General features: G+C 64.6%; 54 protein-coding genes and 2 tRNA genes (2 of these 56 running past the window's edge). 17 read left to right on the top strand and 39 right to left on the bottom strand.

Going from position 1 to position 56130, the window contains the following annotated elements:
• The 4 genes from D6B98_RS28545 to D6B98_RS28530 form a co-directional block, all read right to left on the bottom strand.
• On the bottom strand, positions 1–282 hold the 5' portion of the coding sequence (locus tag D6B98_RS28545; RefSeq protein ID WP_126260359.1) for a DUF1850 domain-containing protein. 138 nt of this gene lie to the left of the window's left edge; 282 of the gene's 420 nt are visible here — the first part of the coding sequence; its start codon is at positions 280–282; the stop codon falls past the left edge of the window.
• Positions 243–2357 carry a TRAP transporter permease gene (locus tag D6B98_RS28540; protein ID WP_164718920.1) on the bottom strand — a complete coding sequence of 705 codons (2115 nt, stop codon included), beginning with the start codon at positions 2355–2357 and terminating at the stop codon, positions 243–245. The genes D6B98_RS28545 and D6B98_RS28540 overlap by 40 nt, the downstream gene beginning before the upstream one ends.
• A gap of 171 nt (positions 2358–2528) precedes the next feature.
• Complete coding sequence (locus D6B98_RS28535; RefSeq protein WP_126260358.1) at positions 2529–3476, bottom strand: TAXI family TRAP transporter solute-binding subunit; 948 nt, start codon at positions 3474–3476, stop codon at positions 2529–2531.
• A 329-nt stretch (positions 3477–3805) separates the two neighbouring features.
• On the bottom strand, positions 3806–4285 hold the full coding sequence (locus tag D6B98_RS28530; RefSeq protein WP_164718919.1) for a hypothetical protein: 480 nt from the start codon (positions 4283–4285) through the stop codon (positions 3806–3808).
• Between the two features lie 193 nt (positions 4286–4478).
• Here D6B98_RS28530 and D6B98_RS28525 point away from each other — a divergent pair, with 193 nt between their 5' ends.
• The gene (locus tag D6B98_RS28525; RefSeq protein ID WP_126260356.1) at positions 4479–4796 is read left to right on the top strand and encodes a hypothetical protein; all 318 of its coding nucleotides are present in this window, start codon (positions 4479–4481) and stop codon (positions 4794–4796) included.
• 168 nt (positions 4797–4964) lie between these two features.
• On the opposite strand, the gene D6B98_RS28520 is transcribed toward D6B98_RS28525, so the two are convergent.
• Positions 4965–6182, bottom strand: a complete 1218-nt coding sequence (locus D6B98_RS28520) for a hypothetical protein (protein ID WP_126260355.1) — start codon at positions 6180–6182, stop codon at positions 4965–4967.
• A gap of 53 nt (positions 6183–6235) precedes the next feature.
• Entirely contained in the window at positions 6236–6862 is a 627-nt protein-coding gene (locus D6B98_RS28515) for an NUDIX hydrolase (RefSeq protein WP_126260354.1), read from the bottom strand.
• A 70-nt stretch (positions 6863–6932) separates the two neighbouring features.
• On the opposite strand from D6B98_RS28515, the gene D6B98_RS28510 reads away from it, so the two are divergent.
• From D6B98_RS28510 to D6B98_RS28495, 4 genes are all read left to right on the top strand, one after another.
• Positions 6933–7358 (top strand): PaaI family thioesterase, encoded by a 426-nt coding sequence (locus D6B98_RS28510; protein WP_164718918.1) that lies wholly within the window; start codon positions 6933–6935, stop codon positions 7356–7358.
• Positions 7359–7525: 167 nt separating this feature from the next.
• On the top strand, positions 7526–8536 hold the full coding sequence (locus tag D6B98_RS28505; protein WP_126260352.1) for an aldo/keto reductase: 1011 nt from the start codon (positions 7526–7528) through the stop codon (positions 8534–8536).
• A 16-nt stretch (positions 8537–8552) separates the two neighbouring features.
• Complete coding sequence (locus tag D6B98_RS28500) at positions 8553–9866, top strand: tetratricopeptide repeat protein (protein WP_126260351.1); 1314 nt, start codon at positions 8553–8555, stop codon at positions 9864–9866.
• 204 nt (positions 9867–10070) lie between these two features.
• Positions 10071–10649: a hypothetical protein gene (locus D6B98_RS28495; protein ID WP_164718917.1), complete on the top strand. Its 579-nt coding sequence runs from the start codon at positions 10071–10073 to the stop codon at positions 10647–10649.
• A 161-nt stretch (positions 10650–10810) separates the two neighbouring features.
• Here the strand turns inward: D6B98_RS28495 and D6B98_RS28490 are convergent, their stop codons facing one another.
• Together D6B98_RS28490 and D6B98_RS28485 are read right to left on the bottom strand one after the other, a co-directional pair.
• Positions 10811–12415: an oleate hydratase gene (locus D6B98_RS28490; RefSeq protein ID WP_283810169.1), complete on the bottom strand. Its 1605-nt coding sequence runs from the start codon at positions 12413–12415 to the stop codon at positions 10811–10813.
• A 51-nt stretch (positions 12416–12466) separates the two neighbouring features.
• On the bottom strand, positions 12467–14314 hold the full coding sequence (locus D6B98_RS28485; protein ID WP_164718916.1) for an AMP-dependent synthetase/ligase: 1848 nt from the start codon (positions 14312–14314) through the stop codon (positions 12467–12469).
• A 110-nt stretch (positions 14315–14424) separates the two neighbouring features.
• On the opposite strand from D6B98_RS28485, the gene D6B98_RS28480 reads away from it, so the two are divergent.
• Positions 14425–14772, top strand: coding sequence for a DUF3088 domain-containing protein (locus D6B98_RS28480; protein ID WP_126260347.1), 348 nt, complete (start codon positions 14425–14427; stop codon positions 14770–14772).
• Positions 14773–15041: 269 nt separating this feature from the next.
• A complete protein-coding gene (locus tag D6B98_RS28475) occupies positions 15042–15347 on the top strand; it encodes a hypothetical protein (RefSeq protein WP_164718915.1) in 306 nt (101 codons plus the stop codon).
• Positions 15348–15402: 55 nt separating this feature from the next.
• On the opposite strand, the gene D6B98_RS28470 is transcribed toward D6B98_RS28475, so the two are convergent.
• From D6B98_RS28470 to D6B98_RS28440, 7 genes are all read right to left on the bottom strand, one after another.
• The gene (locus D6B98_RS28470; protein ID WP_126260345.1) at positions 15403–16674 is read right to left on the bottom strand and encodes a flavin monoamine oxidase family protein; all 1272 of its coding nucleotides are present in this window, start codon (positions 16672–16674) and stop codon (positions 15403–15405) included.
• A gap of 8 nt (positions 16675–16682) precedes the next feature.
• Positions 16683–17390 (bottom strand): RibD family protein, encoded by a 708-nt coding sequence (locus tag D6B98_RS28465; protein ID WP_126260344.1) that lies wholly within the window; start codon positions 17388–17390, stop codon positions 16683–16685.
• A gap of 20 nt (positions 17391–17410) precedes the next feature.
• The gene (locus D6B98_RS28460; protein WP_126260343.1) at positions 17411–18085 is read right to left on the bottom strand and encodes an FABP family protein; all 675 of its coding nucleotides are present in this window, start codon (positions 18083–18085) and stop codon (positions 17411–17413) included.
• A gap of 201 nt (positions 18086–18286) precedes the next feature.
• On the bottom strand, positions 18287–18535 hold the full coding sequence (locus D6B98_RS28455) for a hypothetical protein (protein ID WP_126260342.1): 249 nt from the start codon (positions 18533–18535) through the stop codon (positions 18287–18289).
• Positions 18536–18788: 253 nt separating this feature from the next.
• Entirely contained in the window at positions 18789–21560 is a 2772-nt protein-coding gene (locus D6B98_RS28450) for a bifunctional diguanylate cyclase/phosphodiesterase (protein WP_126260341.1), read from the bottom strand.
• Positions 21561–21702: 142 nt separating this feature from the next.
• The gene (locus tag D6B98_RS28445; protein ID WP_126260340.1) at positions 21703–22482 is read right to left on the bottom strand and encodes a DUF2182 domain-containing protein; all 780 of its coding nucleotides are present in this window, start codon (positions 22480–22482) and stop codon (positions 21703–21705) included.
• A 63-nt stretch (positions 22483–22545) separates the two neighbouring features.
• Entirely contained in the window at positions 22546–23178 is a 633-nt protein-coding gene (locus D6B98_RS28440; RefSeq protein ID WP_126260339.1) for a DUF1326 domain-containing protein, read from the bottom strand.
• 489 nt (positions 23179–23667) lie between these two features.
• On the opposite strand from D6B98_RS28440, the gene D6B98_RS28435 reads away from it, so the two are divergent.
• A complete protein-coding gene (locus D6B98_RS28435) occupies positions 23668–28494 on the top strand; it encodes an NAD-glutamate dehydrogenase (RefSeq protein ID WP_126260338.1) in 4827 nt (1608 codons plus the stop codon).
• Between the two features lie 21 nt (positions 28495–28515).
• Positions 28516–28854, top strand: a complete 339-nt coding sequence (locus tag D6B98_RS28430) for a hypothetical protein (protein ID WP_126260337.1) — start codon at positions 28516–28518, stop codon at positions 28852–28854.
• A 130-nt stretch (positions 28855–28984) separates the two neighbouring features.
• Here the strand turns inward: D6B98_RS28430 and D6B98_RS28425 are convergent, their stop codons facing one another.
• A complete protein-coding gene (locus tag D6B98_RS28425; RefSeq protein ID WP_126260336.1) occupies positions 28985–29914 on the bottom strand; it encodes a LysR family transcriptional regulator in 930 nt (309 codons plus the stop codon).
• A gap of 98 nt (positions 29915–30012) precedes the next feature.
• Here D6B98_RS28425 and D6B98_RS28420 point away from each other — a divergent pair, with 98 nt between their 5' ends.
• The 6 genes from D6B98_RS28420 (at position 30013) to D6B98_RS28395 (ending at position 36702) form a co-directional block, all read left to right on the top strand.
• A complete protein-coding gene (locus D6B98_RS28420) occupies positions 30013–30336 on the top strand; it encodes a nuclear transport factor 2 family protein (protein ID WP_235885053.1) in 324 nt (107 codons plus the stop codon).
• Positions 30336–31115 carry an SDR family oxidoreductase gene (locus D6B98_RS28415; protein ID WP_126260335.1) on the top strand — a complete coding sequence of 260 codons (780 nt, stop codon included), beginning with the start codon at positions 30336–30338 and terminating at the stop codon, positions 31113–31115. The genes D6B98_RS28420 and D6B98_RS28415 overlap by 1 nt, the downstream gene beginning before the upstream one ends.
• A gap of 462 nt (positions 31116–31577) precedes the next feature.
• On the top strand, positions 31578–33221 hold the full coding sequence (locus D6B98_RS28410; RefSeq protein WP_126260334.1) for a GMC family oxidoreductase: 1644 nt from the start codon (positions 31578–31580) through the stop codon (positions 33219–33221).
• 120 nt (positions 33222–33341) lie between these two features.
• Positions 33342–34163: an alpha/beta fold hydrolase gene (locus D6B98_RS28405; protein ID WP_164718914.1), complete on the top strand. Its 822-nt coding sequence runs from the start codon at positions 33342–33344 to the stop codon at positions 34161–34163.
• A 176-nt stretch (positions 34164–34339) separates the two neighbouring features.
• Complete coding sequence (locus tag D6B98_RS28400) at positions 34340–35449, top strand: FAD-dependent monooxygenase (RefSeq protein ID WP_126260332.1); 1110 nt, start codon at positions 34340–34342, stop codon at positions 35447–35449.
• A gap of 194 nt (positions 35450–35643) precedes the next feature.
• Entirely contained in the window at positions 35644–36702 is a 1059-nt protein-coding gene (locus D6B98_RS28395; protein ID WP_164718913.1) for a helix-turn-helix domain-containing protein, read from the top strand.
• A gap of 187 nt (positions 36703–36889) precedes the next feature.
• On the opposite strand, the gene D6B98_RS28390 is transcribed toward D6B98_RS28395, so the two are convergent.
• The 13 genes from D6B98_RS28390 to D6B98_RS28325 all read right to left on the bottom strand — a co-directional run bounded on the left by D6B98_RS28390 (position 36890) and on the right by D6B98_RS28325 (position 46320).
• Positions 36890–36965 (bottom strand) — tRNA-Phe (locus D6B98_RS28390).
• 185 nt (positions 36966–37150) lie between these two features.
• Positions 37151–37333 carry a DNA gyrase inhibitor YacG gene (gene yacG / locus D6B98_RS28385; protein WP_126260330.1) on the bottom strand — a complete coding sequence of 61 codons (183 nt, stop codon included), beginning with the start codon at positions 37331–37333 and terminating at the stop codon, positions 37151–37153.
• A gap of 144 nt (positions 37334–37477) precedes the next feature.
• On the bottom strand, positions 37478–38107 hold the full coding sequence (locus tag D6B98_RS28380; RefSeq protein WP_126260329.1) for a Maf-like protein: 630 nt from the start codon (positions 38105–38107) through the stop codon (positions 37478–37480).
• 323 nt (positions 38108–38430) lie between these two features.
• Positions 38431–38898 (bottom strand): arsenate-mycothiol transferase ArsC, encoded by a 468-nt coding sequence (locus D6B98_RS28370; RefSeq protein WP_126260327.1) that lies wholly within the window; start codon positions 38896–38898, stop codon positions 38431–38433.
• A 71-nt stretch (positions 38899–38969) separates the two neighbouring features.
• The gene (locus D6B98_RS28365; protein WP_126260326.1) at positions 38970–39467 is read right to left on the bottom strand and encodes a UPF0262 family protein; all 498 of its coding nucleotides are present in this window, start codon (positions 39465–39467) and stop codon (positions 38970–38972) included.
• Positions 39464–40759 carry a histidinol dehydrogenase gene (hisD, locus tag D6B98_RS28360; RefSeq protein WP_126260325.1) on the bottom strand — a complete coding sequence of 432 codons (1296 nt, stop codon included), beginning with the start codon at positions 40757–40759 and terminating at the stop codon, positions 39464–39466. Before hisD ends, D6B98_RS28365 begins: the two co-directional genes overlap by 4 nt.
• Before the next feature lie 144 nt (positions 40760–40903).
• Positions 40904–41353 (bottom strand): DUF2948 family protein, encoded by a 450-nt coding sequence (locus tag D6B98_RS28355; RefSeq protein WP_126260324.1) that lies wholly within the window; start codon positions 41351–41353, stop codon positions 40904–40906.
• A gap of 82 nt (positions 41354–41435) precedes the next feature.
• Complete coding sequence (locus D6B98_RS28350; RefSeq protein WP_126260323.1) at positions 41436–42095, bottom strand: NAD-dependent epimerase/dehydratase family protein; 660 nt, start codon at positions 42093–42095, stop codon at positions 41436–41438.
• Positions 42096–42182: 87 nt separating this feature from the next.
• Positions 42183–43007: an alpha/beta fold hydrolase gene (locus D6B98_RS28345; protein WP_126260322.1), complete on the bottom strand. Its 825-nt coding sequence runs from the start codon at positions 43005–43007 to the stop codon at positions 42183–42185.
• A 144-nt stretch (positions 43008–43151) separates the two neighbouring features.
• Positions 43152–43661 (bottom strand): hypothetical protein, encoded by a 510-nt coding sequence (locus D6B98_RS28340; RefSeq protein WP_126260321.1) that lies wholly within the window; start codon positions 43659–43661, stop codon positions 43152–43154.
• 191 nt (positions 43662–43852) lie between these two features.
• A complete protein-coding gene (locus D6B98_RS28335; RefSeq protein ID WP_126260320.1) occupies positions 43853–44161 on the bottom strand; it encodes an EthD family reductase in 309 nt (102 codons plus the stop codon).
• Positions 44162–44400: 239 nt separating this feature from the next.
• Positions 44401–46107, bottom strand: a complete 1707-nt coding sequence (locus D6B98_RS28330; RefSeq protein WP_126260384.1) for an FAD-dependent oxidoreductase — start codon at positions 46105–46107, stop codon at positions 44401–44403.
• A gap of 24 nt (positions 46108–46131) precedes the next feature.
• Positions 46132–46320: a hypothetical protein gene (locus D6B98_RS28325; RefSeq protein ID WP_126260319.1), complete on the bottom strand. Its 189-nt coding sequence runs from the start codon at positions 46318–46320 to the stop codon at positions 46132–46134.
• 318 nt (positions 46321–46638) lie between these two features.
• Here D6B98_RS28325 and D6B98_RS28320 point away from each other — a divergent pair.
• Positions 46639–46713: transfer RNA gene (locus D6B98_RS28320), tRNA-Thr, on the top strand.
• 79 nt (positions 46714–46792) lie between these two features.
• Here the strand turns inward: D6B98_RS28320 and D6B98_RS28315 are convergent.
• From D6B98_RS28315 to D6B98_RS28295, 5 genes are all read right to left on the bottom strand, one after another.
• Positions 46793–47917: an acyltransferase family protein gene (locus D6B98_RS28315; RefSeq protein WP_126260318.1), complete on the bottom strand. Its 1125-nt coding sequence runs from the start codon at positions 47915–47917 to the stop codon at positions 46793–46795.
• The gene (locus D6B98_RS28310; protein WP_164718912.1) at positions 47902–48567 is read right to left on the bottom strand and encodes an SGNH/GDSL hydrolase family protein; all 666 of its coding nucleotides are present in this window, start codon (positions 48565–48567) and stop codon (positions 47902–47904) included. Before D6B98_RS28310 ends, D6B98_RS28315 begins: the two co-directional genes overlap by 16 nt.
• A 1164-nt stretch (positions 48568–49731) precedes the next feature.
• Positions 49732–50205, bottom strand: coding sequence for a cyclic nucleotide-binding domain-containing protein (locus D6B98_RS28305; RefSeq protein WP_126260316.1), 474 nt, complete (start codon positions 50203–50205; stop codon positions 49732–49734).
• A gap of 125 nt (positions 50206–50330) precedes the next feature.
• Entirely contained in the window at positions 50331–50960 is a 630-nt protein-coding gene (locus tag D6B98_RS28300) for a ferric reductase-like transmembrane domain-containing protein (RefSeq protein ID WP_126260315.1), read from the bottom strand.
• A 12-nt stretch (positions 50961–50972) separates the two neighbouring features.
• Entirely contained in the window at positions 50973–51476 is a 504-nt protein-coding gene (locus D6B98_RS28295) for a peptidase associated/transthyretin-like domain-containing protein (protein WP_126260314.1), read from the bottom strand.
• A 417-nt stretch (positions 51477–51893) separates the two neighbouring features.
• Here D6B98_RS28295 and D6B98_RS28290 point away from each other — a divergent pair, with 417 nt between their 5' ends.
• A complete protein-coding gene (locus D6B98_RS28290) occupies positions 51894–52901 on the top strand; it encodes an LLM class flavin-dependent oxidoreductase (RefSeq protein WP_126260313.1) in 1008 nt (335 codons plus the stop codon).
• A gap of 199 nt (positions 52902–53100) precedes the next feature.
• On the opposite strand, the gene D6B98_RS28285 is transcribed toward D6B98_RS28290, so the two are convergent.
• The 5 genes in view from D6B98_RS28285 to D6B98_RS28265 are tightly spaced (at most 53 nt apart) and all read right to left on the bottom strand, a layout consistent with a single transcriptional unit that may run on beyond the window.
• Positions 53101–53976, bottom strand: a complete 876-nt coding sequence (locus D6B98_RS28285) for an amidohydrolase family protein (protein ID WP_126260312.1) — start codon at positions 53974–53976, stop codon at positions 53101–53103.
• Between the two features lie 12 nt (positions 53977–53988).
• Positions 53989–54381: a RidA family protein gene (locus D6B98_RS28280; protein WP_126260311.1), complete on the bottom strand. Its 393-nt coding sequence runs from the start codon at positions 54379–54381 to the stop codon at positions 53989–53991.
• 24 nt (positions 54382–54405) lie between these two features.
• On the bottom strand, positions 54406–55209 hold the full coding sequence (gene hpaH / locus D6B98_RS28275) for a 2-oxo-hept-4-ene-1,7-dioate hydratase (protein WP_126260310.1): 804 nt from the start codon (positions 55207–55209) through the stop codon (positions 54406–54408).
• A gap of 3 nt (positions 55210–55212) precedes the next feature.
• Positions 55213–56073 carry a fumarylacetoacetate hydrolase family protein gene (locus D6B98_RS28270; RefSeq protein ID WP_126260309.1) on the bottom strand — a complete coding sequence of 287 codons (861 nt, stop codon included), beginning with the start codon at positions 56071–56073 and terminating at the stop codon, positions 55213–55215.
• Between the two features lie 53 nt (positions 56074–56126).
• Positions 56127–56130: the 3' end of a flavin reductase family protein gene (locus D6B98_RS28265; protein WP_126260308.1), read on the bottom strand. It continues 614 nt past the right edge of the window; 4 of the gene's 618 nt are visible here — the last part of the coding sequence; its start codon lies beyond the right edge, outside the window; its stop codon occupies positions 56127–56129.

Below are 56130 nucleotides of genomic sequence, written 5' to 3'. Positions count from 1 at the left end.
GACCTGTTGCATCGGCGCCCGCTTCGGCTGCCATTGAAACCAGCCGTCGACCAGCCGTGCCTCCGGCGGCGGCTCCATGCCGGGGCCGGTGCCCTTGACGCGGGCCTGCACCAGCTCGAGGCCGGCGGGGGTGACGCGCCAATCCTCCTGCCATTCGACCTTCGCGACCGAATGCGTCCAGGCCAGCGTAAAGGCGGACAGCGCCAGCGCCTTCACGCCGAAAGCTGTTGCGAAGCAGAGGCTCACACCGCCTCGACCGGCGCCGGCGGGCGCTGCCGCCATTGCCACAGCGCGAGCGCTGCAGCGAGCACGAAGCCGGCGGTGTCGCTGAACGGGAATTCGCCGAGCAGGCAGAACGCGGCACCGAGCGCGACCAGGCGCTCGATCAGGCTCAAGCGCGTGAACAGGAAGCCGATCGCGACCATGCCGAACAGGCCGATCGCCACCAATGCCTTGGTGGCGGCCAGTGCCACCGCGCCGTAGAAGCCGAGCTTGGCCGCCATGGGATCGCCCGTCTGCAACAGCAGCGCCGGCGAATAGACGAAGATGAAGGGGATGACGTAGCCGGCGAGCGCGATGCGCATCGCCTCCCAGCCGATCTTGTCCGGGTTCTCCTTGGCGATCGGGGCTGCCGCGAGCGCAGCCAGCGCCACCGGCGGCGAAAGGTCGGCCATGATTCCGTAATAGAACGCGAACATGTGGCTCGCGATCAGCGGCACGCCGAGCTTGGCGAGCGCCGGCGCGGCGAGCGCGGCGGTGATGATGTAGGTCGGGATGGTCGGGATGCCGGTGCCGAGCAGGATCGACAGCAGCATGGTCATGATCAGCGCCAGGAACAGGCTCTTCTCGCCGAGCCCGATCACCCAGCCGCCGAAGATGGTGCCGACGCCGGTCTGCGACATCATGCCGATGATGACGCCGACGATGGCGCAGGCCATGCCGACGGTGATGGCGGATTTGGCGCTCTCGGCCAGCGCGTCGCGGCAGGCACGCAGCGCCGCAAAGCCGCCGCGGACGAAGGCGGTGATCACGATCAGGCCGACGACGACGCTCGCGACCGGCACGATCTGCAAGCCATCGCGCGAGAGCGCGGCGACCACGAGCGCGAGTCCGATCCAGAAGATGTACCGAATGGCGGTTGCGGAGACGCCGGCCGTGATGGCAGCGCCAAGGATCAGCGTCACGGTCAGCGCGAGGCCCATGCTGCCGGCATAGAGCGGCGTGAAGCCCTCGAACAGCATGTAGACGAGGGCAGCGAGCGGCAGCACGAGATACCAGCGCGTCACCAGCGCCTTCCAGGCGCTCGGAATTTCCGAGCGCTTCATGCCGACGAGCCCGTGCTTGCCTGCTTCCAGATGCACCATCCAGAAGGCCGACGCGAAATACAGGATCGCAGGGATCGCCGCCGCCTTGACGATCTCCGAATATTGCACGCCGAGCGTCTCGGCCATGATGAAGGCGACCGCGCCCATCACCGGCGGCATGATCTGCCCACCCATCGAGGCCGTGGCCTCGACGCCGGCGGCGAAGGCGCGGCGATATCCGAACCTGATCATCAGCGGAATGGTGAACTGGCCGACGGTCACCACATTGGCGACGCCCGAGCCGGAGATCGTGCCCATCATGCCCGAGGCGAACACCGCGACCTTGGCGGGGCCGCCGCGGGTGCGGCCGAACAGGCCGAGCGAGACGTCGGTGAACAGCTGGATCATGCCGGCGCGCTCCAGGAACGAGCCGAACAGGATGAACAGGAAGATGTAGGTGGCCGAGACGTAGATCGGCACGCCGTAGAAGCCTTCGGTACCGAACGACAGATGCGTGACGATCTGGTCGAAGTCGTAGCCGCGATGGTTGAGCGGCGACGGCAGATATTGGCCGAAGAACCAGTAGACGAGGCACGCGCCGCACATCAGCGGCAGCGCCGCGCCCATCAGGCGCCGCGTGCCCTCGAAGATCAGCACCGCCAGCAGCGTGCCGACCACGAGATCGAGCCGCGTCGGGTCGCCGTCGCGCGCGATCAGGTCGGCATAGAAGATCCACTGGTAGAGCCCGCAGAGGAAGCCGGCGCCGCCGATCACCCAGCCGAGCGCGCGGCCGGCAGTGCTCCTCGCCGTGAAGTTGGCGATCAGGCCGAACGTGAGCAGAACGAGGAAGCCGACATGGACGCCGCGCACCACCTGGCTCGGCAGATAGTTGAAGGCGGCGACATAGAGCTGGAAGGTCGCGAAGGCGATGCCGATCCAGTACGCAAGCGCGCCCCACACGCCCGGGCCGAAGCCTTCCGGGAAACCGTGCTCGAAATTGTCGAACTCTACCTTGATGGGGGCAGCGTCAGTGCCCTCTGCCTTTTCCAGCATTTCAATCCGTCCCCAACCGTCCAGCGCTTATAACATTGCACAGCGTCTCCAGACCGTCATGCCCGGCATACGCGAGTACGTCGTTCCGGGGCGATGCGAAGCATCGAACCCGGAATCTCGAGATTCCGGGTACGGCTCTGACGAGCCGCCCCGGAATGACACCGGATGGAGTTACTTGATCAGCCCTTTTTCCTTGTAATAGCGGATCGCGCCGGGGTGCAGCGGAACCGGGCTGCCTGTCGCGGCGGTCTCGAGCTTGATCTCCTTGCCGGCCGCATGCGCGGTCTGCAATTCCGGCAGCGATTCGTAGACCAGCTTGGTCATCTGATAGGCGAGATCGTCCGACACGGCGGAGCTCGTGACGAGATAGTTGATCACGGCCGCCGTCGGCACGTCCTTGTCCTGGCCGGTATAGGTGTTGGCCGGAATGATCGCCGAGACGAAGGGCGGGCCGATCTTGTCGACGGTCTCCTTCGGCACCGACACCACCGTGATCGGGCTCGAGGTCGACAGGTCCTTCAGCGAGGCGACGCCAAGCCCGGCCGATTGCAGCGTCGCGTTGAGCTGCCGGTTCTTCATGAGGTCGACGGATTCGGCGAACGGCAGATACTCGACCTTGCCGAGATCCTTGTAGCTCATGCCGGCGGCGGCCAGGATCGCGCGCGAGTTCAGCTCGGTGCCCGACTTCGGCGCACCGACCGAGAGGCTCTTGCCCTTGAGGTCGGCCAGCGTCTTGATGCCGCTGTCGGCGGTCGCGACGATCTGGATGTAGTTCGGATAGATCGCGCCGATGGTGCGGAGCTTGTCGAGCTTGGTCTTGAAGCCGGCTTCCTCCTCGCCGTTCCAGGCGGCTTTCAGCGAGTCGCCCAGCGTGAAGGCCAGCTCGCCACGACCCTGCTGCAGCAGAATGAGATTCTCGACCGACGCCTTGGTGGCCTGCACCTGCGTCTTCACGTTCGGGATCTTGTCGCCGTAGATCTTTCCGATCGCGACCCCGAGCGGATAATACACGCCGGAGGTACCCCCGGTCAGCACGTTGATGAAGGATTGCGCCTGCGCGCAAGGTGCCGACGCCGCCAGAGCAAGAGCCGCGGCAACGCCGAAAATGGTCCGTTTCATGGTTGTTGTTCTCCCCAAACCGGGCGCGAAATTGGCTGGATGAGGCATGCGGGTCAACCCATCCAAAAGGCAAAACAGGACTGCGGCGAACGGCCGATCCGACTGGACTTTGGGAACCGGTGGGTGCGGCGAGGTGGCGCAGCGTGAGGCTCAATCGCACGCGCCGCGGGCTCGGTCACCTCTCCCGCTCGCGGGAGAGGTCGCGCCGAAGGCGCGGGTGAGGGCTTTCTCCTCCAGGGGATTGTCCCGATGCCGAGACACCCTCTCCCCGACCCTCCCCCGCAGGCGGGGGAGGGAGTGCACCGCCTATGAGGCGATCGAGCGCGTTCTCACTGGAACGTCATGTCCAGGCACTTGGAGATGTCGGAGCCGAGGCCGGAGGAGATGGTGATGCAGCCGCGCACCTTCTGAGCGCCGACGTCGGCGGCCCAGACCGAATAGCCGCCGGGGCCGAAGAACGAGTTGGTGTTCGGCGGCTCGGTCTCGGTCGCATCGAAATCATACTTCCCGTCGGTCTCGAAGATGCGCGGCTTCTTGGTGCAGCCGCCATCGGTCTGGACGTTGATGACTTCCTTGTTGTCGCGGGTCAGCGCCAGCGAAACCTGGCAGCGGAAATATTCCGAGGTCCTGGTGTTGAAGAGATAGGTGTAGGACTTGCAGGTCGCCGTGTTCAGCTTGCCCGGGGCAAGGCCGCGGCTGCACGAAATGCGCTGGTTGTGGCTGAGCTGGTAATCGTTGGCCCGGGCGGCCGGCACCAGCGCCGTCAACGACAATGCAGCAGCCCAGCAAAGTTTGATCACATGGCGCATCCGAATCATCCCCACCAATAATTTTGTCGAGTTGCGTTCTAGACGGAAAGCGGAACATAGTCGCGAGGGGACGGAGGGAAAATCACAAACTGCTGGACAAGACGTGATGCGCTGCGGCGCTTTCGCAAATTGACCCGGGTGCACCGTTCGTGATTTGTTCAAGCCCGATGCCCACGACGGGGAGGATGGGATCATGGCATTTTCAACGAAGACATTTGCGCTGGTTTCGGTCGCATGCGTAACGCTGCTCGGCGGGTTCGCCGCGCCCGCATGCGCGCAATCGACGGCAACGCCCTGGGAGCTCAAGTCCGACATGGGCTATGCGTATGACAGGGACGGCAAGACCTATTCCTACAAGATGGGCACCAGCAATGCCGGCGAGCTGCTGAAGGGCGCCAAGAAGGTGCCGAAGGGCACGCTGTTCTTCATCGGCCAGAACGGCCAGCTCTACATGCGCAGCGGCCCCTATCTCGAAGGCGACGGCAAGTTCAAGTTCGGGCCGGATCAGTAGGAGCTGCGGCGGGCGGGACGATGCGCGGCCACACTCTCGGTGTCATCACCCGCGAAGGCGGGTGATCCAGTATTCCAGAGCCGTCGTGATTGAATCGAGAGGCCGCTGCGTACTGGATGCCCGGTCGAGCCGGGGCATGACAGCGGAGGATGCGGCAGCGCGAAGGGGCTAAAACGCCGCCGCCAATTCCCGGGCGCCGGGTTTGCCGCTGTTCACGTCCATCCGATCGTCCGTGACCGCCAGCAGCTTGGCCACCGTGTTGTGGCGGATCGCGACCGGGTTGCGCTCGTAGCCGCCGCGCTGGAAGAAGTTCGAGGTCGGCACCTGCTCGCGCATGGCCTGCGGCATCGTCACCATGTCGAGCCCGGTGCCGTCGCCGGTGAGGTTCATCATCTCGAGCTCGGCCGCGGTGAGCGGACGGGTGTGGCCCTTGGCGCGGGCGAACAGCACCGAGGTCAGCAGCTTGTGCGTCTGCAGCATCGGCCCGATATCGATGTCGAGCACCATCGCATGCATGGCCCAGCCCTGCGCGGTATTGCCGATCTTCTCGTGCTCCGACCAGGTGTCGGGCACCGACTTGGCATGCGCGACCATCTTCTTCAGCACGACGAGCTTGTGCTCGAGCGCTTGGCGCGCCGGTCCTGACGACCGCGCCACTTTCTCGGAGAGCGCGCGAATAAGTTCGTGTCCCTGCTCCGCCAGCAGCTCGACGCTGTTGGTGGTCAGGAGCTGGTTGTAACCCATCGCGGTCGAGATCGCGCGCTTGCCGCCGTGCTCGATTCCCGCCTGCACGTCGTGGCTGCCGGTGCCGCCAGTCTCGAAGGCGTAAACCCGCACGGCCTGCTCGCGCGTCAGCCCCGAGGCGAGCGCGTAGCGCGCATAAGCGCGCTTGAACTCGACCTCGCTGGACGGGCGCTGCGGCGTGAACTGGTAGAGCTCCTGCGCCGCGCGCAGGAAATCGGCGACGACGGGGATAGGCTTGCGGGGCGGCCGGTCCGGCGTTTCCTCCGGCTCCGGATTCACCGGCTTCTTCGGCCCGTTATAGAGCGGCGGATGCTCCAGCACGTAGTCGTCGAGCGTCACCTGCTGCCCGCTGCGCCGCTTGGCGTTGCGACCTTTCCGCTTCTCCGAGATCTGGCTCCAATAGGCGCCGGCCTCGGCGTCGAAGGCCGCGCGCGCCGCCTGATATTCGGCGAGCTTGCGGCGATATTCGAGCACGGCGGGCGAAGCCCCCGCGCCTTGCGCAAAAAACTGCGACAGCAGCTGGGCGTTGGCGTCGCGCACGGACGGCGACAATGCGTCGGCCTCGCCGCCACGTACGGCGGGTGTGATCAGGACAAGCGCAAGTGGAACCAGCGCCAATGTGTTTCGAATCGATCGATGCATGCCGCCCTCTTAGCAGGCATCCGGTAACCGTCACGTTAACGTGCCGTTTACCATCACTTCCAGGCGAATACCGGCTGTTCCAGCTCGGTGACGCGGGTGTGCCGTCCCGCCAGCACCTCACGGAACTGGTAGATCAGGGCCGCCGTCGGCGCGTGGATCAGGCTCATCTGGTGATGGAACCGAATCACGCGGCGGGTGCTTTCGGGGATCGCGGCGAAATCGAAGGCCTCGTCGCGTTCGATCGTGTCGAGCGCGATGCGATGGACGGAGGCGACCTCGTCCGGGTTCGGAACGATCGCGGCACTGTCGGCCGCCCAAACCACGACCGGCGTGATCAGATAGCCGGAGCGGGTCGGATAATCGTCGAGCAGGCCGAGCACCGCCTCGGCTGGAAGCTTGAGCGCGAGCTCCTCGTCGAGCTCGCGCAGCGCCGCCGCGACCGGCGTCTCGCCGGCATCGCAGCGTCCGCCGGGCAACGCCCATTGGCCGCGATGCGCACGCAGGTGTGAGGCACGCCGGGTGAGCAGGAAGGCGGTGTCGTCGCCGTCGCTGGATTCGGTTAGCGCCAGCACCACCGCGGCGCGCTTCAGCGCCGACGGCTCAGCCTCGTCAGGCAGCCGCGCGAAGGAGGCGCAGGCCTCGGCGATATTCCGCCGGGTGGCATCGTCGAAAGGTCTCATGGTGCTTGACTACACCAGGACCGCATCTGATGAAACGAGGCGAGACAGCGTTGCAGGAATGGACGGAGCGATGACGAGCAGGGCCGCGACAAGGCTGAAATCAGAGGGCTGGAGCATTCTCGAGACCACCGGCTTCGTGCACCTGGTCGGCCCGTTGTGGGAGCGCAAGGTCGACGGCCTTTACGAATTCGCGCTCGCGACCGAGGACAAGCACCACAACCGCCGCGGCATGGTCCAGGGCGGCGTGATGATGACCTTCGCCGACCGCACCTGCGGCATGACCGCCCGCTACGTCTCCGGCAAGGAGTTCATGGCGACCGTGCAGCTCGACACTCATTTCGTCGAGGCCGGCCAGATCGGCGACATCCTGATCTCGCGCCCGCGCGTGGTGCGCTCGACCCGCAGCCTGATCTTCATGAGCACGGAGGTGACGGTCGACGACCGCTGCATCGTGATGGCGAACGGCGTGTTCAAGATCTTGAAGGGGCCGGGATAGAGACGCACAGTCGAACTGCCACCGCGCTCTCCTCGTCATTGCGAGAAGCCCTTGCGACGAAGCAATCCACGATCTTTCCGCGGACGCATCTCTGGATTGCTTCGCTGCGCTCGCAATGACGGAACTGGGCGGCTATGCTCCTACAGAGGAAGCAGCAAGGATAGCCCATGCAATACCGCCAGCTCGGCCGCTCCGGCCTGAAAGTGTCGCCCATCTGCCTGGGCACCATGATGTTCGGCGGGCCGACCGATCAAGCCGCGTCGAAGCGGATCATCGACAAGGCGCACGCGGCCGGCATCAACTTCATCGATACGGCCGACGCCTATTCGAAAGGCGCATCCGAAGAGGTCGTCGGCCGCGCCATTGCCGACGACCGGCATGCCTGGGTGCTCGCGACCAAACTCGCCAACCCGATGGGCGATGATCCCAACCGTGTCGGCCTGTCACGGCGCTGGGTGCTGCAGGCCGCAGACGAGAGCCTGAAGCGGCTCGGCACCGATCACATCGACATCTACTATCTGCACAAGGAAGACCATGCGACGCCGCTGGAGGAGACGGTGCGCGCGATGGGCGATCTGATCCGCGCCGGCAAGGTGCGCTATTTCGGCGTCTCCAACTACCGCGCCTGGCGCGTCGCCGAGATCTGCAACATCTGCGACCGGCTCGGCATCGACCGTCCCGCGGTGAGCCAGCCCTATTACAACGCCATGAACCGCATGCCCGAGGTCGAGCACTTCCCGGCCTGCGCCTATTACGGCCTCGGCATCGTCCCCTACAGCCCGCTGGCGCGCGGCGTGCTCACCGGCAAGTACAAGCCGGACGCCGCCCCCGACAAGGAGACGCGCGCGGGGCGCAACGACACCCGCATGATGCAGACCGAATGGCGGCCGGAATCGCTTCAGCTGGCGCAGGAGATCAAGGCGCACGCGGAGAGGAAGGGCATCACCGCCGGCCAGTTCGCGGTTGCCTGGGTGCTCAACTCCGCCTTCGTCTCCTCGATCATCGCCGGCCCGCGCACCGAGGAGCAATGGGACGGCTACATCAGCGCGCTCGACTATCGTTTCACCGCGGAGGACGAGGCACTGGTCGACCGGCTGGTCACCCCGGGCCATCCCTCGACGCCGGGCTACAACGATCCCGCCTACCCGATCGAAGGCCGTCGCGCCCGGACGGCGTGACCTCTCGGAGACGACGATGGCGCATCAAGATCGCTACGGCCTGCCGCTCTCCACCGCGTCCGATGCGGCTGCTGACGCCTATCGCGACGGCGTCGACCTCATGCTCTCGGGGTGGACCGGCATGGCCGAGACGCTGGAGCGCGCGATTGCCGCCGATCCCGACTTCGCGCTGCCTCATATCGCCCGTGCCCGCGTGCACGCCTTCTACCAGCAAGGCGATCTGGCACGGAGCAAGGCGGCGCTGGCACGCGAGCTGGTCGCCCGGCGCGGCACGGAGCGCGAGCGCTCGCATGTCGAGACGCTGGCGCTGTCGATCGAGGGCCGGCTGCACGAGGCGATCGCATCGACGCTGAAGCACATCGAGAGCTGGCCGCGCGATGCCCTGGTGTTGTCGCTGCCGCTCGGTGCATTCGGCCTGTTCGCCTTCTCCGGCATGGCCGATCACAACCGCGCGCGGCATGAGCTGTGCGAGCGCGTCGCGCAGCATTACGGCGAGGACTGGTGGTTCCTGACCATGGCCGGCTGGGCCATGACCGAGAACGGCGATGTCGCCCGCGGCCGCAGCGTGACCGAGCGCGGCTTCAATTTGCGCCGGGCGAACGCCCATGCGGCGCATGCGGTGCTGCACGCGATGTTCGAGGACGGCTCGATCGAGGCGGCCGATCGCCTCGTCGACGACTGGATTCCGACTTACGACCGCGCCGGCATCCTGCACGGCCATATCCGCTGGCACCAGGCGCTCGGCGCGCTCGAGCGGGACGATTCGGCGCGCGCGCTCGCGATCTATGCCGACGTGCTTCAGCCGGCGGTCACGCAGGCGCCGCCGCTCAACGTCGTCACCGACGCCGCCTCGCTGCTCTGGCGCCTGTCGGCGTACGGCCACACCGTGCCGAAGACGCTGTGGCAGGAGGCCGACGCCGCCGCGCAAAAAATGTTTCCGAAGTCGAGCCTGCCCTTCGCCGACGTTCACATGGCGCTGTTCGCGGCGGCGACGCAAAACCACGCGGCGCTCACCGCGCGCCTTGCGACGATCGAGCAGCGGCTCGCCGAGGGCAAGCTGCCGGCCGGCCCGGTCGTGCCGGCGATCGTCCGCGCGCTGGCGGCCTTTGCCGGCGAGGATTACGCCTCATGCGTGCAAATGCTCGCGCCTGTTCTCGCCGAGGTCGTGCGGATCGGCGGCAGCCACGCCCAGCGCGAGCTGATCGAGGACACCTACATCGTCGCGCTCATGCGCAGCGGCGAGCTGCCCCGCGCCCGCGCCCTGCTGGACGCCCGCCTGCACCGTCGGCCATCGCTTCGCGACACGCGCTGGCAGGCGGCCACGGGCTAGCTCCGCCACGAAAAAAACACCGGCCTGGCGGCAAGTGCCGGGCGGACGGGTTGGGCGATGTGGACGAATCGCCGTGGGGGTGGCGCGGTGGTATTCCAGGCGGGTGTTGCAGAACAAACGGGATCGCAACCAATTTGCGGTTCGATGGTTATGGTGCGGAACTTTTCCTCCGCCGTCACGACCCTCTGGCACACGAGCCCGACGATGCGCTTCTGCCGACCGGTTCTCGCCGCCTTGACCATGGCTTTGGCAAGTCCTTGTTTTGCCGAGACTTCCAGCCCTATCCCGGTCAACAATCCGCCGGCGCAGCAGAATGGTCTCATCGACCTGTTGGCGCTGATGTCCGGCCAATGCAAGACGTTCAAGGTCGCCGGCCGCGCCTTTGCCTGCAAGACGGTCGCCTACGCCCATGGCGACAAAGGCCGGGTCAATTTCGCGGTCGCGGTCGACGATCCCGCCGACGACAGCCACGTCGTGTCGTTCTCCGGCGAGAACGGCAAGCGTGCCGACGACAATTCCTACGAGCTGCGGATCGACCGCATGCTGCTCAACTCCAAGCACCGCCCCAAGGTCGACGGCCTGCCGGTGCCGGCCGAGCAGACCTCCACCGGCCTCTGCCGCCAGACCGGCAATTTCGCCGCCAGGAAGGTGAACGACGTCATCTGCTCGGCCACCGACAGCGAGGGCCGGCGCTACGAATTGCTGTTCGTCTCCGACGGCACGCCGGTCAGCGTGCGCCGCATCCGGCAGTCCTCGCCCTCGATCCAGGATCCGTTCAAGTAGCTCTTCTCGCCTCTCCCCGCTTGCGGGGAGAGGCCGAAATTTGCGCCAGCAAATTCCGGGTGAGGGGGGAGCCTCCGCGAGTCCATCTGCCACCGTATTTGTGGAGAAAGCCCCTCACCCCACCCCTCTCCCCGTAATAACGGGGCGAGGGAGAAACAGCTTCACGCGAACGCCTTTTCCAGCGTCGCGAAGATCACCGCGAGCGACTTGTCGTGCCGCGTCACCGGCGGCACCGGGCGGTCGATCTTCATCAGCTGATAGACCGCCATCTGCGCCGCCCGCACCGAATATTCGACGGTGAACACGACGTCGTCGGGGATCTCGACGAACTGGCTGACGAAGGCGAGGTTGACCGAGTTCTTCGGCACCGGCAGCGGCCGGTCGGCCAGATGGCGCGGCATGAACATGCTGGTGATATAGGGCATGCGGCAGGGAATGCAGATCGCGTCGTCGAACACGCTCGCATCGAAATTCAGGTGACCGCGCAGCTCCTTCAGGATATCCGCGCCGCCGCAATCGGACATCGGCTTGGCGACGAAATTGCCGACGCGATCGGGATGCAGCGCATAGCCCCAGAACACCTGCACGTTGTTCGGCTGTCCGACGAAATGCGGCTGGTGATAGAGCACGACCGACATCAGCCAGTTGGAATCCTTGAACGTCACCAGGCCGCCGGTGCCGGCCCGGTTGCCGGAGAACGCCTCCATCCGGTCGAAGAACAGCGGATCGCGGCAGGTGACGGTGAAGGACAGCCAGTAGGATTCCGGGATCGACGTGTTGAAGGCGGCCGGATTGCCGAATTCGGGACGGCCCCGCGCGATCATCTCCCACAGCGCCCAGCCCTGGCTGTCCTTCCTGGTCAGGCGCGGCGGCGGTTCGGCCATCGTGCCCAGGCTCGAGGCGTCCGTCATCGAGCCGTTCTGGAAAAAGACGATGTTGTCGTCCTCGAGCCGGACGTTGGCCGTGCGGCCGTCGCGGTCGAGCGTCAGCTGGCGCACGCGCAAGCGCGCGCCCTCGGCCTCGAACGCCATGTCGGTGACGCGCGTGCCGCGCACGAACTGCACGCCCTGGCGCTTCAGCCAGTCGGCGAGCGGCCGCACGATCGCGTCGTATTGATTGTAGACGGTGCGCTTGACGCCGGCGAGCGTCTCGATGCGCGGAAACTCGTTCATGAAGCGATGCAGATAACGCTTCAGCTCGACCGCGCTGTGCCAGGGTTGGAAGGCGAAGGTGGTCTGCCACATGTACCAGAAATTGGACTCGAAGAATCCGGGTGACAGCCAGTCGGTGATGCGGCTGTTGCCGAGCGCCTCTTCCGAGGCCTCGGTGAGCCGCAGCAGCTCCAGCCGGTCGCGCGCGGAGAAGCCCATATGCGAGACGTCGACCTTGAAGCGGTTGCGGTCGACCAGCCGCGCCTGCGAGTGCGCCGGATTCTCCACGTTGAAGGCGATGGTCTCGTCGCGCACGCTGAGGCCCGGATGCTCCAGCGAGGGGATGCTCGAGAGCAGGTCCCAGGTGCATTCGTAGTGGTCGGTGGTGAGCATGCGGCCGCCGCGCAGCGAATAGGCGCCGTTCGCGAGCTGGGCGCCGTCGAGGCTGCCGCCGACCAGCGGCTGCGCCTCGTAGATCACGATGTCACGCCCCGCCTGGTGTGCGTCGCGGATCAGGAACGCCGCGCCCGCGAGCGATCCTATGCCGCCGCCGATGAAATACGCCTTCATGACTTGCCTCGATTGCCGTACGAAGTTTCGGCGGCGACATTGCATGCGGAGGCCGCGCTGCAAGTTGCGCTGGATCAAGCGCGTCGGACGCAGCGTTCAAGAGGATGTGAGCGCCCGCGGAGGAAGAGGCGAAACATTCGCCTTCCTCGCATAGATGTGCTCGATCTCGTCCGCGAAGCGACGTTCGAGCGCCGGCCGCTTGTTCTTCAGCGTCGGCGTGAGCAGGCCCGCCGCAATGGTCCACGGATCCAGCGTCCACCACACCGCGCGCGGCGTCGCGTAGGACGGATAGGCCTTCACGGCCGCGGCGATCCTGGCCAGCAGCGCCGCCCGCTCCGCCGCGCCGCCTTGCTGGCCGCGCGCCGCCAGCCGTTCCTTCTCCTCGACCCAGGCCTTGGCATTCAGCACGACCAATGCGGCGAGGTACGGCCGCTGTTCGCCGACCACCAGCACCTGCTCGAACAAGGGATCGGCGAGGATCGCGGTCTCCAGATCCACCGGCGCGATCTTCTCGCCGGTGGAGGTGACAAGGATGTCCTTGATGCGACCGGTAATGGTGATGCGCCCATTCTCGATGCGGGCCTGGTCGCCGGTGTGCAGCCAGCCGTCGGCGTCCTTGGCGCGCCGCGTTTCCTCCGGCTTGCGCCAGTAGCCCAGCATCACGCTGGGGCCGCGCACCAGCAATTCGTCGTTCTCACCCAGCCTGACCTCGACGCCGTCGAGGACGTGGCCGACCGAATGCGGATCGTTGTCGTCGGGAATATTGACGGAGACCACCGGCGAGGTCTCCGTCATGCCGTAGCCCTGGAGCACGTCGAGCCCGAGCGCGAGAAACAGGCCGATGACGGGCTCCGCGATCGGCGCGCCGCCGGAGACCGCGACGCGCAGGCGGCCGCCGAGCTGCGCCAGCACCTTGTCGGCGACGAGGCGCTTCAGCAGCGGCCAGGCCAGCCGGTCCAGCAGCGACGGCACGCCATGCCGCTGCCGCGCGTCGAAGCGTCGCCGGCCGACGGCGATGGTGAGGTCGAGCAATGAGCGTTCGATCCACCCCGCTGATGCGCGATGCTGCATGATCAGCGCGTAGATCCGTTCGTAGATCCGCGGCACCGAGACCAGCACCGTCGGCCGCACATGCTTCAGATCCTCCGAGAGTTGCGGCACCGAGCGCGCATAAGCGACACAGGCGCCGACCGCGATCGGATAGTAATAGCCGCCGGTGCGCTCGAAGGTGTGCGAGAGCGGCAGGAAGGACAGGAAGACGTCGTGCGGCTCGGCTTTGAGGCGGCGCGCGATCGCCTTCACATTGGCGACCACGTTGCCATGCGACAGCATCACCCCCTTCGGCCTTCCGGTGGTGCCCGAGGTGTAGACGATGGCGGCGAGATCGTCCGGTTCGATCGCGACATCGGGCAGCGGCGCGGTCGCGCCAGGTGCTTGCGTGAGCCAGTGGTCGAGCCCGACGATGCGTGCATCCGGCGTGATGAGCCCGCCCGCATCCGCGCAGACGACTCGCTTGAGATGGTCGAGCGGCTGGCCGGTCGCCACGATTGCCTGCCAGCGCTCCAGCGTATCGATGAACAAGAGCAGCGCGCCGGAATCGACCAGGACGTAGGCGATGCTGTCGGGGTTGTCGACAGCGTGCATCGGCACCGGCACCAGGCCGCGCGACAGTGCCGCCTGGTCCATGGCGATATGCGCAACGCCGTTCGGCGTCAGGATCGCGATACGTTCGCCCGGCGCGAGGGCCTCCGCGGCGAGCGCCCGCCGCCATAGCTCGAATTCCGCATCGATCTCGCGCCAGGACTGGCTGACCCAGCGCCGCGAGCTCGCGTCGAAATGGCGATAGGCCTCCGCCGCCGGCGTCGCCTCGACGCGCCAGCGCAGCAGCTGCGGCAGCGTCCTGATCCCGGCAAGGCCGTCCGGTTGACTCGTCGGCCCCGGCATGGCGTTCTCTCGCATCGCATCGATTCCCAACCATTTGGTGTCTCGACACTAGGCCGGCCAGTCCTTGCCGCTTTGATCCTCAGCAAGGCGGCCATGCTTTGGAGCGACCCATGACGCGCGACCGCCTGTTTCTGCTGCGCCCGGGTTTCGGGGACCCGGCTTTTCCGGGGCGCCTGTTCTATTGCTGGCATTGCGCGCTGATCGAGGGCGTGCTGGCCTCGTTCCCGCAACTTGCCGCAAAGCTCGACGTCGAGCGCATTCCGTGGCCGCGCCCGCGGCAGCCGGTGATCACACTGGTCGGCGAGCAGAACCAGTCGCTGCCGCTGCTGGTGCTTGCAGACGGAGCGACATCGCCGCATCAGACCGGCAGCCATCAGGGCCGCGCCTTGATCGCCGACAAGGACGCGATCCTCGCCGCACTCTCCGAACGGCACGGCTTTCCCGATCCGCATCCGTGAGCACATGGCTCGCGCAATTTTCGTATTCCGGAGGCCAACAACGGCGAGTTCGCCCGCATCGTGAAGACCAGTGAGATGATCGCGTCATTCGTCGCGGCGTAAGACCTGGGGCGATACTAAGGCAAGGCGGCGCGACGATCGATCGCGCGAGTTGAATCGTTCCACGAACGTGAACGTACGTTCATCGGAACCAGCGTCTGCGTCGTTTCGACGCCGGAACGCAGCCGGCGCGTATTTGTTGTCTCGCGACATTCAACTGGAGTGATGACATGAAGTATCTCATTGTCGCGATGGCGGTCGGAGCTGCGGCGCTTGGCGGCGGATCGGCGGCGAACGCGGCCGGCAGTTCAAGCGCGAAGCAGAGCGCGCAGGAAAGCCAGACCACCGACATCAGCGCGCACCGCAGGCACCATCGCTGGCATGGTCACCATCATCATTGGCGGCACGGCTACCGGCCTTATTACCAAAGCTACGGCTATTACCCCCGCCATCACGGCTATTACGGCGGCGGACCGTACGGATATTATGGCGGCGGCCCCGGCGTGACGTTCAGCTTTGGCGGCGGACGCTGGTGAGACACGAGGCCCGCAGCGATTGAGACAGGGGGCCCGCAGCGATGCGGGCCTCTCTCTATTTCCGCAGGATCATCCCCGCCGTCTCCAGGCCGCTCGCCAGCGCCGCTTCCACCGTGCCCATGTCGGGTCCGCGATAGAGCGCTTCACCGGAGAACAGCAACCTTCCGTCGGCGCGCGCCAGAATCGCCTGCGCCGCGCGCGTCCGCGGGGTCGCCCAGGAATAGGCGCCGCGGGCAAAGGGATCGTGCGCCCAGTTGGTGGCCGCCGCCGCCACCAGCTCGCCCGCGACGTCCTCGCGCGGCAGCCTGAAGATGGCGGCGAGCGAATCGAGCCCGGCCTCGATCAATCCTGGCGGATCGAGGCTGTCCAGCTCCACCGTGCGCGGGCCGCCGAACCAGCCGGTGAGCATCGCATGCCGGCTCGGATATTGCGTCCACCACACCGGGATCTTCTCTTCGGACAACAGGAAGGTCATGCCTGCGAGATCCATTTGCCGCTCGCGCCACCATGGCCGCGCGAAGCGCAGCAGGATCTTGATGACGTTGCCGAAGCCGATGTCGCCGGTGGCGGCAAGCTTCGCACGCGCGCTCGTCGGCAGGGCGATTTCGCGCAGCAGAGGCAGCGGCACGGTGAGGATCACACGGCCGCAGCCATATCCGTCGCCGCCGGCGCAGCGAACGACAGCCCCGCGGCCGTCCTCCTCGATCGCCGACACCACGCAGCCGAGACGGACGGTGACCCCATGCCTGCGGCAGTCCGCCGCCAGGAAGTCGACCAGCGCGCCATAGCCGCCATCGATGCGCGCCTGCGGTGCGTGCCCGCCATCCATCCATTCCTCGCGCAGCGCCAGCGTCGAGGCGCGCTCGGGGTCGGCCGCGTCGTAGCCCTCGACCATCCGCTCGATCGAACGGCGCATCGGCGCATAATCGTCCCCGGCAAAATGCCGGCGCAGGAATTCGGCAACGGGGAGATCGTCCTGCAAATCCCTCAGCACGGCTTGCAGCCTGGCCTCGTGGGCATCGCCGCGCCGTTCGCGCGAGAGCCTTGTCCCGTCAAAGCTCCACTGCTCGCCTTCGATCTCGCGAAGCGACAGCCCGGCCTCGCGCAGCAATCCGCGCGTGACCGGCGCCTCGCCATGGACGAATTCGGCGCCGCCCTCGGCGGGATAGCCGAACTCCGAAGCCGGCAACGGATGGATGCGGCCGCCGCAGCGCGTGCGCGCCTCCAGGACCGTCACCTTCCGGCCGGCACGCGCCAGCTCGCGCGCCGCCATCAGGCCCGCCGCGCCGGCACCGACGATGACGATGTGCTCCGACGTCTCGGACATGGCGGGCTTCACCGGCCTGCGGCGGACGGATCGTTCTTGATCAGATAGCGCAGCAGCAGGACGCCGCCGCCAAGCGGGCGCGTGCTCTCCAGCGTCATCGCCGCGATCGGCGCGCGCTTGTCGCTGTCCGCCTCCGTCGACGAGAACACGAAGGGCGCGCCGCTGGCGCCGTCGATCGCGGGACTGAGGATCAGGTTGAATTCGTCGATCAGGCCGGCGCGCAGGAACGCGCCATTGGCGACGCCGCCGCCCTCGACCAGGAGGCGCTTCACGCCGAGCTCGCGGTTGAGGATGTCCAGCGTCAGCGCCAGGTCGATTTCCGACTTGCCGGCAAAGATGTAGGACACGCCCTCGCCGCGGAGCCCCGCGAGATGCGAATCCGGCACACTCTCGGTCAGCACGACGACGATCGGATCGCCGCCGATGTCCGAGCGCCCCCAGCCGATCTTGCCTTGCGCATCGAGCACGACGCCATAGGTTTTCGCGTCGCGCCGCGCGAACCAGTCTTCGCGCGGAAACTTCATGTCTGTCGCAGGATAGGGCTGGCCCTTGGCGAACTCCGACCCGGTGACGCGGCCGATCACCCAGGCATCGCCGCCGAGCTCCTCATGGATCTTCTCGAACCAGTCGGTGCCCGCTCCCTTCGGACGCCAGCGGCTGGGATGCGTGCGGCCGTCGAGGCTGGAGTGCATCAAACAGATCACGTAGGGCTTCATGCAACTCTCCGGAATGCGCTTTACACCGTCGGCTCAACGCCGCTCTCATCGCCCTTGGCGCGATCGTTGACGATCATTGCGAGCGGATTGAGCTTTGGCGGCGCGACCAGCTGCAGCGTGTTGGTGTCGCGATGATTGAACGGCGCGCCGCGCACGAACAACTCGGTCTGGATCAGATAGGTCCAGCTGCCGTCGTCGTTGAAGGTGATGTCGCAGCGATAGGAATCGGTGCGGAACGCCTGTTCCAGAAAATCGGTCGAGCAGATGCCGTAGGCGGTGTCGCCGCGCTTGGCGGTGACCGAGATGGTCCTGTCGTCAGGCCCCGCCTTGCCCGAGGCCAGCAGCACCTGCCCGCGCGGAATCGCCAGCGTCTGCATGATCAGCCCGGTCGCGGGCTCCCACAGCCAGTAACCGACCTGGTCGTGGAAGGTGATGTCTTCCTCCGGCGTGTTGATGTGGATGTGATAGCGCAGCCCGTAGAGCAGCTGCGGGCCGTTGGCCTGCGGATCGATCGGGTCCATGCGGATGCGCTCGATGAAGCTCCGCCGTTCCGGCCCCTCCGCCTTCGGATTGATGTCGATGCCCTTGTCCGCCTGCCAACGGCCTGCGAGGCGGCGCAGCGGACCGAGATTGGCAAGCCCGTCGGGCGAGACGTCCTCGGGCTCGGTGAAGATGTCGGCGGGAATGGGAAGCATGGAAGCCCTCGCGGAAAGTTGCGCGAACAGCCATAGCATGGCGGCGCCAACCTGGCGCGTGCTCAGGCCTCACAATCGCGAATGGACATCGGCGATTGTCGGGCTTTTAAGGAAGACCGTGCATTGCCTGTCGCGGTAGCGATGCGTCGATCTCGCCAGGCGCGGCATCGCTGCCGCTCCCGACGTCACCGAAGGCTGCTCTCAAGCCGCTTCCGACAGCGATTTCGCGCGGCGCTCGAGCACACCGATGGTGGCGACCAGATTGTCCCGCCGCGCGCGAAGGTTAAGCGCAAGCAGCGGATAGGTCGGCTGCTGGGCGTCGAACACCCCGGCTTTGGCTTCCACTTCGAGAATATCGGTATTCAACAGCCGAACGCGCCACCACAGATCGGCGATCAACGCATCGAGCCGGAGTTCGCCGGCAGTACCAGTACGGGACACTTCTTGCATCGCTTGCCTCAACCTGAAACGGGCCTCTCTGCCGAGGCCCGGCTTTGGTCATGACTGAGCAAGCAGAGTGCCAGGAATGGGGGGCGCGTTCCGGCCCCGGAATCAACCCGCAATGCACGGGCGGTGGAGAGCTGACGTCATGGCCCTCTCCGAGCCCTTGCGAAGGCTCGTCAAGTCCGGCCAACAAGCTGTTGGTGCTCAGGGCGATGCGCGGTCGCTGGCGAGTACGGCCTCACCCGGGAGCCGGAACGCCTCACGCCACCGCCTGCCGTCCCCGCTGCGGTGCGTGGCCTTGCCATGACAGGTCGGCCAAGGGCACAGGCTTGCTGAAGAGAAAGCCCTGGCCGAGCGGGATACCGAGGGCGCGGAGCCGTGCGGCCTGTTCGGAAGCCTCGACGCCCTCGGCAACGATCGAGAGCTTAAGGGTCTTGGCAAGCTGCACGATGGATTTCAGCACGGCGACGGTTTCGCTGCGATCAATCCGGTCGATGAAGGACTTGTCGATCTTGACCTTGTCGAATGGAAACGCCGTCAGATAGGACAAGGACGAGTAACCGACACCGAAATCGTCGAGCGCAATGGAAACGCCGAGCGCCTTGAGGCGCTGAAGCGTCCTGAGGTTTTCCTGCGTGTCGGCCAGGAACACGCTCTCGGTAATCTCGAGCTCGAGCCGGCTTTGCGCCAGCCCGCTCTGCGCCAGCGCGAACCTCACCGTATCGACGAGATCGGTGCCGGCGAACTGCAGGGCGGAGAGATTGACCGCGACCCTGACATCGACCGGCATGGTCATCGCATCTCGACAGGCCTTGGACAGCACCTGATTGCCGAGCTCGACGATCAGCCCGCCAGCCTCCGCGACTGCGATGAACTCGGCCGGTGGAATGAAGCCCCTGGTCGCGTGCTGCCAGCGCGCCAGCGCCTCGACCGACTTCACGCGGCCGGTGCCGAGCTCGATCACGGGCTGATAGAACACCTCGATCTCCTCGCGCCAGATCGCCTCACGCAGCTCGATCTCGAGTACGTTGCGCTGATCGGCCTCGGCCTTGAGCTCCGCCGAGTAGACTTGGAAGCAGTTTCGGCCGGCGTTCTTCGAGCTGTACAGCGCCAGATCGGCATTGCGAAGAATCTCATCGACGCGCGTGCCGTGCTCGGGCACGAGAGCAAGTCCGATGCTGCAGCCGATCACGACGGGATGGCCGTCGATGTGACAAGGCTCGGCGATGGCCTTGACCAGCCGCGCGGCGAGGCTGGCGGCCCCGTCCTGCATCGCGGGCCGGCCCGGTGCGAAGATTACGGCAAACTCGTCGCCGCCAATCCGCGCCGCCGTGTCGGTGTCGCATATCTGCGCCTTGATCCGGTCCGCGACCTGCTTCAGCAACGCATCGCCACATTGGTGACCGAGCGCGTCGTTGACCGACTTGAACTTGTCGAGATCCAGCAGGAGCACGGCGAAGGGAGCTTCCGAGGCGCCGGACTTCGCGAGCGCCTGGTCGATGCGCTCCTTGAACAGATTGCGATTGCAAAGTCCGGTCAAGCTGTCGTAATGCGCCAGCCTTTCGATGCGATCCTCGGATGCCTTGCGTTCGGTGATGTCTTCATGGGTGGCGACCCACCCGCCATCCTCGCGCCGTCCGTAGGAAATATAGACAACCCGCCCATCCGGAAACTGCACGGTGTTCGAGGTGTGCTCCGACTGGGTGAGCCGTTGCTTCAGATCGGCCAGGTAAGCCTCGACGTCGAGGACGGCGGTCTGTCTCGCAAACACTTCGCGGAAATCCATGCCGATTCGAATCTCCTCGGGCGCGAGGCCGTAAAGCTCGATCCATTGCCGATTGAATGCGATCAGGCGGTCGCCGCCGTCGAACATGCTCAACCCCTGGGGAAGGTTTCTGAGCGCATCTTCGAACTTGCTGGCAAATTCGCGCAGCTCTCGCTGAGCGCGATCGAGCGCCAACTGGCGCCGCCAGTAGAACAGCATCGCAGTCAGAATGATGAACGTGAGCAGCAGCGCGCCGCCGAGATAGACCTTCTGCCTGGCGTCCGCGCGCGAATAGATCTCGCGCTCCGAGATACCTACCGTGAAGATGAGCGGAAAGAGCCGCGATCTGCGTGCGGTCACCAGCCTGTCAGGGCGGCTGGGGTGGTTTTCGTTCCAGTATTGGGCGTAGAAGCCATCCCCCAGCTCGCCTCCGACGCGGTTCGGCGAACGTTGCCCCAACACGGAGCCCGCATCGATGCCGCGCGCGGCGAGTACGACCTGGTCTGCGTTTCTGAGCACCAGCGTTCCGCCGGCGCCGAGCTTTGCGGTGTCGTAGAACCGGCCGACCATCTCGATGCTGATCGAGCCGACGACCACGCCTGCCGGATTCCTTGCGAGGTCGAAGATCCTCCTTGCGAGCTGTATGGTCCATTTGTTGGACGCGCGGCCCAGCACCGGCTTGCCCACGTAGAGGCGATCCTCGGACTGCGACATGGTACGAATGAAGTGTTCGCGATCGCCGAGGTAGAGGGGCGGGCCGGAATAGCCCGCCGTCGTCTCGATCATGTACCCGTCCAACCCGATCAGGGCGAACTGGACGACGTCACCGGTGGCGATGCGGGCCTTGTCGGACCAGAACTTCAGGCTGAAGGTCATCGGATCCTGGGCGTAGAGCGCTCGCACCACCAGCAACGACTGATCCACCCGCTCGAAGATGCGCTCGGTGTTCTCCTCGAACAATTCGGCGACGCTGTTGCCGTGCGACCGCGCCTGCTCGACCGCATCCGTGCGTTCCGATGACGTGATCGCGAAATAGCCGATCCAGATCAGGGGCAGGAAGAACAATGCGATCTGCAGCGGAGCATTCCGCAGGATCGTCCTTCCGGCTTTGCGGACTGACCTTGCCGGAATCACGAAATGCGCCCTCGCCTCGGCCGCCAGGGCAGAACTGCGCTCACCGCCAGTAGTGGCATCGCCCGTCTCTGCCTCGATTGCCCCGGGGACCAGCGCGGCCGAAAGCGGCGCGCGGACCGGTTCATAGCCCAAAGCTAGGCATCACAGCCTTAAGTTTCGGTTCGGGCCGAGGTCAATTCTTTAACTTTCGATCTCCGTATGATCACGGAGGTCCGCTGTTAACCACGCGGTATTGGTAAAATGGGAGACGATATTTCAACTCTGTACCGGTTTCTCACATCGCGCGTGCCAGGACGATCATACCGGACAGGACGAGGATCGCGCCCGCCGCATGACTCAATCGTCGGCCGAACGGCAGCAGTTTCTCAGCGGCGACATAGAGCGCGATGCCGATGATCCAGGTCAGATTCATCACGCCGCCGACGAACAGCAATACCATCAGAAACCAGCAGCAGCCGATGCAGTAGCTGCCGTGGCGAAGTCCCATCCGGAATGCTCCGAGCGTGCCGGGCAGCCAGTGCCGGCTGAGAAACAACAACGGACTCTCACAATAGCGCAGGCAGGAATGTTTGAGCGGCGTGAACTGATAGAGCCCCGCGGCAACCAGGATGCCGCCGCCCAGGATCGCGCTGGTGCTTGCCATCGCCATCGACAACAGCCCGTAGCGTTCGAGCGCCCCTTGCGCCAGGACCGCAGCGAGGCTGAACCCGGCCCATGCCACGAGGTAGCCGGCAAGGAAGATCCAGGCATCGATCGCGGCGCGGGACTCGGTCTCCTGCTTGCGCTTGACGGTCGCATACAACAGCACGGTGGGCGCTGCACTCGGCGCCATCATCGCGATCATCATCACCCACCACATCACGAACAGCAGCGCGGCATAGAGCGGCGTCCAAGGCATCGGCGCCATGTCCGGCATGTCCGCCATCATCTCGGTATCCATGCCGGCACCGCTCGCAAGATAGGCCCAGGCGAGCGCCGCCACTGCGGCGGTCCCGATCGCGACGACCAGCCGGTCGCGACGGAGCAGATGTTCCAGCATCAAGCGCCCCTGCATGGACTTGTCCGGGATCGCGATGAGGAGCCGACATCGAGATCTCGTCCCGATGTCGGCGCTGCATCATGCCGCAACGCCCTCGGGCGTCTGCACGACATTGGCGAGCGAGCTGTGCGTGCCCTTGGTCTCGAACGGGATCGCGCCGGTCGAGCGGATGTTGGCGGACGCAACCTCGGCGGCCCTGTGCTCGAAGCCCTCCGGCATGACCACCTGGATGCGGTGCGATTGACCCGTCACCGGATTCTTGATCGGCTCGACATCGGTCTCGAGCACGCCCTTGGCCACGAGCTTGGCGACGCGCCCGTCCTTGTCGAAGGAAAACTCGAACGGCGCAAACACCGGATCGTGGATCTTGGTGACGATCATGCTGACGATCTGGAACAGCGTGCCCTCGGCTGAATGCTTGCCGGAAAAGACCTCGAACAGCGCCTGACGCTGCTCCGCCGTGGCGCGTTCGTCGATGATGGGCTGGATTGTCCCGTTGCCCTCATGCAGCGCCCCGGGGAAATCGACCGTGATCGCAAAGCAGAGACCGTCGAGCCTGGTCGCCCCGAAATGCCCTTTGGCAATCCGCATGCCGACCATGCCCTTACAATAGCCCTTGGTAGGCGGCGCGTTGAAATCGCAGGGGCAGCCAAACGCGCAGGTGCAATTCTTCATCCATTCGCCTTCGAGACGCCAATCCGATGCAGCCATGGCACAACTCCCAGTGTGAGCGAGGACGCGGCAGCTGTTGACGAACTTGTTCAGCGTTGTTGTCGAGGCAATGCAAAGCGGCGCGAGCGGGATCGAGGTCCGATCAGAAGGCCGGCATCGCAGAAAAGTATGGTGGCGAGCTGCCGTTTACCGTCTTACGATCATATCAGTCGCGGCCGGACACGTACAGCGACCGAAGGTCGTAGTACATCTCGGAAATGACCGACGCCAGGAACACGGTGCGCCACTCCGAACAAACCTGCGAACTCGTATGTCATTGAATGTACTTACGATTTATCATGACGCCGACGACGGAGCGGTCGTAGGGCTTTTCGCCACGACTCCGCGCGCCTTGACCGCTCGGAGTGGTAAGATCAGGTGCCGAGGGCAGATTTCGCGGCGCCGGATCGCGGTCAAGATGACGGCGCTCGAAGTGATGAACTCCAGAAGCAAGCTGATGATCGCGATTGCGATCGGAAGCTGCGAGAGATGGAGGACGTTATGGAAGCGTGGCGCGACGACAAGGCCCGGTCGACCCTCATTCGCGATGCAGCGGGAAGCGTACAGCTAGGCAACACGCCCCGGACTTTCGCCGAACTCCTGTTCGGCCACACCAACAGCGAGGATCTCGCCAACCACGACGCCGCTTCGCTGGCCTTCCTGGCCGAGCAGGCCTGGGAGCACGTACAGCGGCGCACGGCGGGTCACGCCGATATTCGCATCGTCAATCCGATGATGCCGGATGGCCGCGAGATCTCCGTGCTCGAAATTCTCAACGACAATATGCCGTTCCTGTTCGATTCCACCCTGGCGGAGCTTGCCGAGCAGGGTATCGAGGTCACCCTGGTCGCTCATCCGATCATCGCGGTAGAGCGCGACGAGCAAGGCAAGCTGATGCGCTTCCATGGCGAAGCCCTGGAGGGAGCAAAGGGCGCCCGCGAAAGCCTCATTCATCTGCACATCGCCCGCATGGACGTCGACGCCGACCGCCAAAAGCTGGTTGATGAGCTGACCATGACGTTGAATGACGTGCGCGCCTGCGTCACCGACTGGAAGCCCATGCGTGCCCGCATTGAGCAGGCGATCAAGACCTTCGCGACCGATCCGCCTCCACTGCCGATCGACGAGATCGCCGAAGCCAGCCAGTTCCTGCAATGGCTGTGCTTAGACAATTTTACCTTTCTGGGCGTGCGCGAATATCGTTTCTCGCCCGACAGCGATGCGTCGGACGACATCACGACCGGTGAGGGCCTCGGCATCCTGCGCGATCCCGAGGTGAAGGTCCTGCGCCGCGGTCACGAAATGGTGGTGATGACGTCGGAAATTCGCGAGTTCATGCGGGAGCCGAGCCTCCTCATCGTCATCAAGGCCAACGTCTCCAGCCGCGTTCATCGCCGCATCCGGATGGATTATGTGGGCATCAAGCTCTACACACCCGACGGCGGGCTCGAAGGGGAATTGCGCCTCGTCGGTCTGTTCACCTCCGGCGCCTATACCCGCTCGGTCAAGCAAATCCCTTATGCCCGCCACAAAGTGGTGCAGGTGCTGCAGCGTGCCGGCTTCGACCCGAATAGCCATTCGGGCAAGGCGCTGACGCATATTCTCGAGGATTATCCGCGCGACGATCTGTTTCAGATCGACGTCGACACGCTCTACAATTTCGTCGTGGAGATCCTGATCCTCTATGAGCGCCCCCGCGTCCGGGTGCTGGCACGCGTGGACAAGTTCGATCGCTTCGTCTCCATCCTCTGCTTCATTCCGCGCGACAAATACGACACCGACGTGCGCACGCGCGTCGGCGCCTTCCTGTCGCAGGTCTACAAGGGGATCCTGTCGGCCTCCTACGTATCCTTCCCGGAAGGTTCGCTTGCGCGCGTCCACTACATCATCGGCCGATATGAAGGTAAAACTCCGGTGGTCGAACGCCCGACCCTCGAAGCCGGGATCAGCGCCATTGCCGAGACCTGGGCCGACAAGTTGAAGGTCGCGCTGGCTGCGTCTGCAGATGGCATGCGGGCGCGCATGCTCGCAAGCCGTTATGCCCAGGCCTTTTCCGCCGGCTACACCGAGATATTCAGCGCCGAACAGGCGCTCGCCGACATCGCAACCATCGAAAAGCTCTCCTCAGCCAGACCGGTGACGATTTCGGTTTACCGCCTCGAGGGGGACGACGATCCCAGACGATTCGGCCTGAAGGTCTTCTCGGACGCCACGCCGCTGTCGCTATCCTATCGCGTGCCGGTGATTGAAAATCACGGCCTGAACGTGGTCAACGAACGCACCTATCAGATCGTGCCGCGCACCTGGCAGTCGCCGGCATGGCTGCACGATATGACAATCGAGACCAGCGACGGAAAGCCGATCGCAATCAACGATGAATTCAACCATCGTCTGGAAGCCTCGATCATGGCAGTGGTCCGCGATCGCGCCGAATCCGACGGATTCAACGCACTGATCCTGCGCACGGCCCTGAGCTGGCGGGAAGTATCGACGATCCGCGCGCTGTCGCGCTACCTCCATCAGATCCGCGCTCCGTTCACCCAGGACTATATGTGGGAGACACTGCGCAAGAATGCCGCGATTACCGCCAACATCGTTGCCCTGTTCCAGGGCCGCCTCGATCCGCGCCTTGGACTCACGATTGCGGAGCGATCGTCGCGCGAGATGGCGCTCGTCGCCGAGATCGAGGAGCAGCTCAATTCCGTCGCCTCGCTCGATGAAGACCGCATCCTGCGCCGCTTCACCAATCTGGTGCAGGCAACCATACGCACCAATTTGTGGCAGGTCGGTCAGGACGGGCACCCGCATCCGGTGATCTCCTTCAAGTTCGACGCGCGCAAGATCGAGGCCCTGCCGGCTCCGCGACCACTGTACGAGATTTTCGTCTACTCGCCCCGCGTCGAAGGCATTCATCTGCGCTTCGGCAAGGTCGCGCGGGGCGGTCTGCGCTGGTCCGACCGGCCGCAGGATTTCCGTACCGAGATCCTGGGCCTCGTGAAGGCACAACAGGTGAAGAACGCCGTGATCGTGCCGGTCGGCGCGAAGGGCGGCTTCGTGCCCAAGCGCCTGCCGTCGCCCTCGAGTCGCGACCACTTCATGGCGGAAGGCACCGAAGCCTATCGTATCTTCGTTCGCACGCTGCTCGAACTCACTGACAATCTTGACCGCGACACCATAGTGCCGCCCGACTCGACCGTGCGGCATGACGGTGACGACCCCTACCTGGTCGTCGCAGCCGACAAGGGCACCGCCACCTTCTCCGACATCGCCAACGCGATCTCGACCGAGAAGCACCATTGGCTCGGCGATGCCTTCGCCTCCGGCGGCAGCCAGGGCTACGACCACAAGAAGATGGGGATCACGGCACGAGGCGCATGGGAGGCGGTCAAGCGTCACTTCCGCGAGTTTGGCACCGACATCCAGACCAAGCCGTTCACGGTTGCCGGCGTCGGCGACATGTCGGGCGATGTCTTCGGTAATGGCCTGCTGCTCTCGCCGGCGACGAAGCTCGTCGCGGCGTTCGATCACCGCGACATCTTCATCGATCCATCGCCTGAACCGGCGATCAGCCTCGCCGAACGCAAGCGCCTGTTCGGCCTGCTGCGATCGAGCTGGCAGGACTATGACAAGTCCCTGATCTCGCAAGGCGGTGGCGTGTTCTCGCGCTCGCTCAAGGCGATCCCGCTTGCACCGGAAGTGCGCGCACTGCTTGATCTCGACAAGCCGCAGGCCACGCCGTTCGAGGTGATGACAGCGATCCTCAAGGCCCGCGTGGACCTCCTGTGGTTTGGCGGCATCGGCACCTATATTCGCTCGTCCTCGGAAAGCGATGATCAGGCCGGCGACCGCGCCAACGATCCGATCCGCATCGCGGGCGCCGATGTCCGTGCGCGGGTGATCGGCGAAGGCGCCAATCTCGGCGTCACCCAGCGCGGCCGTATCGAGGCGGCGCAGAAGGGCGTCAAGCTCAACACCGACGCCATCGACAATTCGGCCGGCGTGAACACGTCCGACGTCGAGGTCAACATCAAGATCGCGCTGGCGCGCCCCGAGCGCGAGGGACACCTCAGTCCTGGCGACCGTAACAGCCTGCTCGCCGCGATGACCGAGGAGGTTGGCGCACTCGTGCTGCGCAACAATTATCTTCAGACGCTGGCGCTGTCGCTGGCCGAACGGAAGGGCGTGGCCGAGATCGGCTTCCTCACCCGCCTGATGCAATCGCTCGAGCAGCGCGGCCTACTCAGCCGCGCCGTGGAGTTCTTGCCCGACGACGCGGCGATCACCGAGCGCACCAGGCGCGGCCAGCTCCTGACACGGCCCGAGCTTGCCGTGTTGCTCGCTTACGCCAAGCTGACGCTCTACGACGACCTGCTCGCGACCGGCGTGCCTGACGATCCCTATCTCGCCCGCGAACTATCCCAGTATTTTCCGCGCCAGGTGCAGGAGAAATTCCCCACGGCGGTGCAGTTGCATCGGTTGCGGCGGGAGATCATCGCCACCAGTCTCGCCAATGCCGTGATCAACCGGGGCGGTCCGGCCTGTGTCGTGCGCCTGGCCGACGAGACCGATGCCGATGTCGCCACCATCGTCATGGCTTTCGTCGCGGTCAATGAATCCTACAGCCTCCAGCGGCTCAATGCCGCGATCGATGCACTCGACACCCGCATCGACGGGCAATTGCAACTCGGCCTCTACGCGACGATCCAGGATCTCCTGCTCTCACGCATGGTGTGGTACGTGCGCAATGCTGATTTCAAAGCCGGTCTGGACGCCGTGATCGCGCACTTCAGTCCCGGAATTCGGGAGGTCGCCGCCGGGCTCGACAAGACCCTGCCGCAGGACTTGCAGGCTGGGCGCACCAAGCGGCGGCAGGATCTGATCGGTGCCGGCGTCCCAGCAGGACTTGCCGCAGAGCTCGCCGATCTCGACGTGCTCGTCTCCGCACCGGATATCGTCACCGTCGCGGAGCGCACCAGCCGGGCCATCGGTGACGCCGCCACGACCTTCTTCGCCGTCGAGGCCGATTTCAGGCTCGATCGGATCATCGCCGCCGCGCGCAGTGTGCCGGCAAACGACAATTATGAACGTCTCGCGATCGATCGCGCCGTCGACCAGATCGCGGCCGCGGAAAGAAGACTGGTCGCCAACATGCTGGCAAACGGCGAGTCCGGCCAAGAGGCCGCCGGCAACTGGCTTGCGGCTCATCCTGAGGCGACGCGCATCCGCCGCTCGGTCGAGGAAATCGCGGCCAGCGGCCTGACGCTCGCCAAGCTGACGGTGGCGGCCAATTTGCTGGGGGACTTGGTCAAGGGCTGATGCACGACGGAAAGGGACCCAATGATCCACGCGACCTGCCATACCGCCGACAACGTCCTCTGCCTCGAGTTCGATGCCACACCATGGTTCAGTGCGGCTGACGCGCCAAGCATTGTCGAGTTGGCCCGACAAGGCTGGTCCAGCGCCGCGATCGCGGAATCCCTCGAGGGCCGACCAGGATATGCGCGCTTGCATGACCTCGTTGAGTATGCCGCGCAGCGCCTGCAATCAGAATCGCTGGAGGACCCAACCTGGGAAACCTTCGAGTGTGTCGTCGATGGTTCGGAGGCTATGGCCTGGCTGGAGAAGAACCGGCCTGATGTCGCCGCAAGTATCTCGCGGGCGCCCGGCGATCGTTAGCGTTGGAATGGTGCGCCACTACGGACATAAATACGAACTTGTATGTCATTGAAATCATGATGTAATTGAGCAGCGATGACGTTCTAAAACTGGCAATGCCGTTCGTGACGTGGAGCGGACATCTAAGTCGTCAATTCTCGATCCCATTGCCTAACTTTGGCGCAGATGAACTCGCTAGCTCGCGCGCCAGAGCGAGGAACGCTTTCAACCCTGCCGACGGATTTCTACGTCCGGGGTAATACAGGCACAGTCCGGGAAAAGGGGGCGTCCAATCGTCCAGCAGGCGCACGAAGCGCTTTGCCTTGATGTCGGCCAATACGCTTTGCTCCATAAAACAGCCAATACCGATATTCTCGGCGACGGCAACGCGAGCAAGAGTCACTTCGTCGAGCACAATTGGGCCGGGCGGATCGATTTGAATCGCTTCTCCGTCCCGTTCAAACCGCCAGCGGAACAACGCTCCATCCGGCAGCCGGACCCGGATGCATCGGTGGTTCAAAAGGTCGGGGGGCACGCGCGGGCGGCCATGATTCTTCAGATATTCCGGCGACGCCACAATGGCATATCGCTGCGCGCGGCCAAGCGACACAGTGATCATGTCGCTGGGCACAAGGTTGGCGACCCGAACGCCGAGATCGAAGCCGTCGGCAACGACATCGACCAGTCGACCTTCGGTGACCAGATCGACATTCATGTCCGGATAGCGGCGCAGAAATTCGATGACGAGCGGGGATATGATTTCCCGGGCGGCGAACGGGGCCGCATTGATCCTGATCGTGCCCGACGGGGTCTCGCGCTGGGATCGCACCGCGTCCAATGCCCCCTGGAGATTTTGGAGTGCGGGGCCAACCTGCTCCACGAACAACCGCCCTGCATCGGTCACCGATACGCTGCGGGTCGTCCGGTTGAACAGGCGGACACCGAGGCGTTCCTCGAATTTCGCGATCGCATGGCTCAGCGCAGTGGTGGACATGCCAAGGTCAATCGCGGCAGCCCGAAAACTTCCCCGCCGCGCAATGGCGATGACCGCTTCCAGATCGTTCAGCCCCGCACGCTCCATTATCCCAAACCATTCAATTCCTCATCCCGATTTATCCCACTTATTGCAGCAATGGTCGAGTGCTAGCTGAGGGCAGGTTCATGCACTGGAGGATCGAGATGTTGAATTTGCCCCGCATAATCGAAGCGTTTTTTGACGCGGATACTCGCAACGATCCAGACGCCCTAGTCGCAGCGTTCTCTCGCAACGGATCGGTGACGGACGAAGGCGTTGTTCACCAGGGGAGCGACGCAGTCCGGATTTGGTGGAGAGCCGCCAAGGACAAATATCACCACGTCGCCGTACCGGTCGAGGTCGCAAGCGCGGGCGATAAATTGAGAGTGAGAGCAACAGTGACGGGCCGCTTTCCCGGGAGCCCTGCCGTGCTCAATTACACCTTCACGATTGCGAACGGTGAAATCGCCGGCCTGGAGATCGGGTAATGGCCGAATTTCTCACATTGAAAGGAAAGCGCGCGCTGATCACCGCCGGAACCAAGGGCGCCGGCGCCGCGACTTTGAAGATGTTCCGCGAGCTGGGCGCGCAAGTGATGACATGCGCGCGTAGCCGTACGGAAACGTTGCCTGAGGCACTTTTCGTCGCGGCCGATCTCACCACGGAGGAGGGTTGCTCGACCGTTGCCGAAGCCGTCGGTGAGCGACTTGGCGGCGTGGACATTATCGTGCACATGCTCGGCGGATCGTCAGCGCCCGGAGGCGGCTTCATGGCGATCACCGACGCCGGTTGGCACGAGGAACTCCATCTCAATCTTTTCCCGGCCGTCCGCCTCGACAAGCATCTTCTGCCGGGCATGATCGCTCAGGGAAGCGGCGTCGTTATTCATGTATCCTCCATTCAAAGGCAACTTCCTCTGCCGGAATCGACGACGGCCTATGCCGCCGCAAAGGCTGCGCTTTCGACCTATAGCAAGGCGCTCTCGAAGGAAGTTGCGGCCAAGGGCGTCCGCGTCGTGCGGGTCTCGCCAGGGTGGATCGAAACGGAAGCGTCGGCGGCGCTTGCCCATCGGTTGGCCGAGCATGCCGGCACCGACTACGAGGGCGGCAAAAAAATCATCATGGAGTCGCTCGGCGGCATCCCGCTAGGCCGCCCGACGACTCCGGACGAGGTCGCCAGCCTCATCGCCTTCCTTGCGTCCGATCGTGCTTCGGCAATAACCGGCGCTGAATACACCATCGACGGCGGAACCGTGCCAACGGCGTAGCGAAGGCGATGCTACCCCAGATGGGGTATCCCGCTCGATGCGGAGCGGCAACGCGTGCCGCTCCCGATTGTCATTGTTTCTCGTCCCGATCGCGGCCGGCAGAAGGCGTCAGGCGAGCGTCTCACTGTTGCTGTGGGTTCAACAACCCCACCGATAGCAAGCGGACGTCGAACGCAGTTGACCGTGATGAATGGCGGCAGATCCCATCGCGCCTCCCGCAACTGAGGCATTCGGACCGACACATCACGAAATCGTTTGAAAGCAACGGGCCCAGGCTCGATTTCCTAGAGCTTTGGCGAGTCGGTCACAAAAACCGCGTCGTATCAATCGCTTGCCATGATGCTCGGCACCAAATTTCGGCGAGTCAAAAATTGCTGAAATTGATAAATTTGTTGAATTTGAAATCTGATCCATCTATCAGGCACGCCTCGTCACTCGAACTCATCGACAGAGGTCAACCAGATGAACGACGCATCCCAAGCCTTTCGGCGCCACGAGGCAGCATCAAACGGCGTCTCCTGTGCGGGAGAGAGCGGTACCGAATTCGACTTCATCGTCTGCGGGGCTGGATCCAGCGGATCGGTTGTTGCGGCCAGGCTCGCCGAAGACGGAAGGGCACGCGTTCTGCTTCTCGAAGCCGGCGGCGACGACAATTGCACCTCCGTCTCCGATCCGTCGCAGTGGCCAGTCAACCTCGGCAGTGCGCGGGATTGGGGATTCGTCGGTGAGCCCGCATCCGGGCTCGGCGGCCGAAGACTGCCGCTCAGCATGGGCAGAGGGCTCGGGGGAGGCTCAAGCATCAACGTGATGGTGTGGGCACGTGGCCACAAGGAAGATTGGAATCACTTCGCGGCGGAAGCGGGCGACGATGCGTGGGGCTACGAGTCGGTGCTGGGCTACTATCGCCGGATCGAAGATTGGCGCGGTGCGCCCGATGCAGTTCGACGCGGAAGCGGCGGCCCGGTCTATGTTGCGCAACCGGACGCACCTCAGGCTGTCGCACGCGCATTGGTGAATGCCGCCGGCCTCATGGGCATTCCGGTTTTCGACAGCGCCAACGGCGAGATGATGGAAGGTCCGGGAGGGGCGTCGATCGCGGAACTCAGGATTCGTGACGGCAAGCGGGAGTCGGTTTTCCGTTCCTATGCTCACCCGGCGATGGGGCGGCCGAATCTCACCGTTCTCACCGATGCGCTGGTCACGCGTCTGCTGTTCGACGGCAAGACGGTCACGGGCATCGAAGCTCTGGTCAATGGCGCGCGCCGTCGGTTTCGCGCAACGTGCGAGACGGTGCTGTCGCTGGGGGCCGTCCAGACGCCCAAGGTTCTCATGCAGTCAGGTATCGGCTCGAGCGACGAGCTGAAGCTCCACGGCATCCCGGTCGTTCAGCATCTGCCGGGGGTCGGTCGCAATCATCAGGATCATCTCGCCTTTGGGTGCACCTGGGCCTACCGCAAGCCGGAGGCTGTCGGTGGCGGGGGGTGCGAAGCGACGCTCTATTGGAAAAGCGATTCCCGGCTGCTTCAGCCGGACATCCTGCAGTGCCAGCTCGAATTTGCGGTGCCGGCGCCTGCGGAAGCGGAGATCGCCACGCCGGAACATGGCTGGACGATGTTCACCGGGCTTGCACAACCGAAAAGCCGGGGTTGGCTGCGTCTTTCCGGGCCGGACCATAGCGATCGCATTCTCATCGAGCCGAACTCCCTGAGCGAGCCGGAAGATCTGGCGGCTGCTTTGGCAGCGGTGGAATTGTGTCGGGAGGTCGGCAACAGCGAGGCCTTCGCTCCGCTCGTCAGCGGCGAGGCAGCGCCAGGTCGACGCGATCGTCCGGGTCTGATCGATTTCATACGCAAGTCAGCGGTCACCTATTGGCATCAGTCCTGCACTGCCAAGATGGGACGCGACAGCATGTCCGTGGTGGACAGCCGGCTCAAGGTCTACGGCATCGAGGGCCTTCGGGTCGCCGACGCATCGATCATGCCGCGCATCACGACGGGAAACACGATGGCGCCGTGCGTCGTCATCGGAGAGCGGGCTGCAGACCTGATCCGGGCACAGCACGGCTTGTCCCATGCGCAAGGCCTCGAAGCCACTCACCACGCCTGATTCCGGCGAGGCATCCAACATAACCGCGAGGCGTGCACGCAAGCACGCCACGACTTACCTCATCAGCGTGACCAGCCCGTTCGCCTGTCGTCGGGCCGGCGCAGTGTGCAGAAAATGGACATGCCAACAACAACTCTCAAAGTCAAAACCTCTCATGGAACGATCGCTGTCGAAACGAGAGGAGCCGGCTTTCCCGTCGTCTTCATTCATGGAAATTCGGCATGCCGGGCGGTATTTCAGAAGCAGATGTTGTCACCGCTGCTGGATAGCTACCATCTGATCAGCTTCGATCTGCCCGGCCATGGCGATTCGGAAGATGCCAAGGATCGCGCGCGAACCTACTCGCGTCCTGGACTGGCGGATCTTGTCATCGAGCTTCTTGGTGAGCTTGGCATCGACCATGCAGCGATCGTCGGCGCCTCGCTCGGCGGACATATCGCCATCGAGATGCTGTCACGCTCTAATATCTCGCGCGGACAGTTTCTGATGGGGACGCCAGCAGTGGGTTCAAATTTTTCGGAAGGGTTCGTGTCGAAGCCATTGAACGGCCTGGCATCGAGGGGAGAGCTCACGTCAGAAGAGGCACGGGAATTCGCGGAGTTGGTATACGGCAGCGATTTTGAGCCGTTCATGCAGCGGGCCATCGAGCGAGCCGATCGCGAGTTCAGGGGCAATCTTTTCAGTGCCGCAAGAAGCGGTGCAGGCGTCAATCAACGCGCGGTACTCGAACTGACGACCGTCCCGACCGCAATCGTGAATGGCGAGAACGACGCAATCATCAACCTCGATTATGTCGACAGCGTTCGCTACGCGAACCTCTGGAGGGGAAAATGCTTCCGCATTCCGAATGCGACGCATTCCCCCTTCTGGGAAGTCCCGCACATCGTCAATCACCTGCTGTCGGAGTTTTTGAAGGAGCTCACAGGAAGGCGGAGCAATTGATCGGTGTCCGCTGGGAGACGAGGCTTCGGTAGCTTCTCATCGTGCCTCACGGCCTGAATTGTAGCGGCAGCCGGATCGATCACCGAGCGGCGATCTCCGTCGCATCTGCTCGCAACGCCTGAAATGCGAAAGCTCGAAGAGAGCTCCGCTGAAATCAATCAATATCGGACGATGAAATGCGTATACTTATCGTAGGAGCCGGCATCGCCGGGCTCGCGACCTGCCGAGCTTTGTCTCAAAGGGGTTTCCAGCCCCGCATTGTCGAGCGAAACAATCTGGCCGGCGTCGGTGGCGCTGCGCTGTTTCTTCCCGGCAACGGCGTCAGGGCACTCGGCGAGCTGGGACTGCGCGACGCGCTCATGGAGATCTCATATCCAATCTCTCACCAGCGGTTCTTCGATGAGGAGGGCCGCCTGCTCAGCGAGATCGACGCGGATGAATTTTGGCGCGGTGTCGCGCCGTGCAGAAGCATGAAGCGCTCAGCCCTCTGGGAATTACTCAAGGACGGGGTGAGCGACGGCGTCATTCAGCACCGACACATCCTCGACATCAGCAGCGGTCGCTACTGCAGTCGCGTGACATTTCAGGATGGCGAAACAGAGGAGTATGATCTGGTCATTGGTGCCGACGGCGTGAATTCCACGGTGAGGCGGTCTGTCTTCCCGGAGGCGCCGGCGCCTCAATATGTGGGAAACGTATGCTGGCGGTCCATCGTGCCGAATATCTGTCACATCAAGCAATGGACCTTGATGCTCGGAACTACGAAGAGCCTTCTCTTCGAACCCGTGTCATCCTCTGAACTCTACGTCTACGCCGACAAGTCGGCTGACGAAAAGCATCGCAAGTCTTACTCACCAGCGACACCCTTGAGGCCGCTATTCGAGGACATCGCGGGTCCGCTTTGTCCAGTCCTCGAGCTGTGCGCGCAGGCGCAGGTTCACTATGGAGAGCTGATGAGCCTCCAATTGGACAGCTGGTGCCGGAACCGGGTCGTGCTCGTGGGAGACGCTGCGCACGCATCTCCACCGAGCATGGCTCAGGGCGCGAGCATGGCAGTCGAAGATGCCATCGTTCTGGCCAACGAACTTGCGGATGCGCTGTGCGTGGATACGGCGCTCTTGCGATACCAGACACGGCGAAAAAAACGGGTAGATTGGGTTCACCGCCAATGTGTGTCTCGGGACAAGATGCGTCGCTTCCCCCGCAGACTGAGAAACGTCCTCCTGCGCTTTGCGGGCACGCATTTTTACCAGCGGTCTTATGGCCCCCTGACAGCCCAGATTTGAGCCTTTTGTGCAGAGGCCCGACACGAGTTTTCCGACGAGCGCTGCATCTAGGGCCGCTCGCCGGGAGACCAGGCGCCGAGGGTCGGTCGATCCAGCACGCGAATATGGGCCGAACGCAACGTTTTGCCAGCTATCTTCCCTTTATTGCGAATTCGGCGCTATCCATTATGTAAGTTCACACATTGGATGATCGTGTGAAAGACATTTTGACGACCGCCGAGGCGGCACATCTGCTGGGCATTTCGACCCGTACCGCCCAACTCTGGGTGGAGAGCGGGCAGCTTCCATCGTGGAAAACGCCGGGGGGACATCGACGGATACCGCGAGAGGCTGTGCTCAGCCTGATCGAGCGTCCTGCGCAACAGCAATCGGGGGTCAGAGCCCACGCAATCGTATTGGCGGACAAGGGGCGCGGCGCCGATTGGCTCAACGCTGGTCTTCCGGGCTTGGGCCTGCTCCTTCATGTGACGGAAGATGTCCAGCAGGTCCGAGAGTGGCTTGCACTCACGCCGCCCATGCTGATCGTTGTCGAAAATGCAGACGAGGGCGAGCGCAGACGGCTGGTCTCATTGCTGTACCGGGACGTCAATCTCGCGCAAACGGCGATCGTCAGTCTCACCAAGTCAGGCCGTGATGATCCTGTCCCGCAAGGGTCAAATCGTGTTCAACTCGGAATGTTGCCTGATGTCCCTGCGACAAGCGCAGTCGTCGTCAAGGAATTGATGAAGACCAGGCGCAAAGATGTCACGTCAGCCTTTCGAACGCCTTGGAACGAGCGCGCACGATTGGCAGCCGTCAAGGAATCGGGGCTGCTTGGATCTCCCCCCGATCCGGATTTCGACAGGCTCGTCCGATTGGCGGCGCATGCGATTCGGGCCCCGATTGCGATGTTCACGCTCATCACGCAGCGCGAACAGTGGTTCAAATCGCGGACGGGTTTTGATGGATCAACGACGCCTCGCGATTGGGCGTTTTGCAACGAAACGCTCGTCGCCAACGAATTGACCGTCATCGAAGATCTTTCGAAGGCACCTCAGTTTTCGCAGAACCCCACACTGGCTCAGCCGTACGGCTTTCGCTTCTATGCGGGCGCCCCCGTCCGCGACCCCCTCGGTTTTGCTTTGGGGTCAACATGCGTGATCGATGTGAAGCCGAGAAAGTTGAGCGCAAATGAACGCGAGGCGCTCGGCACCATTGCCGATGCCGCATCGAACTTGATCCGGTTGCGAGCGCTGGAGCGCGAGATAAGCTAGTCAGAGCGCAAACGCGCAAGCTGCGGCAAAACTCACGATCTGATCATTTCTGGAAACTTCGCGATCGACCGGCTTGTCCCGGTCGGCTTTGAGCGCTCGCGTCTGACATTCAAGAATGGCCGTTCCGCCGCGAAGCTGACGTGGCATATCTCGGGCAATTCGCAACTTTGCTCGGATTGCCTGTAAATGGTGCCCAGGGGCGGAATCGAACCACCGACACTGCGATTTTCAGTCGCATGCTCTACCAACTGAGCTACCTGGGCGTGCTCCAAGAGAGGGGCCAAAGCCCATCGAGCGGGCGGGTTATAGTGGGCCGGAAGCGGCCTGTCCACCCGGCTTCGCCAAGAGGCTTCGGCGGGGCTCCGCCGGGCGCGGCCCGGCTGTGCATAAGGTGGGGCGGCTGGCGCGCGGCGGGGCGGACTGTTAACTATCTAATTGATATTCCTTCTTATTCGACGTCATCGACGTCGTCGTCGCGGCCGGGGATGACGTAGGTGCCTTTGAGCCAGCGGTTCAGGTCGACGTCGCGGCAGCGCGAGGAGCAGAACGGGCGGGTGGCTTCCGATTGCGGCTTGCCGCAGATCGGGCAGGTCTTGAGTGGGCTGGCGGGCTTTTTGACCTGGTCGTCCATGATGTCGGCAGCTTGCGCGGGGTGAAAGGGTTCAAGAGCCTGTCGGCAAACGGGTTCCCGGGGCGACGGTGCATGCGCCCCGTCGGGCCATTCTACTGTGCATGGGGTTGTTTTCGCGATTCTGTCGGGCCGCGGCCTGCCGGCTCACACGGCGGTGGAATTGAGCCAGCCGAAGCGGATCGGAAAGCCCTCGCCGCCGAGCAGCGTGGTGGTCTCGTAGAGCGGCAGGCCGACGACGTTGGTGTAGGACCCGACCATCTTCACCACGAACGAGCCGGCGATGCCCTGCACGGCGTAGCCGCCGGCTTTGCCGCGCCATTCGCCGGAGCCGATATAGGCCTGGATGTCGTCTTCCGAGAGGCGCTTGAAGCGGACGCGAGTCTCGACCAGGCGCTGGCGGAAGGCTTCGCGCGGCGTGACCAGGCAGATCGCGGTGTAGACGCGGTGGTTGCGGCCCGACAGCAGGCGCAGGCACTGCGCCGCCTCGTCGACCAGATTCGCCTTGGGCAGGATGCGGCGGCCGACCGCGACCACCGTGTCGGCGGCGAGGATGAAGGCGCCGCGCAGCTCGTCGTCGAGCTGCACCGATTTCAGCGCCGCATCGGCCTTGGCCCGCGCCAGCCGATTGGCGCAGGCGCGCGGCAGCTCGCCCCGCCGCGGCGTCTCGTCGACGTCGGCCGGCCGGAGCGCATCCGGCTCGATGCCGGCCTGGTTGAGCAGCGACAGGCGCCGCGGCGAACCGGAGGCAAGTACGAATTTGGGGCGGCCAAGCATCAGGTGATTTGGGGGATGAAGCGGGGGTGAATTGCGCGCGGAACCTATCGGAAGGGGGCCGATTTCACAACCCGGGAACCCGGGGTTTGGTGATTCGAGATTGCCGAGATGGCTGTGCCCGCGGTCTGTGACGCGGGTGTTACGGCTGTTCGCCTCTCCCCGCTTGCGGGGAGAGGCCGGAATTCAAGCGTGCTTGAATTCCGGGTGAGGGGGAATCTCCGCGGGTCTCACTGTCACCGTCCTCGCGGAGACTCCCCCTCACCCCGGCCCTCTCCCCGCAAGCGGGGCGAGGGGGAAGAGCCGCTGCGTCCGGGGCACGCGAGCTACCCGCTGGCAGCCCCGACCTTCGCGAAACGTCGGCGGATGCGCATCAACAGCTGGTCGCAGACGTCGCGATAGGCTGCGAGCTTCTGGTCGCGGCTGCCCTCGATGGTGGTGGGATCCTGTGTCGGCCAGTACTCGACGTCGGCCGCGAGCGTCCGCGTCAGCTCCAGCGCCTTGTGGTGCGCCTCGGGCGAGAGCGTGATGATGAGGTCGAAATTCAGCCCCTCCCAGTCCTCGAGCTCCTCGAAGGTCTGCGGCTTGTGGGCGGAGATGTCCTGGCCGAGTTCGGCCATCACGGCGACGGCGAACGGATCGAGCTCGCCTTTTCTGGTGCCTGCGGACTTCACGTAGAGCCCCTGCGGAAACATGTGCTGCAGCAGGCTTTCGGCCATCGGCGAGCGCACGCTGTTCATCGCGCAGGCGAACAGCACCGATTGCGGATCGCGTGCGCGTGGCGGCGCCGCCATCGCGCCTAGCCTCTGTCGATGGAGGGCATGGCCTTGTCGGAAAACCGCTGCACACTTTTCCGGGCCATGCCCTAACCCTTCCAGTGCAGGACGGTAATGAGCGTGAACAGCCGGCGCGAGGTCTCGAAATCCACCCGCACCTTGCCCTTCAGCCGCTCCTGCAGCGTGCGCGATCCCTCGTCATGGATGCCGCGACGACCCATGTCGATGGCCTCGATCTTGTCGGGCGTCGCGGTGCGGATCGCCTGGTAATAGCTGTCGCAGATCATGAAATAGTCCTTCACGATCCGCCGGAACGGCGTCAGCGACAACAGATGCGCGACGACGGGCGTGCCATCCTCGCGGCGAATGTCGAACATCAGACGGTTGCCGGTGATGCCGATGTGCAGCGTGAACGGGCCCTTCCCCTCCGCGCCCTCGGGCGCGAACAGGTTCTGCTCGATCAGGTCGTAGATCGCGATCGCCCGCTCGTGCTCGATGTCGGGCCCGGAACGGCCGATCGACTCCTCGTCGAGCGTGACGCCGACGATGCGATTGTTGGAGTCGTCCTGTTCGGGCGGCTTTGTCATGACAGATTGAGGCGCAATCCAATCGAGCGCGAATGAGCGTCCAGCCCCTCCGCCTTGCCGAGCGTCATCGCGGCAGGCCCCAGCGCGCGGAGCTGATCCGGGCCGCATTTCAGGATCGAGGTGCGCTTCATGAAGTCGTGCACCGACAGGCCTGAGGAGAATCGCGCCGAACGCGCGGTCGGCAGCACGTGGTTGGAGCCGCCAACGTAATCGCCGATCGCCTCGGGCGTATGCGGCCCGAGGAACACGGCGCCGGCGTTGCGGATCTCTGAGGCGAGCGCATCGGGATCGACAGTCATGATCTCGAGATGCTCGGCGGCGATCGCATTGGCGAGCGGAATGCTGTCGGCAAGGCTCTTCACCATGATGATGGCGCCGAAATCAGCCCAGGACGCGCTGGCGATCGCGGCGCGCGGCAGCGTCTTCAATTGCGCCTCGACCGCCTTTTCGACGTCGGCGGCAAGGCGCGCCGAATCGGTGATCAGGATCGACTGCGCGCTGGCATCATGCTCGGCCTGCGCCAGCAGGTCGGCGGCGATCCAGTCGGCATTGCCGGTGTCGTCGGCGATCACGAGCACTTCGGACGGGCCGGCGATCATGTCGATGCCGACCTTGCCGAACACCAGCCGCTTGGCGGCGGCGACGTAGGCATTGCCGGGGCCGACGATCTTGGCGACCGGCGCGATGGTCGCGGTGCCGTGCGCCAGCGCGGCCACGGCCTGCGCCCCGCCGACGCGGTAGATCTCGGTGACGCCGCCGAGATGCGCGGCCGCCAGCACCAGCGGATTGAGCTTGCCGTCGGGCGAGGGCACCACCATCACGAGGCGCGAGACGCCGGCGACCTTGGCAGGCACCGCGTTCATCAGCACCGAGGACGGATAGGCCGCGGTGCCGCCGGGCACGTAGAGGCCGGCCGATTCGATCGCGGTGTAGCGCCAGCCGAGCTCGACGCCGAGCGCGTCGGTGAAGCGCTCGTCCTGCGGCAATTGCCGCCGGTGATAGGTCTCGATGCGGTCCCGCGCCAGCTTGAGCGCATCCAGCGTCGCGACATCGCAAGCCTTGGTGGCGGCCTCGATCTCGGCGGCGGTGACGCGCAGGCCGGATGCATCCAGCTTCAGGCGGTCGAACTTTGCGGTGGCCTCGAGCAGGGCGGCGTCGCCGCGCCTGGCCACGTCGTCGACGATGGCGCGCGCGGCGGCCTCGACGTCGGCCGAGGCCTCGCGTTTGGCGGCGAGGAAGGCCGCGAATCGCTGGTCAAAATCGGCGCTGCTGCGGTCGAGGCGAACGGGCATGTCTGGCTTGGCTTCTGGCTGGTCTTGGGGCGGATTGGCGCACCAGGTCCCATGCTCAATGGCGCGGCGGGGAAGCGGCGTCAACCCTTGCAGGGTGCCGTTCTGGCTCAGGCCTGGGGCGGTGCGGCTGGTATACCGGCTGCTTCACGTCTCGCCCTCGATCTCCACCCCCGTTCCCAGCGCGTCCGCCCCGAGGTCGGTCAGCTCGCATTCCAGGCACTCGACATCGAGCCGGATGGCGCCGCCTTGGGCGAACAACAGCAGGGCACTGCCGGCGGGCTCCTCGTCGCGCCCGCCCCTCGGGTGAAATTCGATGCCGACGAGGTCCAGCACCGTGTCGGGAGCAGCCAGATCGATGTTGCGCGACTTGCAGGCGAGCACGCGGTCGAAGCGGAGCGCGGCGACCAGCCGGCGCGGCTCGGCCTCGCCCTCCAGCGTCTGCTCCCAATCCAGCCGGCTCATTCCGACCACAAGCCGTTTCTCGCTTTGTCGCCAGATGATGTCGGAGGCCTGGACTCGGGCGTCCTGGACGTGGGTCGAGATCACGGCGAGATCGTCGGCGTCGAGTGCGATCAGTTTGAGCTGGGGCGACATCGCCGACGCTTCTCCTTCGGAATGGGCAGGCCTCAACGCGCGCGGGCCGTGAAATTTCCGCACAAACTAACGGGCCGACCGGCTAGAGGCTATTGATATCCTCCATCTCCAGCACCTTGCGCGGATACCCTTCCCGGGCGACGCGGATCATGGCGCGGCCGATCTGCTCGGTCGAGGTGACGAGCCGCGGCGAGAGCCGTCGCAGCACCGACCAGAGCGGCCAGGTTACCGTATAGACCGCCTGCACCCAGGCGGTCTTGGAACGGGCACCATGCAGGGGCTGGATCGCGCCGGGCCGGAACATGTAGGCGGCCCTGAACGGCAGCTTGAGCAGATCGTTCTCGGTCTTGCCCTTGATCCGCGCCCACATCCGCGATCCCTGCTCGGTGGAATCGGTGCCGGCGCCGGTGACATAGGTGAAGACCATCTGCGGGTTGAGGCGCGCCAGCGTCGTCGCTGCCGCAAGCGTGAGATCATAGGTGAGGTGGCGGTAGCGCTGCTCGCTCATGCCGATCGAGGAGACGCCGAGGCAGAAAAAGCAGGCATCGAAGCCGGTCAGCTGCGTTTCGATCGCCGAATAATCCAGAAAATCGTCGTGGATGATCTCGACGAGCTTGGCGTTGCGCACGCCGGTCGGGCTGCGGCCGACCACGAGCACATTGTCGATTCCGGGGTCGACCAGGCATTCGCGCAAGACGCCCTGTCCGACCATGCCGGTCGCGCCGAAGATGATGACTTGCATCGGGATGTCCTCTGACGGACTCGCGGCTCGCCGCTACGCGGCGAGCCACCCTCTCCCGCAAGGGGAGAGGGGAAGGGTCGCGCTCCCTCACTCCCTGAAAAACGCCAGCAAATCCGCGTTGATGGTCTCGGCGTGGGTGGTCGGCATGCCGTGCGGGAAACCCTTGTAGGTCTTCAGGATGCCCTTCTTCAGCAGCTTGGCCGAGAGCGGCGCGGAATCGGCGTAAGGCACGATCTGGTCGTCGTCGCCGTGCATCACCAGCACGGGCACGTTGATCTTCTTCAGGTCTTCGGTGAAGTCGGTCTGCGAGAACGCGACGATGCCGTCGTAATGCGCTTTCGCGCCGCCCATCATGCCCTGGCGCCACCAGTTCTGGATCACCGCTTCCGACGGCTTTGCGCCGTCGCGGTTGTAGCCGTAGAACGGGCCGGCCGCGATGTCGCGGTAAAACACCGAGCGGCCGGCGGCGAGCTGCTTCTGGAGATCGTCGAACACGCTCTTCGGCAGGCCGCCGGGATTGGCGGGGGTCTGCACCATCAGCGGCGGCACCGCCGACAGGATCGCCGCCTTCGCCACCCGGCTCTCGCCATGGCGCGCGATGTAGTGCACGACCTCGCCGCCGCCGGTGGAATGGCCGACATGGATGGCGTTCTTGAGGTCGAGATGCGCGGTGACGGCGGCGAGGTCGTCGGCATAATGATCCATGTCGTGACCGTCGGCGACCTGCGCCGAGCGGCCGTGGCCGCGGCGGTCATGGGCAACGACGCGGTAGCCGCGCGTGACGAAGTACAACATCTGCGCGTCCCAGTCGTCCGACGACAACGGCCAGCCGTGGCTGAACACGATCGGCTGGCCACTGCCCCAGTCCTTGTAGAAGATCTCGACGCCGTCCTTGGTGGTGATGGTAGGCATTGTGGGGCTCCTTAAGTGTCATTCCGGGGCGCGCGTCCGCGCGAACCCGGAATCCAGAGATTGTTGAACGAGATTCTCAGGCGCGCGATTGCGCACCGGAGTTCGATGCTTCACCTCGCCCCGGAATGACGAGGGGGGGACCGATCAGGCAAACGCCATCGGCTTGAAGCGACGCCAGGCGCCGACGGTGAGCACGACGAAGAATACCAGCACGATGCCCTGCACCACCGCGAACACCGGACCCGACGGCGGCGCCGGCGGCACGGCAGGTGCGAGCGCGGCCAGCGCCGGCACCTTGAGGAACGACTGGATCACCAGCACGAAGCAGTTGAAATAGAGCGAGATCATCGCGGTCACGATATAGACCGGACGCCACACGCCGGCGAGCTTCATGCCGTAAAGCGCGATACAGGCGATCGCGAGCAGCAGCAGCGAGATGATGCCGATGATGTGCGACGGCAGCAGTTTCTCGAACGGAAACAGGAAGCCGGTGGCGCTGGTGAGGATGGTGAAAGCCAGGAAGATCGCGGTGAGACCCGGCATCGGCTTCGAGCCGAGCAGACCGAACATCACGACGAGGCCGGCGGCGATGGCGATCAGGCTGATGATGACATGGACCATCGTTAAGGCGGGCAGGCTCAAGCCAAGGACCATGACATCTCTCCTACGCTCCATTGAGATTCAGGAGAGTCGTATTACGGTCCTCATCGGATTACCACCTGCGTTGTCGTCGCATGGATGTGCCAAGCCATGCGTCATCGTGCGAATCGACAAACGCATGGCTGAATTTTTTGCATCGCTGTCACAAAATGCGAGCAGCTTTCAACCAAAGTTGAGTCGAAGTCTCACACTTCCTTGGTGTCGAAGATCAAGAGGTCGGCGCCGCCGCTGGCGAATTTCGGCACATCTGCGCCCGTCGCCTTGCCTTCCGGGCTGCCGAATGCCGCCTGGATATCGGCCACGCTGTCGAAGGTGAGAATGGCGACGAGATGGATTCCGGAAGGCCCGGTCGGGGATGCGACCGGTCCCTTGCTGACGGCGTACTTCTTCAGGCCGGGAAGTTTCTTGGCAAGCGGAATGTGCGTCTCGGCATAATACTTGTCGAAGGCGGCAGCATCCTTGGGCGTTTTGTAGAGCACGACAACTTCAGCCATTTAGTCCTCCCGTTAAGCGCTTTATTGATCCGTCTTAGGTCCTCATGGTGGGAAGGCGCGTGAGCGCCCCTGCGGACGATGCTTGCGCATCGCCGCGCGAACCATGCAGGCCCGGCCATATCCGGGCCTTCATCCTTCGAGACGCCGCTTCGCGGCCCCTCAGGACGAGGGGATAGTCTGTAGTTGCCTGCACGATGGCAAGCCACATTCGACTTACCATTCTCTTGACTTGTCGTTGCCTAAAGCGCCGGTTTTGCGGCGTCGCCGAGATAGCCGTGCAGGGAGGCCACGACCTGGGCACCCTCGCCGATGGCGCCGCCGACGCGTTTGACCGAGCCGGAGCGGACGTCGCCGACGGCATAGACGCCAGGCACAGAGGTCTCCAGCGGCGCGACGAGGCGGCCCTGGTTCTGCTCGGACTGCGCGCCGGTCACGACGAAGCCGCCGCGATCGAGCGTCACGCCGCAGCCGTCGAGCCAGGCGGTGGCGGGATCGGCGCCGACGAACAGAAACAGATTGCGGATGTCGGCGGAATCCACGTCGTCGGACAGCCGGCTCTTCCAATGGATACGCCGCAGCAGCGAGGCCTCGTCGCCCTCGAGCGCGGTGATCTCGCTGTTGAACATCAATTCGATGTTCGGCGTCGCTTCGATGCGCTCGATGAGATAACGCGACATGCTGGCCCCGAGCCCGCCGCCGCGGATGATCATCAAGACCTTCCTGGCATGACCGGACAGGAACACGGCCGCCTGTCCTGCCGAATTGCCGGCACCGACGAGGGCGACCTCCTCGCCGGCGCAGAGCCGCGCCTCGACCGGCGAGGCCCAGTACCAGACGCCGCGTCCCTCGAACTTGTCGAGGTTTGCGATGTCGGGCCGGCGATAGCGCGCGCCGCTCGCGACCACCACCGCGCGCGAACGCAGGGGATCGCAGCCCTCGAGCGCCACCGAGAATGCGCCGTCCGTGCGCGTGCAGTCGAGCGACTTCACCGTGACGGGGATCATGATGTCGGCGCCGAATTTTTGCGCCTGGGTGAAGGCGCGCGCGGTCAGCGCCTGGCCGGAAATGCCGGTGGGAAAGCCCAGGTAGTTCTCGATGCGCGCGCTGGCGCCGGCCTGGCCGCCGAAGGCGCGGATGTCGAGCACGGCGACCGACAGCCCCTCGGACGCCGCATAAACGGCGGTGGCAAGCCCGGCCGGTCCGCAGCCGACGACGGCAACGTCGTAGATGCGATCATCCTTGGCGCCGCCGATCATGCCGATGGCGCGCGCAAGCTCGGTCTCGCTGGGATTGCGCAGCACCGTGCCATCGGCCGCGACGACCAGCGGCCAGTCCTCGGGCCTGGGCGAATAACGCGCGATCACTTCGGCGGCGTCGCGATCGCGCTCGGGATCGAGCAGATGATGCGGCTGGCCGTTGCGGGTGAGAAAGCCCTGCAACCGCACCACGCCGGCCGAATGCGGCGGCCCGATCAGCACCGGGCCGCCGATGCCAACCTGAATCAGATTGACCCGGCGCAGGATCAGCGCGCGCATGATGCGCTCGCCGAGCTCGGCCTCGGCGACCAGCAGCGCGCGCAGCCGGTCCGGCGGCAGCAGCAAGGTCTCGACATCGCCCTCGGCGCGGCCGTCGACCAGCGCCGGCTGGCCCGAGAGCTGGCTGAGCTCGGCCAAAAATTGCCCCGGCCCCTGGTCGATGATCGGCGTGACGTGACCAAGCCCGTCGCGCTGGGTGATAGCGACGTGACCTTTCAGCACCACGAACATGCCGGGTCCGGGCTTGCCGGTCTCGAACAGGAACTCGCCGTCCTCGTAGCTGCGGACTTCGCCGAAATGCCTGATCCGCTCGATCTCGGCCGGCGTCAGCGTGGGAAAGGTCTGTTCGGGCCGGGTGAACCGCGACATCAGCGCGTCACCATTGGTTGGTTGCCGTCCGTCCTGCCCCATCGTCATTCTCACCATTCCAATGTCTCACGTGCCGGCCTTCCCGGCGGTCCCCTCATTGAGGGAACCATCGTCGTTTAAGGAGGGCTCAGCGCCTGCGGCGCGTTCGCGCGCCTGCAGCTTCCGCCGCTTCAAATTTTCGCGCAGCGCCGATTTCAGCCGGTCGTCCCGGGACGTCTTCGCCTGGCGCGCGCTCTTCTCGTTCTCGTCGATCATTGGGGATCCGATACCGGCCATCGGCGATAGCATGCCCAGAGATTGCGGCAGCTCAAGAGGTGCCTCGCGATCCGATCGTGCGAAACTCGAAATGGACCGGATCCGATCGCCTGGTCACCTGGCCAGTTGGTGGGGATGAGCCGACCTCGAATCGGCGGAAAGCCGACGGTTTCGGGCCAAAACGAGCATTTTGGCCCCGATATCGGCCCGATTTTCTCGTTTTGACGGGCCGAGCGAGCTTGCGCGGGAGGGGGGCTTGTGGCAGATATCGGCCCGCTTGGCAGGGCCCCTCGGGCGCCCGATTCTTCACCAGCACATGCTGCCGTAGCTCAGTGGTAGAGCACTCCATTGGTAATGGAGAGGTCGACAGTTCAATCCTGTCTGGCAGCACCATCCATCCTGCTGTGAACGTTGATTTTATCGAACATTCGGGCCCGAGCCAGGGTTATGGCTCTGGAACACCGCTGCGTGCTCACGCCATGGCGGGGCGGCGGACGGCCTCACCGCGCACCGGCAGCAACGCGGCACGGATCAGCCGCTGCGCCGGTTCTTCGAAATAGCGATAGGTGAAATGCGACGCCAGCAGCGTGATGCCGATAAAGGTTGCGAAGAATGCGTCGTCATAGAGCGGGATCGGGGCCTGCATCAAGGAAAAGCCCAGCACCATCGCCAGCTGGATCGGGAAATGCAGCAGATAACTTGAATAGGTCACGTTGCCGGCCGCCTCGACAATTCGTTGAAGCCGGGCCGGCAAAACGATGTCGCGCGAGAGACTATAGAGCAGCAGCGGCGTACAGATCAGAAGCAGCAGCAAGCCGATCGATCGCAGCTGGCCGCCCATCAGCCAATATCCGCAGACCGCGGACACGACAGCGAGCCAGGCGGTGCCTTCGGCTGCCAGCGCATGAGCGGGCGACGACTGCAAGGATTGGCGCGCCATCGCCGCGAGCCCGCCGACGTAAAAGTAGGTAAAGCAGTCCGCGACCTCTCCGGGAATCGTCAGGCTGATGGCGATCAGCGCCACATTGAGCCACCAGGAACGGCTCGCCAGCAACAGCACGAAGAAGACAAAATAGACCAGCACTTCGACCGAGACCGACCAGATCGGACCGTTGAAGCTCAGCGCATCCTGCGACGTCGCAGTGCCGGCCATCAGGAGCTGCAGCGCGAAATGGGTGAGATCGTTGTTCTGATACACGAAAGACGATCCATGGAGCCCGACATAGAGGGGCTGCAACAGGGCCACGAGCAGGAGCGTGGCGAGGTGCAACGGGTAGAGCCGCGAGAAGCGCAGGACGAAAAACTTCCAGCCGTCGAGCACCCGATCGGCGATCGCGTCGCGATACTTCCAAAAAAAGATGAAGCCGCTGATGCACCAGAACATGCGGACTGCATAGGGCCCGCTCCCGTAGAGCGGGGCGAGCAGCCAATAAAGCGGCAGATGATCCTGGAGAAGCCCCACTTCCCTGTCGCCAACGAAGAATTGGCGATAGTGAAACACCAGAATCGCGAACGCCGTCAGGAAGCGCAACAGCTCCAATCCGAGGAGCTTGTTCGCCCGGGCAGGAGCAACCGACGCTGTCAGCTCGCCCTGCATGCGACGGATGCTCCCTGCAAGACGGCTTGATTCCACTGCTGATACCCGGCGGCGTTCAGGTGCACCCCGTCGATCGTGTGCGGCACCGGCATGGGCGGCAGCGCGGCAAAGGTCGCGCCGCCACGGCTGGCGAGTTCAGGCAAGGCGGAATTATAGCTCTCGATCAGGCGCATCGCTTTCGTCTGCGCTTCGGCGGCCAGACGAGGTGAAACCTCGAGTGGAGGGACCGCCAGCACGACAATGCGGGCTTTCGTCGCGGACAGCTGCGCCATCAATGCGCTGTAGTTCGCCTTGAACTCCGACAAATCGCGCGCGGCTCCGAGCGCGTCGTTGATACCCAGTGCCATCACGATCGCAGCGGCAGGTCTGCCGTCGAGCACATCCATCAACCAATTACCCAAGTCGCTGGTCGTGGAGGCACCGTCCAGGCCGGCATTGACGATGGCATGACCACAGAGCTCGCGCGGCAGCGCCGAGGCTTCGACCACACTGTCACCGAGAACGATGATGGGATCGTCGACCCGGGCCAGCGTATAGTGAAGGATGACTTGACGGCTCCACCGATGCGATTCGAAGAACGCCTGCTTCTTGGCGACAGAGGTTCCCGCCGCAACAGCGCCGATCAGCACGACGGCAAAGCCGATAAGCATCCTGTTCATGTACCGGCTCGAAACGTACCCAAGTGTTACGTACCCAAGTGTTGAACTTCAAAGTGCTGGATTGCATCGACCAAGGCATCGCCTGCTCCTCGACGTCAACGGCACCGCGCAAGAGTGCCACACAAGATCACATCGCCGGCCGAATAAAATGCGATCAAATTGATGCAAAATGGAATGATTGTGTGCATCTGTCTGGCAGCATCATTCTCCCCGCGTCGATCACGCATGGATCGGCGTTCTCGCGGCCTGAAGCGCCCGAGTTTTGCTCTTCTGTTTCGCCCTCTCTTGTGAAGAGGGCGCAGGGAAGGCCGGGTGCCGGCTGGCACCCGCGGTCCGCTGCGCGAAAGAATTTGCACACGCAAATGCGCAGGCGGAAAACAGGTGGGCCGGAAAACACCCGGCCTTCCCTGCGCGATGGGTTGACGGCTTATGCCTGCTCTCCCCGGAGCCGAGTTCCTTCTGGCCTCCGTCACCTCGCGAAAACCGATGCACCGCGTCCGGTTGGCCGATGCATCTTCGCGAAAGCTTGGCTGTAGCAACGACAGCCAGGACGACATGGTTTTGCCGTACGCGACAGCCCGGCTTGGCCCAAAGGGCTTCGCCGGACACTGCGCCGTTCGTCGCACGGAGAAGAACCTCACGAGCTTCACCCGCCCTGGTCCGCCTTGCCGTGCCCGACGCAGCCGCGTCCACCGCAGCCCGGCCCACGTTCGTTGCGACGTACGATCGCCCCTCTCCCTGGGCCGGGATGGCGGAAATATGCCGTAATTCCGAATTTCGGTAAAGTGGAATATTTTTGCGGAAGGGGGTTGACGGAGGTTTGGGTGTTTTGCCCGACGGGTCGCCGCCCCCTTGCAGGGCAATTGCAAATAGCGCTCCGCGGGACCTGCGCGCGCGCCTCGTCCTTCGAGACGCTTGCTGCGCAAGCTCCTCAGGATGAGGCTAAGCAGCATTGGTGCTTGTTGGACTCTTGCCGCGCACCCGGCCCTCATCCTGAGGGCCCGCCAACGGCGGGCGTCTCGAAGGATGGCCACGGGCGCGATCGCTCCCATATGCGATTGCCTGCCTGCGGATGGAAGGCCCGTTATTCGTAGGACGTATAGAGCGACTAGTCCGCCCTGGCTCAAGGAGCGATGGCGGACGCACTCCACACGATCAACCGTCACTCGCCAGCCGCGCGGCGAACCGCTCGTCCGACCGGCGCAGCCGTCGGCACAGCTCGCGGTTGATGTTCTGAAGGACGATCACATAGGCGTGGATGTCGGCCTTGTAGCAGGTGTAGAGACTTTGGGCGGTCAGCTCGTACAGCACCGTCGGGACCTCCGCGACCACATTGGCCGAGCGGTTCTGCATTTCGATCAGCGTCATCTCGCCGAAGAAGTCTCCACGCTCGAGAACGGAAATCGGGACGTCGCGGCCCGAGCTCGCCCGCTTGCTCACCGCGAGCCGGCCGGATTTGACGATGAACATCGATCGTCCCGGCTCGCCTTCCGCGACGATTGTCGCGCCGGGCTCGAAGCGGCGCTCGGCCAGCATCGACACCAGGAGGTCGAGGCCTGGGTCCGACAGGCCGCCGAAGAACGGCGTCGCGAGCAGGAACGCTTTCAGATCTGGGGCCGTGGCGTTCATGGCGCGAGGTTACGCCCCGTCACCATTCGGGACAAGCAGAGCGGCATGGCCCGGACGGAGCGCAAGCGTAATCCAGGCCCTCGCCGCAGACGCGCTTGTCCCGGATTCGCTTCGCTGCATCCGGGCTACGGGCCTTCCCCGCGCAGCGTCCTCCGCTTTCGCCACACCTGCAGATCCATCATGGCTTTCGCGGCCGCCGCGAGAACAGCTGCGCACAGCACGGCCTTCGAAAACGTCTCCATCGTTCCCTCGATCAGGAGGCAATGGACCACGCTGCCCACGACGATGATGATCGCCAGCGGCATGTGAATGAAGCGCCAGGTGCGCGGCCGCAGCTCTAACCGCCGGCGCAGCAGGGCCAGGACTGCGACAATGAAGATCGCCCACATCGCGGTCACGCCGAACGGCGAGAACGGCGTCGGCGACGAATAGGTCAGCGCGTCGATCATGTCAGGCGGGCTGGTGATCCAGAGGCCGGCGACGTGGATCATTACGGCCAGCACCAGCGCGCCGCCGATCCAGTGATGGGCCCGCCGTCCGCGATAGACCGACAGCGGCGCCAGATATCCGCCGATCAGCAGCGGCTGCACCAGCACGAGGCCGAGCGCGATGATCCCGGCGAAGCCGGCGAGGATGTAGACCGGATCGCGCCAGGCGAGCTGCTCGCTGGTCGCAGCAAGCGCAGTCGGCACGCCGATGGCCAAGGCCAGGGCGACCCAGATCAGGATCGCCCGAGCCGATCTCCATCCCGCCATTGGCGCGCCCGATCAGGCCGGCTGCAGCACGAAATGCGCCTCGAGGCTGGTGTCCTTGGCGCTCCGCATCACCGGCCGCAGGAACACGGTCTTGAACTCGCCGCTGTCATAGGCGAGATGGCCGTGCGGCTGGCCAAAGATCGGAATGATCTGCGGCATCTCGAGCCGGAACTTGCCGTCCTTGTCGGTGAGCGTGGCGCCGTGGCTGTGCGGCTCGTGCTCCCGGCCTTCGACCGTGTGCGCCCAGATCTGGATGCGCTGGCCGGCGAGCGGCGCGCCGTCGCCGGCGCGGCGGACGGTGCCGCTCATCCAGAAGCCGCCCTTGCCGATGCGATCGACGATCGCCGCGCCCTTGCGGTAATTGTTCGCCCCGCCCGACATCGATTCAGTGGGCGCGAGGCCATTCGCACGGGCGGGTAACAGCAGGCCGGAAACGCCGGTCGCGAAAACCCCGCTCGCCAGGACGGAGCCGCCGGCGACTAGCAGGCTGCGGCGGTTGAGTGCGACCATGGTCATGTCGGTTCCTCCTGGCGACGGGTGCGACACCGTACGATGAACTCACGTGCCCCGGACGCGGTGCAGCACGCAGTGATGCGCCGCAGAGCCGGGGCCCACAATCGCGGCTGGGTCCCGGCTCTGCGGTGCAGCGTTTCACGCTGTACCGCGTCCGGGGACACGCGACCGCCGTATGATCGCGGCGCCAAAGATACAACAACAGGTCTGGAACGCCCAGTTGAGAAGACCGGCGCAACGGGTCGCAATAACAGTGTTGTGAACGGGAGCGAGGGCCGCTCGAACAGTCTCGCTGGATGGGTCGAGCGAAGCCCAGCCCATCCGGCTCGTTCGACGAGACGACAGGTTTCGCAAGTGCCCTACCCATCCTGCGCACCGACACTACATGTGATGGCGCAGCCCTCCACCCGGTACCCCCGCATGATCCCCTTCTCCGTGCTCGACCTCGCGCCGATTTGCCAGGGCGGCGATGCCGCGCAGGCGTTCCGCAATTCGCTCGACCTCGCCCGGCATGCGGAAGGCTGGGGCTACAAGCGGTTCTGGCTCGCCGAGCATCACAACATGACGGGGATCGCCAGCGCGGCGACATCCGTGGTGATCGGGCACATCGCCGGCGGCACCAGGACGATCCGCGTCGGCTCCGGCGGCATCATGCTGCCGAACCATTCGCCGCTGGTGATCGCCGAGCAGTTCGGCACGCTGGAATCGCTCTATCCCGGGCGGATCGATCTCGGGCTCGGCCGGGCGCCGGGCACCGACCAGTTCACCGCACGGGCGCTGCGGCGCGACCTCGCGACCACGTCCGAGAATTTTCCGCAGGACGTTCTGGAGCTGCAGGCGCTGCTCGGCGAGGTGCAGCCGAACCAGGCGATCCGCGCCGTGCCCGGCATGGGCACCAAGGTGCCGCTGTGGATTTTGGGATCGAGCACGTTCGGCGCGCAGCTGGCGGCGATGCTCGGGCTGCCGTTCGCCTTCGCCTCGCATTTCGCGCCGCAGATGATGATGCCGGCGCTGCGCGAATATCGCGCGCGGTTCGAGCCGTCGGCGCAGCTCGCCCGGCCCTATGCGATGGTCGGCGTCAACGTGTTCGCTGCCGACAGCGACGCGGAGGCGCAGCGGATGTTCTCCTCGCTGCAACAGCAGTTCATCAATCTGCGCCGCGGCACGCCCGGCCCGCTGCCGCCGCCGGTGGACGACATGGACGCGCTGTGGTCACCGGCGGAGAAGGCGGGCGTCGGTCAAGCGCTGTCGTGCTCCGCGGTCGGCTCGCCCGATGTGGTGGAAGAGAGATTGAAGGCGCTGATCGCCGAGACCGGCGCGGACGAATTGATCACCACCGGGCAGATCTACGACCATGCCGCACGGCTGCGCTCGTTCGAGATCGCGGCCGAGGTGCGGGAGAGATTGGCGGCGCAGCCGGCGGTGTGAGCAGGCGCGACTTTTGCGACGACGGAGGTGCGCTCCCTCCCCCGCTCGCGGGGCGCGACGAGCTTCGCTCGCGCTGAGAGGGTTGGGGAGAGGGTGTCTCCGCAATGGGACAATCCCCTGGAGGAGAGAGCCCTCACCCCAGCCCTCTCCCGCACGCGGGAGAGGGAGCGGACCGTCTTCCGAGCGAGCTTAGGGCTCTCTAATCCGCAAAGCCGAACAGCTTGGCTGGATTGTGCACCAAGATCTTCTCCAGCTCCGCCTGGTCCGGCGCGTAGCGGTACATCAGCTCGAGCAGGTCGGCATCGTTCGGCGGCTGCTTGACCGAGACCGGGTGCGGCCAGTCGCTGGCCCAGACGCAGCGATCGACGGCGGCCTCGATATAGGCGCGCGCGATCGGGATCACGTCGTCGTAGGGCGGGCCGGCCTTCGAGGTCTTCTCGCCGAGCGACAGCATCACCCAGAAATTGCCCTTGCCGAGCAGCTCGAGCATCTTGCGCAGGTTGGGATCGCTCTTGCCGGCCTCCGGGTCAGGCCGGGCCATGTGGTCGATCAGCACGGGCACGTCGAGGTTCTCGTATTTGGCGACGCTCGACATGATGCCGTCCTTCTCGGGCTGGATCTTGACGTACCAGCCAAGCTCGCGGATGCGCGCAATCGCGCGGGCGAAATCGGCATCCGACAGCACGGCGCCGAGCTCCTGGCGGAAGCTGAAGCGCGCGCCGCGCACGCCGGCATCGTGCAGCCTGGAGAGGTACGCATCGCTTGCCTCGGCGAATACCAGCGCGTTGGCGCAGCCGCGATAGTTCGGCCCCATCGCTTTGAGCCCGTCGAGCACGACGGCATGATCGGCGCCGTAGGTCGTGGTCTGCACGATGATGCCGCGCTCGATGCCGAGCGCCCTGTGCATGCGTAGCGCCGCTTCCCAGGTCGCACTCGGCATCCGATAGGCGGCCCCGGGGCGTTCCGGATATTTCTCGATCGGACCCAGCACGTGAAACTGGCTGTCGACGGTCTTTGGCGGCGGCGCCTTGCTCGGCCGGCGCGGATCGGGATCGAACGGCAGATAGGTCGGCATGCAAGCGCTCCTTCAGTCGATCACGGCGGTGAAGTCGCACTGCACCAGCGCGCCGCCATCCATATTGTCCATCGGCAGCGCGTGGCGCGCCGGGCGCGAATGCTCGTCCGGAAACATCTTGAGCCATTCGACATTCACAGGCCCGCGGTTGCTGCGGTCCTTCAGCCAGACCGTCATCTTGATGATGTCGTCGGTGGTGCCGCCCGCGGCCTCCACCGTCGCCTTCATGTGCGCGAACATGTTGGCGCATTGCGCCTCGAGACTTTCGGGCATGACCCCAGCCGCATCGCGGCCGAGGATGACGCCCGACATCACGAGATTGCCGATACGGCAGGCGTTCGGAATCGGATTGACGTGCTTGAAGCCGCCGATGTGGATGCTTTTGCGCCGCTTCTGACTTGTCATGGTGCGCTCCCTCTTATTGTTGGTTCAGACGAACTGGCACGACACCGAGCCGAACGGGCCGTAGTCGGCGTGGAACGTGTCGCCGCGGCGGATGTCGACGGGCCGCGTGAACGATCCCGCCAGCACCACTTCGCCGGCGGCGAGATGCTCGTCATGCGGCGCGAGGCGGTTGGCGAGCCAGGCGATGCCGTTGGCGGGATGATTGAGCACGCCGGCGGCAAGCCCGGTCTCCTCGACCTCGCCGTTGCGGAACAGCAGCGCGCCGATCCAGCGCAGATCGGCATCCATCGGGCGGATCGGCCGGCCGCCGAGCACCAGCGCGGCATTGGCCGCATTGTCCGAGATGGTGTCCATGACCTTTCGCGTCTTGCCCGTCTCGGGATCGACGCGATGCATGCGCGTTTCCAGGATCTCCAGCGCGGGCGTGACGTAGTCGGTGGCGTTGAGCACGTCGAAGATGGTGCAATCGGGCCCGCGCAGCGGCGCCTTCAGCACGAAGGCGAGCTCGACCTCGATGCGCGGCGCGTGGAAGCGAGCGAACGGGATCGGCGTCGCATCGGCATAGAACATGTCGGCGAACAGCACGCCGTAGTCCGGCTCGGAGATGCCGACCGCGTTCTGCATCGCCTTCGAGGTCAGGCCGATCTTGTGGCCCTTGACGATGCGACCGCGGCCGAGCTGAAGCCTGGTCCAGGCGCGCTGGACGGCGTAGGCATCCTCGATGCTGAAATCCGGATAGTCCTTCGTGAACATCGGAATCAACGTCTTGGTGCGCTCGGCCTCATCTAGGCGCGCGGCAAGGCGCTCGATCGTCGCAGTGTCCAGCATGATCTAGCTCTCCGCGGCGACTTTGTTGCACAGCACGCCGATGCGGCTCGACTCGACCTCGACCACGTCGCCGACCTTCAGCCAGCGCGGCGGATCGAAGCGCGCGCCCGCCCCGGTCGGCGTGCCCGTGACGATCATGTCGCCGGGCTTCAGCGTTGCAAAGGTGGAGAGGTAGGAGATCAGGACATCGAACGGGAACATCAGCCGCTCGGTCGTGTCCTGCTGCCGCACCTCGCCGTTGACGCGCGTGACGATGTCGTGCGGTCCGCGCGGGTCGAGCTCGTCCGACGTGACGATCCACGGGCCGATGCTGCCGGAGCGATCGAAATTCTTGCCCTGCGTGACGTTGAACTTGCCGTGCCGCAGCCAGTCGCGGATCGTGCCCTCGTTGCAAAGCGTCATGCCGAAGATGTGCGACCACGCCTGGTCGCGCGGGATGTGACGGCCGCCCTGCCCGATCACGATGACGAGTTCGCCCTCATAATCGAGCTGCTCCGAGACCTTCGGCTTCTCCAGCGGCTGGCCGGAACCGGTCATCGACGACATGCTGCGCACGAACAGGCTGGGATATTTGGGCAGGTCCGAATTATCCCTGTATTCGGCGTTGCGCTCGGCGTAGTTGACGCCGATGCACCAGAGCTTTTCCGGCGCCAGCACCGGCGGCAGCAGGACGAGCTGATCCAGCGCGTAGTCGGGCTTTTGCCCGGCGACGGCTTCCTGCGCGTCGGCAAGCGCGTTGGCCGCGATCAGCGCCTTCACATCCGAATAGTCGCGGCCGATCCGCTTGGTGAGATCGACGACGCCGCCTTCGACGGCCGCGCCGTAACGCGGCTCTCCGTCCAAGAGATAGCTCAGGAGTCGCATTGTGATTCCTCCGATGATGTCGAGGCGGCCTGGCCGGCGACCGGCCCGCGCGCTCAG

Source organism: Bradyrhizobium sp. LVM 105, from assembly GCF_003957705.1.
In the GTDB taxonomy this organism is placed as follows: Bacteria; Pseudomonadota; Alphaproteobacteria; order Rhizobiales; family Xanthobacteraceae; genus Bradyrhizobium; species Bradyrhizobium frederickii.
This window is presented reverse-complemented; position numbering and strand designations above follow the sequence as displayed.

Coding starts and splice junctions, on each gene's coding strand:
- D6B98_RS28540 (WP_164718920.1), bottom strand. CDS start 2,357: ATGCTGGAAAAGGCAGAGGGCACTGACGCTGCCCCCATCAAGGTAGAG.
- D6B98_RS28535 (WP_126260358.1), bottom strand. CDS start 3,476: ATGAAACGGACCATTTTCGGCGTTGCCGCGGCTCTTGCTCTGGCGGCG.
- D6B98_RS28530 (WP_164718919.1), bottom strand. CDS start 4,285: ATGCGCCATGTGATCAAACTTTGCTGGGCTGCTGCATTGTCGTTGACG.
- D6B98_RS28525 (WP_126260356.1), top strand. CDS start 4,479: ATGGCATTTTCAACGAAGACATTTGCGCTGGTTTCGGTCGCATGCGTA.
- D6B98_RS28520 (WP_126260355.1), bottom strand. CDS start 6,182: ATGCATCGATCGATTCGAAACACATTGGCGCTGGTTCCACTTGCGCTT.
- D6B98_RS28515 (WP_126260354.1), bottom strand. CDS start 6,862: ATGAGACCTTTCGACGATGCCACCCGGCGGAATATCGCCGAGGCCTGC.
- D6B98_RS28510 (WP_164718918.1), top strand. CDS start 6,933: ATGACGAGCAGGGCCGCGACAAGGCTGAAATCAGAGGGCTGGAGCATT.
- D6B98_RS28505 (WP_126260352.1), top strand. CDS start 7,526: ATGCAATACCGCCAGCTCGGCCGCTCCGGCCTGAAAGTGTCGCCCATC.
- D6B98_RS28500 (WP_126260351.1), top strand. CDS start 8,553: ATGGCGCATCAAGATCGCTACGGCCTGCCGCTCTCCACCGCGTCCGAT.
- D6B98_RS28495 (WP_164718917.1), top strand. CDS start 10,071: ATGCGCTTCTGCCGACCGGTTCTCGCCGCCTTGACCATGGCTTTGGCA.
- D6B98_RS28490 (WP_283810169.1), bottom strand. CDS start 12,415: ATGCAATGTCGCCGCCGAAACTTCGTACGGCAATCGAGGCAAGTCATG.
- D6B98_RS28485 (WP_164718916.1), bottom strand. CDS start 14,314: ATGCCGGGGCCGACGAGTCAACCGGACGGCCTTGCCGGGATCAGGACG.
- D6B98_RS28480 (WP_126260347.1), top strand. CDS start 14,425: ATGACGCGCGACCGCCTGTTTCTGCTGCGCCCGGGTTTCGGGGACCCG.
- D6B98_RS28475 (WP_164718915.1), top strand. CDS start 15,042: ATGAAGTATCTCATTGTCGCGATGGCGGTCGGAGCTGCGGCGCTTGGC.
- D6B98_RS28470 (WP_126260345.1), bottom strand. CDS start 16,674: ATGTCCGAGACGTCGGAGCACATCGTCATCGTCGGTGCCGGCGCGGCG.
- D6B98_RS28465 (WP_126260344.1), bottom strand. CDS start 17,390: ATGAAGCCCTACGTGATCTGTTTGATGCACTCCAGCCTCGACGGCCGC.
- D6B98_RS28460 (WP_126260343.1), bottom strand. CDS start 18,085: ATGCTTCCCATTCCCGCCGACATCTTCACCGAGCCCGAGGACGTCTCG.
- D6B98_RS28455 (WP_126260342.1), bottom strand. CDS start 18,535: ATGCAAGAAGTGTCCCGTACTGGTACTGCCGGCGAACTCCGGCTCGAT.
- D6B98_RS28445 (WP_126260340.1), bottom strand. CDS start 22,482: ATGCAGGGGCGCTTGATGCTGGAACATCTGCTCCGTCGCGACCGGCTG.
- D6B98_RS28440 (WP_126260339.1), bottom strand. CDS start 23,178: ATGGCTGCATCGGATTGGCGTCTCGAAGGCGAATGGATGAAGAATTGC.
- D6B98_RS28435 (WP_126260338.1), top strand. CDS start 23,668: ATGGAGGACGTTATGGAAGCGTGGCGCGACGACAAGGCCCGGTCGACC.
- D6B98_RS28430 (WP_126260337.1), top strand. CDS start 28,516: ATGATCCACGCGACCTGCCATACCGCCGACAACGTCCTCTGCCTCGAG.
- D6B98_RS28425 (WP_126260336.1), bottom strand. CDS start 29,914: ATGGAGCGTGCGGGGCTGAACGATCTGGAAGCGGTCATCGCCATTGCG.
- D6B98_RS28420 (WP_235885053.1), top strand. CDS start 30,013: ATGTTGAATTTGCCCCGCATAATCGAAGCGTTTTTTGACGCGGATACT.
- D6B98_RS28415 (WP_126260335.1), top strand. CDS start 30,336: ATGGCCGAATTTCTCACATTGAAAGGAAAGCGCGCGCTGATCACCGCC.
- D6B98_RS28410 (WP_126260334.1), top strand. CDS start 31,578: ATGAACGACGCATCCCAAGCCTTTCGGCGCCACGAGGCAGCATCAAAC.
- D6B98_RS28405 (WP_164718914.1), top strand. CDS start 33,342: ATGCCAACAACAACTCTCAAAGTCAAAACCTCTCATGGAACGATCGCT.
- D6B98_RS28400 (WP_126260332.1), top strand. CDS start 34,340: ATGCGTATACTTATCGTAGGAGCCGGCATCGCCGGGCTCGCGACCTGC.
- yacG (WP_126260330.1), bottom strand. CDS start 37,333: ATGGACGACCAGGTCAAAAAGCCCGCCAGCCCACTCAAGACCTGCCCG.
- D6B98_RS28380 (WP_126260329.1), bottom strand. CDS start 38,107: ATGCTTGGCCGCCCCAAATTCGTACTTGCCTCCGGTTCGCCGCGGCGC.
- D6B98_RS28370 (WP_126260327.1), bottom strand. CDS start 38,898: ATGGCGGCGCCGCCACGCGCACGCGATCCGCAATCGGTGCTGTTCGCC.
- D6B98_RS28365 (WP_126260326.1), bottom strand. CDS start 39,467: ATGACAAAGCCGCCCGAACAGGACGACTCCAACAATCGCATCGTCGGC.
- hisD (WP_126260325.1), bottom strand. CDS start 40,759: ATGCCCGTTCGCCTCGACCGCAGCAGCGCCGATTTTGACCAGCGATTC.
- D6B98_RS28355 (WP_126260324.1), bottom strand. CDS start 41,353: ATGTCGCCCCAGCTCAAACTGATCGCACTCGACGCCGACGATCTCGCC.
- D6B98_RS28350 (WP_126260323.1), bottom strand. CDS start 42,095: ATGCAAGTCATCATCTTCGGCGCGACCGGCATGGTCGGACAGGGCGTC.
- D6B98_RS28345 (WP_126260322.1), bottom strand. CDS start 43,007: ATGCCTACCATCACCACCAAGGACGGCGTCGAGATCTTCTACAAGGAC.
- D6B98_RS28340 (WP_126260321.1), bottom strand. CDS start 43,661: ATGGTCCTTGGCTTGAGCCTGCCCGCCTTAACGATGGTCCATGTCATC.
- D6B98_RS28335 (WP_126260320.1), bottom strand. CDS start 44,161: ATGGCTGAAGTTGTCGTGCTCTACAAAACGCCCAAGGATGCTGCCGCC.
- D6B98_RS28330 (WP_126260384.1), bottom strand. CDS start 46,107: ATGGGGCAGGACGGACGGCAACCAACCAATGGTGACGCGCTGATGTCG.
- D6B98_RS28325 (WP_126260319.1), bottom strand. CDS start 46,320: ATGATCGACGAGAACGAGAAGAGCGCGCGCCAGGCGAAGACGTCCCGG.
- D6B98_RS28315 (WP_126260318.1), bottom strand. CDS start 47,917: ATGCAGGGCGAGCTGACAGCGTCGGTTGCTCCTGCCCGGGCGAACAAG.
- D6B98_RS28310 (WP_164718912.1), bottom strand. CDS start 48,567: ATGCTTATCGGCTTTGCCGTCGTGCTGATCGGCGCTGTTGCGGCGGGA.
- D6B98_RS28305 (WP_126260316.1), bottom strand. CDS start 50,205: ATGAACGCCACGGCCCCAGATCTGAAAGCGTTCCTGCTCGCGACGCCG.
- D6B98_RS28300 (WP_126260315.1), bottom strand. CDS start 50,960: ATGGCGGGATGGAGATCGGCTCGGGCGATCCTGATCTGGGTCGCCCTG.
- D6B98_RS28295 (WP_126260314.1), bottom strand. CDS start 51,476: ATGACCATGGTCGCACTCAACCGCCGCAGCCTGCTAGTCGCCGGCGGC.
- D6B98_RS28290 (WP_126260313.1), top strand. CDS start 51,894: ATGATCCCCTTCTCCGTGCTCGACCTCGCGCCGATTTGCCAGGGCGGC.
- D6B98_RS28285 (WP_126260312.1), bottom strand. CDS start 53,976: ATGCCGACCTATCTGCCGTTCGATCCCGATCCGCGCCGGCCGAGCAAG.
- D6B98_RS28280 (WP_126260311.1), bottom strand. CDS start 54,381: ATGACAAGTCAGAAGCGGCGCAAAAGCATCCACATCGGCGGCTTCAAG.
- hpaH (WP_126260310.1), bottom strand. CDS start 55,209: ATGCTGGACACTGCGACGATCGAGCGCCTTGCCGCGCGCCTAGATGAG.
- D6B98_RS28270 (WP_126260309.1), bottom strand. CDS start 56,073: ATGCGACTCCTGAGCTATCTCTTGGACGGAGAGCCGCGTTACGGCGCG.